The 56,693-nt window shown below is 72.1% G+C and carries 56 protein-coding genes (1 of these 56 cut by a window edge); 39 read left to right on the top strand and 17 right to left on the bottom strand.

Annotation, left to right across the window (positions count from 1 at the left end; all coding sequences use genetic code 11):
- The 3 genes in view from IE248_RS05295 to mqnP are tightly spaced (each overlapping or abutting the next) and all read left to right on the top strand, a layout consistent with a single transcriptional unit that may run on beyond the window.
- Positions 1–976, top strand: the 3' portion of a protein-coding gene (locus IE248_RS05295) for a menaquinone biosynthesis decarboxylase (protein WP_008738498.1). Its footprint begins 482 nt before the window's first position; the window shows 976 of its 1,458 coding nt (coding positions 483–1,458); the start codon falls outside the window, past its left edge; its stop codon occupies positions 974–976.
- Positions 973–1,455 (top strand): hypothetical protein, encoded by a 483-nt coding sequence (locus IE248_RS05290; protein WP_008738496.1) that lies wholly within the window; start codon positions 973–975, stop codon positions 1,453–1,455. The genes IE248_RS05295 and IE248_RS05290 overlap by 4 nt, the downstream gene beginning before the upstream one ends.
- A complete protein-coding gene (gene mqnP / locus IE248_RS05285) occupies positions 1,452–2,375 on the top strand; it encodes a menaquinone biosynthesis prenyltransferase MqnP (RefSeq protein WP_100581831.1) in 924 nt (307 codons plus the stop codon). Before IE248_RS05290 ends, mqnP begins: the two co-directional genes overlap by 4 nt.
- A gap of 6 nt (positions 2,376–2,381) precedes the next feature.
- Here mqnP and IE248_RS05280 read toward each other — a convergent pair whose 3' ends face one another.
- Both IE248_RS05280 and IE248_RS05275 read right to left on the bottom strand, forming a co-directional pair.
- Positions 2,382–3,062 carry a DUF6445 family protein gene (locus IE248_RS05280; RefSeq protein WP_037791400.1) on the bottom strand — a complete coding sequence of 227 codons (681 nt, stop codon included), beginning with the start codon at positions 3,060–3,062 and terminating at the stop codon, positions 2,382–2,384.
- A gap of 160 nt (positions 3,063–3,222) precedes the next feature.
- Positions 3,223–3,831 (bottom strand): rhomboid family intramembrane serine protease, encoded by a 609-nt coding sequence (locus tag IE248_RS05275; protein ID WP_190030028.1) that lies wholly within the window; start codon positions 3,829–3,831, stop codon positions 3,223–3,225.
- A 91-nt stretch (positions 3,832–3,922) separates the two neighbouring features.
- Between IE248_RS05275 and IE248_RS05270 the strand changes: the two genes are divergently transcribed.
- On the top strand, positions 3,923–4,609 hold the full coding sequence (locus IE248_RS05270; RefSeq protein WP_008738486.1) for a UbiX family flavin prenyltransferase: 687 nt from the start codon (positions 3,923–3,925) through the stop codon (positions 4,607–4,609).
- Here the strand turns inward: IE248_RS05270 and IE248_RS38115 are convergent.
- A complete protein-coding gene (locus IE248_RS38115; protein ID WP_008738484.1) occupies positions 4,606–4,740 on the bottom strand; it encodes a hypothetical protein in 135 nt (44 codons plus the stop codon). The two genes, IE248_RS05270 and IE248_RS38115, sit on opposite strands and share 4 nt — an antisense overlap.
- Positions 4,741–4,869: 129 nt before the next feature.
- On the opposite strand from IE248_RS38115, the gene IE248_RS05265 reads away from it, so the two are divergent.
- The 5 genes from IE248_RS05265 (at position 4,870) to IE248_RS05245 (ending at position 9,258) form a co-directional block, all read left to right on the top strand.
- Positions 4,870–5,325, top strand: a complete 456-nt coding sequence (locus tag IE248_RS05265) for an Lrp/AsnC family transcriptional regulator (RefSeq protein ID WP_008738483.1) — start codon at positions 4,870–4,872, stop codon at positions 5,323–5,325.
- 62 nt (positions 5,326–5,387) lie between these two features.
- Positions 5,388–6,551, top strand: coding sequence for an aminofutalosine synthase MqnE (gene mqnE, locus IE248_RS05260; protein WP_008738481.1), 1,164 nt, complete (start codon positions 5,388–5,390; stop codon positions 6,549–6,551).
- 98 nt (positions 6,552–6,649) lie between these two features.
- Positions 6,650–7,174, top strand: a complete 525-nt coding sequence (locus IE248_RS05255; RefSeq protein ID WP_073794573.1) for a GNAT family N-acetyltransferase — start codon at positions 6,650–6,652, stop codon at positions 7,172–7,174.
- A gap of 79 nt (positions 7,175–7,253) precedes the next feature.
- Positions 7,254–7,565: a DUF4229 domain-containing protein gene (locus IE248_RS05250; RefSeq protein ID WP_037791398.1), complete on the top strand. Its 312-nt coding sequence runs from the start codon at positions 7,254–7,256 to the stop codon at positions 7,563–7,565.
- A gap of 385 nt (positions 7,566–7,950) precedes the next feature.
- Positions 7,951–9,258, top strand: coding sequence for a dicarboxylate/amino acid:cation symporter (locus tag IE248_RS05245; protein WP_008738478.1), 1,308 nt, complete (start codon positions 7,951–7,953; stop codon positions 9,256–9,258).
- A 59-nt stretch (positions 9,259–9,317) separates the two neighbouring features.
- On the opposite strand, the gene IE248_RS05240 is transcribed toward IE248_RS05245, so the two are convergent.
- Positions 9,318–9,581: a hypothetical protein gene (locus tag IE248_RS05240; protein WP_008738477.1), complete on the bottom strand. Its 264-nt coding sequence runs from the start codon at positions 9,579–9,581 to the stop codon at positions 9,318–9,320.
- 68 nt (positions 9,582–9,649) lie between these two features.
- Positions 9,650–11,662, bottom strand: coding sequence for a sialidase family protein (locus tag IE248_RS05235; RefSeq protein ID WP_190030027.1), 2,013 nt, complete (start codon positions 11,660–11,662; stop codon positions 9,650–9,652).
- A 104-nt stretch (positions 11,663–11,766) separates the two neighbouring features.
- On the opposite strand from IE248_RS05235, the gene IE248_RS05230 reads away from it, so the two are divergent.
- From IE248_RS05230 to IE248_RS38110, 6 genes are all read left to right on the top strand, one after another.
- Positions 11,767–12,114, top strand: a complete 348-nt coding sequence (locus IE248_RS05230; RefSeq protein ID WP_073794576.1) for a GntR family transcriptional regulator — start codon at positions 11,767–11,769, stop codon at positions 12,112–12,114.
- A complete protein-coding gene (locus IE248_RS37165; RefSeq protein ID WP_229895124.1) occupies positions 12,111–13,097 on the top strand; it encodes a DUF1648 domain-containing protein in 987 nt (328 codons plus the stop codon). The genes IE248_RS05230 and IE248_RS37165 overlap by 4 nt, the downstream gene beginning before the upstream one ends.
- A 140-nt stretch (positions 13,098–13,237) precedes the next feature.
- Positions 13,238–15,094, top strand: a complete 1,857-nt coding sequence (locus IE248_RS05220; protein ID WP_229895140.1) for an AMP-dependent synthetase/ligase — start codon at positions 13,238–13,240, stop codon at positions 15,092–15,094.
- A 76-nt stretch (positions 15,095–15,170) separates the two neighbouring features.
- Complete coding sequence (locus tag IE248_RS05215) at positions 15,171–15,665, top strand: hypothetical protein (protein ID WP_073794579.1); 495 nt, start codon at positions 15,171–15,173, stop codon at positions 15,663–15,665.
- A gap of 62 nt (positions 15,666–15,727) precedes the next feature.
- Entirely contained in the window at positions 15,728–17,275 is a 1,548-nt protein-coding gene (locus IE248_RS05210; RefSeq protein ID WP_190030026.1) for an alpha/beta hydrolase, read from the top strand.
- A 385-nt stretch (positions 17,276–17,660) separates the two neighbouring features.
- On the top strand, positions 17,661–19,418 hold the full coding sequence (locus tag IE248_RS38110) for a lytic transglycosylase domain-containing protein (protein ID WP_268254016.1): 1,758 nt from the start codon (positions 17,661–17,663) through the stop codon (positions 19,416–19,418).
- Positions 19,419–19,641: 223 nt separating this feature from the next.
- On the opposite strand, the gene IE248_RS05200 is transcribed toward IE248_RS38110, so the two are convergent.
- Positions 19,642–19,845, bottom strand: coding sequence for a cold-shock protein (locus IE248_RS05200; RefSeq protein WP_008738468.1), 204 nt, complete (start codon positions 19,843–19,845; stop codon positions 19,642–19,644).
- Between the two features lie 237 nt (positions 19,846–20,082).
- On the opposite strand from IE248_RS05200, the gene IE248_RS05195 reads away from it, so the two are divergent.
- The 4 genes from IE248_RS05195 to IE248_RS05180 all read left to right on the top strand — a co-directional run bounded on the left by IE248_RS05195 (position 20,083) and on the right by IE248_RS05180 (position 24,970).
- Complete coding sequence (locus IE248_RS05195) at positions 20,083–20,946, top strand: menaquinone biosynthetic enzyme MqnA/MqnD family protein (RefSeq protein ID WP_008738467.1); 864 nt, start codon at positions 20,083–20,085, stop codon at positions 20,944–20,946.
- A gap of 296 nt (positions 20,947–21,242) precedes the next feature.
- Positions 21,243–23,009 (top strand): serine/threonine-protein kinase, encoded by a 1,767-nt coding sequence (locus tag IE248_RS05190; protein ID WP_190030024.1) that lies wholly within the window; start codon positions 21,243–21,245, stop codon positions 23,007–23,009.
- Between the two features lie 94 nt (positions 23,010–23,103).
- Complete coding sequence (gene mqnC / locus IE248_RS05185) at positions 23,104–24,303, top strand: cyclic dehypoxanthinyl futalosine synthase (RefSeq protein ID WP_190030023.1); 1,200 nt, start codon at positions 23,104–23,106, stop codon at positions 24,301–24,303.
- A gap of 7 nt (positions 24,304–24,310) precedes the next feature.
- A complete protein-coding gene (locus IE248_RS05180) occupies positions 24,311–24,970 on the top strand; it encodes an imidazolonepropionase-like domain-containing protein (protein WP_190030022.1) in 660 nt (219 codons plus the stop codon).
- Here IE248_RS05180 and IE248_RS05175 read toward each other — a convergent pair.
- Complete coding sequence (locus tag IE248_RS05175) at positions 24,936–25,244, bottom strand: response regulator transcription factor (protein ID WP_073794589.1); 309 nt, start codon at positions 25,242–25,244, stop codon at positions 24,936–24,938. The two genes, IE248_RS05180 and IE248_RS05175, sit on opposite strands and share 35 nt — an antisense overlap.
- A gap of 62 nt (positions 25,245–25,306) precedes the next feature.
- Positions 25,307–26,299 carry a DUF3152 domain-containing protein gene (locus tag IE248_RS05170; RefSeq protein WP_308438126.1) on the bottom strand — a complete coding sequence of 331 codons (993 nt, stop codon included), beginning with the start codon at positions 26,297–26,299 and terminating at the stop codon, positions 25,307–25,309.
- Positions 26,300–26,577: 278 nt separating this feature from the next.
- Between IE248_RS05170 and IE248_RS05165 the strand changes: the two genes are divergently transcribed.
- Together IE248_RS05165 and IE248_RS05160 are read left to right on the top strand one after the other, a co-directional pair.
- A complete protein-coding gene (locus IE248_RS05165; protein ID WP_008738458.1) occupies positions 26,578–27,270 on the top strand; it encodes a demethylmenaquinone methyltransferase in 693 nt (230 codons plus the stop codon).
- A 7-nt stretch (positions 27,271–27,277) separates the two neighbouring features.
- On the top strand, positions 27,278–28,189 hold the full coding sequence (locus IE248_RS05160; protein WP_008738456.1) for a glutaminase: 912 nt from the start codon (positions 27,278–27,280) through the stop codon (positions 28,187–28,189).
- A gap of 81 nt (positions 28,190–28,270) precedes the next feature.
- Here IE248_RS05160 and IE248_RS05155 read toward each other — a convergent pair whose 3' ends face one another.
- A complete protein-coding gene (locus IE248_RS05155; protein ID WP_190030021.1) occupies positions 28,271–28,792 on the bottom strand; it encodes a GNAT family N-acetyltransferase in 522 nt (173 codons plus the stop codon).
- 98 nt (positions 28,793–28,890) lie between these two features.
- Here IE248_RS05155 and IE248_RS05150 point away from each other — a divergent pair, with 98 nt between their 5' ends.
- Positions 28,891–30,174, top strand: a complete 1,284-nt coding sequence (locus tag IE248_RS05150; RefSeq protein ID WP_037797999.1) for a geranylgeranyl reductase family protein — start codon at positions 28,891–28,893, stop codon at positions 30,172–30,174.
- A 41-nt stretch (positions 30,175–30,215) separates the two neighbouring features.
- On the opposite strand, the gene IE248_RS05145 is transcribed toward IE248_RS05150, so the two are convergent.
- Genes IE248_RS05145 through IE248_RS05125 form a run of 5 tightly spaced genes read right to left on the bottom strand, consistent with a single transcriptional unit; the run spans position 30,216 to position 34,157 of the window.
- Positions 30,216–30,500, bottom strand: a complete 285-nt coding sequence (locus tag IE248_RS05145; RefSeq protein ID WP_037798000.1) for a hypothetical protein — start codon at positions 30,498–30,500, stop codon at positions 30,216–30,218.
- 42 nt (positions 30,501–30,542) lie between these two features.
- The gene (locus IE248_RS05140; RefSeq protein WP_073794595.1) at positions 30,543–31,787 is read right to left on the bottom strand and encodes an ABC transporter permease; all 1,245 of its coding nucleotides are present in this window, start codon (positions 31,785–31,787) and stop codon (positions 30,543–30,545) included.
- Positions 31,784–32,455: an ABC transporter ATP-binding protein gene (locus IE248_RS05135; protein WP_073773839.1), complete on the bottom strand. Its 672-nt coding sequence runs from the start codon at positions 32,453–32,455 to the stop codon at positions 31,784–31,786. The genes IE248_RS05140 and IE248_RS05135 overlap by 4 nt, the downstream gene beginning before the upstream one ends.
- Positions 32,452–34,011, bottom strand: a complete 1,560-nt coding sequence (locus IE248_RS05130) for an RND family efflux transporter (protein ID WP_190030020.1) — start codon at positions 34,009–34,011, stop codon at positions 32,452–32,454. The genes IE248_RS05135 and IE248_RS05130 overlap by 4 nt, the downstream gene beginning before the upstream one ends.
- Complete coding sequence (locus IE248_RS05125; RefSeq protein ID WP_190030019.1) at positions 34,008–34,157, bottom strand: hypothetical protein; 150 nt, start codon at positions 34,155–34,157, stop codon at positions 34,008–34,010. The genes IE248_RS05130 and IE248_RS05125 overlap by 4 nt, the downstream gene beginning before the upstream one ends.
- Positions 34,158–34,413: 256 nt before the next feature.
- Between IE248_RS05125 and IE248_RS05120 the strand changes: the two genes are divergently transcribed.
- Together IE248_RS05120 and IE248_RS05115 are read left to right on the top strand one after the other, a co-directional pair.
- Positions 34,414–34,824: a hypothetical protein gene (locus tag IE248_RS05120; protein WP_124289194.1), complete on the top strand. Its 411-nt coding sequence runs from the start codon at positions 34,414–34,416 to the stop codon at positions 34,822–34,824.
- Between the two features lie 48 nt (positions 34,825–34,872).
- On the top strand, positions 34,873–35,871 hold the full coding sequence (locus tag IE248_RS05115) for a hypothetical protein (protein ID WP_190030018.1): 999 nt from the start codon (positions 34,873–34,875) through the stop codon (positions 35,869–35,871).
- Positions 35,872–35,987: 116 nt separating this feature from the next.
- Here IE248_RS05115 and IE248_RS05110 read toward each other — a convergent pair whose 3' ends face one another.
- Complete coding sequence (locus IE248_RS05110) at positions 35,988–36,848, bottom strand: C40 family peptidase (protein ID WP_190030017.1); 861 nt, start codon at positions 36,846–36,848, stop codon at positions 35,988–35,990.
- Positions 36,849–37,635: 787 nt separating this feature from the next.
- Here IE248_RS05110 and IE248_RS05105 point away from each other — a divergent pair.
- Genes IE248_RS05105 through nuoN form a run of 14 tightly spaced genes read left to right on the top strand, consistent with a single transcriptional unit; the run spans position 37,636 to position 53,470 of the window.
- The gene (locus tag IE248_RS05105; RefSeq protein ID WP_008738438.1) at positions 37,636–37,995 is read left to right on the top strand and encodes an NADH-quinone oxidoreductase subunit A; all 360 of its coding nucleotides are present in this window, start codon (positions 37,636–37,638) and stop codon (positions 37,993–37,995) included.
- Positions 37,996–38,010: 15 nt separating this feature from the next.
- Positions 38,011–38,565, top strand: coding sequence for a NuoB/complex I 20 kDa subunit family protein (locus IE248_RS05100; RefSeq protein ID WP_007265818.1), 555 nt, complete (start codon positions 38,011–38,013; stop codon positions 38,563–38,565).
- Positions 38,562–39,284, top strand: a complete 723-nt coding sequence (locus IE248_RS05095; RefSeq protein ID WP_073794602.1) for an NADH-quinone oxidoreductase subunit C — start codon at positions 38,562–38,564, stop codon at positions 39,282–39,284. Before IE248_RS05100 ends, IE248_RS05095 begins: the two co-directional genes overlap by 4 nt.
- Positions 39,284–40,624: an NADH-quinone oxidoreductase subunit D gene (locus IE248_RS05090; RefSeq protein ID WP_008738432.1), complete on the top strand. Its 1,341-nt coding sequence runs from the start codon at positions 39,284–39,286 to the stop codon at positions 40,622–40,624. Before IE248_RS05095 ends, IE248_RS05090 begins: the two co-directional genes overlap by 1 nt.
- Complete coding sequence (nuoE, locus tag IE248_RS05085; RefSeq protein WP_073773833.1) at positions 40,621–41,385, top strand: NADH-quinone oxidoreductase subunit NuoE; 765 nt, start codon at positions 40,621–40,623, stop codon at positions 41,383–41,385. Before IE248_RS05090 ends, nuoE begins: the two co-directional genes overlap by 4 nt.
- Positions 41,385–42,731 carry an NADH-quinone oxidoreductase subunit NuoF gene (gene nuoF, locus IE248_RS05080; protein ID WP_073794603.1) on the top strand — a complete coding sequence of 449 codons (1,347 nt, stop codon included), beginning with the start codon at positions 41,385–41,387 and terminating at the stop codon, positions 42,729–42,731. Before nuoE ends, nuoF begins: the two co-directional genes overlap by 1 nt.
- A complete protein-coding gene (locus IE248_RS05075; RefSeq protein ID WP_100581841.1) occupies positions 42,728–45,244 on the top strand; it encodes an NADH-quinone oxidoreductase subunit G in 2,517 nt (838 codons plus the stop codon). The genes nuoF and IE248_RS05075 overlap by 4 nt, the downstream gene beginning before the upstream one ends.
- A complete protein-coding gene (gene nuoH, locus IE248_RS05070; protein WP_008738421.1) occupies positions 45,241–46,611 on the top strand; it encodes an NADH-quinone oxidoreductase subunit NuoH in 1,371 nt (456 codons plus the stop codon). The genes IE248_RS05075 and nuoH overlap by 4 nt, the downstream gene beginning before the upstream one ends.
- A complete protein-coding gene (nuoI, locus tag IE248_RS05065; RefSeq protein ID WP_037791373.1) occupies positions 46,604–47,200 on the top strand; it encodes an NADH-quinone oxidoreductase subunit NuoI in 597 nt (198 codons plus the stop codon). Before nuoH ends, nuoI begins: the two co-directional genes overlap by 8 nt.
- Entirely contained in the window at positions 47,197–48,009 is an 813-nt protein-coding gene (locus IE248_RS05060; RefSeq protein WP_073794606.1) for an NADH-quinone oxidoreductase subunit J, read from the top strand. Before nuoI ends, IE248_RS05060 begins: the two co-directional genes overlap by 4 nt.
- Positions 48,006–48,305, top strand: coding sequence for an NADH-quinone oxidoreductase subunit NuoK (gene nuoK, locus IE248_RS05055; protein ID WP_008738417.1), 300 nt, complete (start codon positions 48,006–48,008; stop codon positions 48,303–48,305). Before IE248_RS05060 ends, nuoK begins: the two co-directional genes overlap by 4 nt.
- A 14-nt stretch (positions 48,306–48,319) precedes the next feature.
- Positions 48,320–50,215 carry an NADH-quinone oxidoreductase subunit L gene (gene nuoL, locus IE248_RS05050; RefSeq protein ID WP_190030016.1) on the top strand — a complete coding sequence of 632 codons (1,896 nt, stop codon included), beginning with the start codon at positions 48,320–48,322 and terminating at the stop codon, positions 50,213–50,215.
- A gap of 1 nt (position 50,216) precedes the next feature.
- Positions 50,217–51,818, top strand: coding sequence for an NADH-quinone oxidoreductase subunit M (locus IE248_RS05045; RefSeq protein WP_073794608.1), 1,602 nt, complete (start codon positions 50,217–50,219; stop codon positions 51,816–51,818).
- 32 nt (positions 51,819–51,850) lie between these two features.
- A complete protein-coding gene (gene nuoN / locus IE248_RS05040) occupies positions 51,851–53,470 on the top strand; it encodes an NADH-quinone oxidoreductase subunit NuoN (protein WP_037791441.1) in 1,620 nt (539 codons plus the stop codon).
- Positions 53,471–53,548: 78 nt separating this feature from the next.
- Here the strand turns inward: nuoN and IE248_RS05035 are convergent, their stop codons facing one another.
- Positions 53,549–54,160 carry a hypothetical protein gene (locus tag IE248_RS05035; RefSeq protein ID WP_100581842.1) on the bottom strand — a complete coding sequence of 204 codons (612 nt, stop codon included), beginning with the start codon at positions 54,158–54,160 and terminating at the stop codon, positions 53,549–53,551.
- 116 nt (positions 54,161–54,276) lie between these two features.
- Entirely contained in the window at positions 54,277–55,500 is a 1,224-nt protein-coding gene (gene fahA, locus IE248_RS05030) for a fumarylacetoacetase (RefSeq protein WP_073794610.1), read from the bottom strand.
- A gap of 340 nt (positions 55,501–55,840) precedes the next feature.
- Here fahA and IE248_RS05025 point away from each other — a divergent pair, with 340 nt between their 5' ends.
- The gene (locus tag IE248_RS05025) at positions 55,841–56,659 is read left to right on the top strand and encodes an HAD family hydrolase (RefSeq protein ID WP_008738405.1); all 819 of its coding nucleotides are present in this window, start codon (positions 55,841–55,843) and stop codon (positions 56,657–56,659) included.
- Positions 56,660–56,693: the final 34 nt, after the last annotated feature.

Raw genomic sequence — 56,693 nt, 5'->3', positions numbered from 1 at the left:
CACCAAGCACCCGGAGACGGGCGTGCGCAACCTCGGCCTCTACCGCCTCCAGCGCCACGACAAGCGCACCATCGGCATGCATTGGCAGATCCACAAGGACAGCCGCAACCACTACGCGGTGGCCCAGAAGCGGGGCGAGCGACTGCCGGTCGCGATCGCCTTCGGCTGCCCGCCGGCCGTGACGTACGCGTCGACGGCGCCGCTGCCGGGCGACATCGACGAGTACCTCTTCGCCGGGTTCGTCGCGGGCAAGCGGATCGAGATGGTGGACTGCAAGACGGTCCCGCTCCAGGTCCCGGCCAACGCCGAGGTCGTCATCGAGGGCTGGCTGGAGCCGGGCGAGATGCTGCCGGAGGGGCCCTTCGGCGACCACACCGGCTTCTACACCCCGCAGGAGCCGTTCCCGGCGCTGAAGATCGACTGCGTGACGATGCGCAAGCGTCCGCTGATCCAGTCGATCGTGGTCGGCCGCCCGCCGACCGAGGACGGCCCGCTGGGCCGCGCGACGGAGCGCTTCTTCCTGCCGCTGCTGAAGATCATCATTCCGGACATCGTGGACTACCACCTGCCCGAGTCGGGCGGCTTCCACAACTGCGCGATCGTCTCGATCGACAAGAAGTACCCCAAGCACGCGCAGAAGGTCATGCACGCCATCTGGGGCGCCCACATGATGTCGCTGACCAAGCTGATCATCGTGGTGGACTCCGACTGCGACGTCCACGACCTGCACGAGGTGTCCTGGCGGGCCCTCGGCAATACGGACTACTCCCGTGACCTCACGGTCGTCGAAGGCCCGGTCGACCATCTCGACCACGCCTCGTACCAGCAGTTCTGGGGCGGCAAGGCCGGTATCGACGCCACGAAGAAACTGCCGGAGGAGGGCTACACGCGCGACGGCGGCTGGCCCGACATGGTGGAGTCCGACCCCGCGACGGCGGCCCTCGTGGACCGCCGCTGGAAGGAGTACGGCCTGTGAGCATCGCCGTGGGCGGTCCCGCCCTCTTCATCGGCAGCGACACCCCCTGCGTCGCCCTCGTGCGCCCCTCGATCGACCCCGCCCAGCCGGAGGTCCGCGAGGCCGCCGAGCGGGCCGGGGTCACCCCCGAGGAGTTCGCCGGACCGTCGGACCTGTGGCAGCTGATCGCCGACCGGACCGACGGGGAGGGCCGCGAGATCGCCCTGAACGACCTCTCCGACGCCGAGGCGGCCGCCTTCGCGGACGGCCTGCTGGCCGCGACCGCCGACCCCGGCTCCGAGTTCTCGCTGGTGCTGACCGTGTCGGCGCACGACGTCCTGCGCCTGGACGGCCGCCCCGCGGGCGAGGGCTTCGCCTTCGTCGCCGCCGTCGTCCCGCCGCCCTCGGAGGGCACCCCGGCGCTGGAGGTGGAGATCGGCCCCCAGTCCGTCGCCGACCTGCGCGCCGAACTCGAACAGTTCCGGAGGAACCTCGGATGACGGCCACCGCCGATGGGGTGATCGGGCCCGGCCCGGCACCGCAGCCGACCGGCAAGGTCAAGGCGTTCCTGCGGCTCGTGATGATCGAGCACTCGGTCTTCGCGCTGCCCTTCGCCTATATCGCCGCGCTCACCGCGATGTTCGAGCTGGACCGCACCATGCACTGGCGGGAGCTGCTGCTCGTCACCGTCTGCATGGTCGGCCTGCGGACCTTCGCCATGGCGGCGAACCGGATCATCGACCGCGAGATCGACGCCCGCAACCCGCGCACCGCCGGGCGCGAGCTCGTCACCGGTGCGGTGTCCGTGCGGACGGCGTGGACCGGGGCTGGGGTCGCGCTCGTGGTGTTCCTCGGGTCGGCGGCGCTGCTGAACCCGCTGTGCCTGATGCTGGCGCCGCTCGCCGTGGTGCCGATGGTGGTGTACCCGTACGGCAAGCGGTTCACGAACTTCCCGCACGCGATCCTGGGCCTGGCCCAGGCGATAGGCCCGATCGGGGCCTGGCTGGCCGTCACGGGCGAATGGTCCTGGGACGCGGTCATCCTCGGCCTCGCCGTCGGCGTGTGGATCGGCGGCTTCGACCTGATCTTCGGCTGCCAGGACGTGGCGGCCGACCGCGCCGAGGGCGTCAAGTCCGTCCCGGCCCGCTTCGGCATCCCCGCGGCCCTGTGGGGCGCCCGCGCCGCGCACGCGGTGACCACCGGCCTGCTCGTCTGGTACGCCCTCGCCACCGGCGCGGGCGTGCTGTTCTGGTGCGGCCTGCTGATCGTCGTCGCGGCGTTCCTCTACGAGCACACCATCGTCAAGCCGCACGACCTGTCCCGCCTGAACCGCGCCTTCTTCACGGTCAACGGGTTCATCGGCATCGCCCTCTTCGTCTGCGCGGTCCTCGACCTGGCCGCCCGGGGCCTGGCCCTCTAGGCCGTCCTAGGCCATCCAGAAGAAGACGGCCGTCATGCGCTTGTCCTCCAGGGTGCTGCCCCGGTAGCCGGTCGCCGTGTGGATCATGTTGGCGGCGTAGAGCAGCAGCCGGTTGTAGCGGGGCGGGACGCGGACGTCCTCGGTGAAGGAGTCCGGCGGGACGAAGCGGGTGCCGAGGGCGTCGACCAGGTTGTTGTGCGGGGCGAGCACCTGGTTGCCGCCGAGGACGCCGCCCGGCAGCAGCTGCCGGTGGAAGCTCGTACCGCAGTCCTCGGGGAGGTCCGGGCTGAGGTAAAGGACGGCGGCGTAGCGGCACAGGGCGCGGGAGTCGGTGTGCGGGCGTGGCTCGGACTCGTCCTTGCCGACCACCTGGACGCAGTTGTGGTTGAAGGTGCCGCCGCCGGTGTGTTCCTCGGCCCAGATCCGGCGGGCTCCGGTCGCCCGCCGCACCAGCTTCTCCACCTGCGCCAGTTCGGCCGGCTCCAGGCCGGGCATCGTCCGCAGTCCGGGCCAGGGCTCGGGCTTGTACGGATGGCCCTCGACCCAGTCGCCCGAGGCGAGGTGCCGGGCGCGTACCGCGTCGGGGTCGGGGAGCACGTCGTCCAGGACCCAGTAGTCGCGCCCCCGGGTGGGCTTGCGGTAGGGCAGGACCGGTAACCCGCCGGGGCGCGGGGAGTGTGACGGCATGCCGCGAACGCTAGTTCCGGGACGGTTCCGCGGCCCCCAAGGGGTCCTCAAGGGGCCCTCAAATGGCTGCCAACGGGCCGCCAAGGCTCCGGCAAGGGCTCCTGCAAGGGCCGCCGCCGGATACCCGCCGTACGCCGCCGGACGAGGCGTCAGGCCCGCGTCAGCTCCCTGCCGGCCTGCGGCGGGGGAAGGCGAGCGCGGCGGCCACGCCCGCCAGGAGGCCGAACAGGTGCCCCTGCCAGCTGACCGTGGAGTCGGTGGGCAGGATCCCGGTCAGGGCCGTGGTCCCCCACAGGGCGGCGATGACGATCCCGACGACCACGCCCAGCGCCCTGCGCTCCACGAACCCGCGCACCACCAGGTAGCCGAAGAGCCCGAAGACCAGCCCCGAGGCGCCGGCCGTGATGCTGTGCGAGGGGGATGTCAGCCACACCGCGAACCCGTCGGCCACGGTGATCACCGCGCAGACGGCCAGGAAGCGTCGTATGCCGCTGAGGGCGGCGACGAAGCCGAGTACGAGCAGCGGCAGGCTGTTGGCGGCCACGTGCCCGAAGCCGAAGTGGAGGAACGGGGCCGCGAGGATCCCGCCGAGGGAGTCCGGGTCGCGCGCGACGATCCCGTACGCGTCGAGGGCGTGGCCGGTGGCGAGGTCGAGGACCTCGATCAGCCACAGCAGGGCCACCCAGCCCAGCATGAGTTTTCCGGCCGCCTTCGCCCGGTCGGCCGGGCTCCAGTCGTCGATCCGGGTGTCCGGCCTCGCGTACGCCATCGGGATCCCCCTTCCACTGTCCGTCCCACCCTGTGAACGTCGGGTCACCTTACTCAGTGCCCACCGGTGGTGGCCGGATAGTCTCGTAGGCATGACTGACGGCAAGCGCACCCCCTGGGTGGTTGGGGTATCCGGGGCGTCCGGGACGCCGTACGCGGCGGCGGTGGTCCGCGGGCTGCTGGCGGCGGGCGAGAGCGTGGACCTCGTGGTCAGCCGTGCCTCGCGGCTCACGCTGCTGGACGAGACCGGGATCGCCTTCCGGGACGCGCACTGGCGGGAGGACCTGGAGCGGTGGCTGGGCCGCGGGGCGGACGGGAAGCCGGAGACGTTCCCGCGCCCGGGTCTGGACGACGTCCGGTACTGGGGTGCCGGGGACCTGGCCGCCGGACCGAGCTCGGGCTCGTACCCGGTGAAGGGGATGCTCATCGTCCCCGCGTCGACGGCGTGCGTGGCGGGGGTGGCGCTCGGGCTTTCGAAGGACCTGCTCCAGCGGGCGGCGAGCGTGACGCTCAAGGAGCGGCGCCGGCTGGTGGTCGCGGTGCGGGAGACCCCGCTGAACGGACAGACCCTCAGGCATCTGGTGGCGCTGGACGAGGCGGGCGCAGTGGTGCTGCCCGCCTCTCCGGCGTTCTACGCGGGTGCGACGCACATCCAGGATCTGGTGGACTTCGTCGCGGGGCGGGTGCTCGACGCGGCAGGTGTGCCGCACGGGCTGTACCGCCGTTGGGAGGGGGAGCTCGGAAGCGCCCGCTCCCCGGGGGAGGCGAGCGGTGGCTAGCGCTTCTTGGCGTGGCCGGGCTTGCGGGTCTTGTCGACGCGACGGGCGGCGGCGGGCTGGTCGGTGCGGGATCGGTTGGCCAGCTCCTGGAGCTGTCGCATGTGCGCGTAGGCCATCTCGATCGTGTACACGGTGAACCACTCCTGATACTCGTCAGATCATCGTTGATCTGTTGAAAGATTCGCAGGGTGTTCACCCTGCGTGCCTTAGATTCTATACCTAAACTTGCAGGATCGCCGAATAATGGAAGGCTCCACGTAATGGACACGGTGGACAGGCAGCTCATCCAGGCACTCCGGGAAAACGGTCGTGCCTCGTACGCGGAGCTGGGCCGTCTCGTGGGCCTCTCCGGCCCCAGCGTCACCGACCGCATCAACCGCCTGGAGACGGCCGGTGTGATCACCGGCTACCGGGCGACCGTGGACTCGGCGTCGCTCGGCATGGGCGTCACCGCCCTGATCGGCATCTCGCTCTCGGACGCCGCCGACCACGAGGACGTGGCCCGCCGGCTGCGCGACCTCGCCGAGATCGAGGACTGCTGGTTCATCGCCGGCGACGACTCGTACATGCTCAAGGTGCGGGCCGGTGACGTGGACGGGCTGGAGCGGATCATCCGCAAGCTCTCCGGCACCAGAGGCGTCTCCCGCACCCGTACCACCATCGTGCTCTCCACGAAGTGGGAGAACCGGGTCGGGGATCTGCCCGAAGAGGCCTGAGAGTACGGTTGCGGGGTCGGACAAGGGCATGCGGTACAGGACAAAGAGGAGGCGACCGGCCGATGGACGCTGGGCTCAAGCGTGAGCTGGAGGAGAAGGTCCGCTCCGGCGAGCGGCTGACCCGTGAGGACGGCATCGCCCTCTACGAGTCGGATGACCTGGCCTGGCTGGGCGGCCTCGCCCACGAGGTGCGCATGCGCAAGAACGGTGACGTCGTCCACTTCAACGTCAACCGTCACCTCAACATGACGAACGTGTGCACCGCGTCCTGCGCGTACTGCTCGTTCCAGCGCAAGCCGGGCGAGAAGGACGCGTACACGATGCGCATCGAGGAAGCCGTCCGCCTGGCCAAGGCCATGGAGGGCGAGAACCTCACCGAGCTGCACATCGTCAACGGCCTGCACCCGAGCCTGCCGTGGCGCTACTACCCGCGCTCGCTCTCGGCCCTGAAGGAGGCGCTGCCGAACGTCTCGCTGAAGGCGTTCACGGCGACCGAGATCCACCACTTCGAGACGATCTCCGGGATGTCGGCCTCCGACATCCTGGACGAGCTGATCGAGGCGGGCCTGGAGTCGCTCACCGGCGGCGGCGCCGAGATCTTCGACTGGGAGGTCCGCCAGCACATCGTCGACCACCGCACCCACTGGGAAGACTGGTCGCGCATCCACCGGCTCGCGCACGAGAAGGGGCTCAAGACCCCCTCGACCATGCTCTACGGGCACATCGAGGAGCCCCGGCACCGCGTCGACCACGTGCTGCGGCTGCGCGAGCTCCAGGACGAGACCGGCGGTTTCCAGGTCTTCATCCCGCTGCGCTACCAGCACGACTTCGTGGACATGAAGGACGGCAAGGTCCGCAACAAGCTCCAGGCGCGGACGACGATGGCCACCGGCGCGGAGGCGCTGAAGACCTTCGCGGTCTCGCGGCTGCTGTTCGACAACGTCCCGCACGTCAAGGTCTTCTGGGTGATGCACGGCGTGCAGACCGCCCAGCTCGCCCTCCAGCACGGCGCGGACGACATGGACGGCTCGGTCGTCGAGTACAAGATCACGCACGACGCCGACAACTACGGCACCCCGAACAAGCTGGGCCGTGACGACCTCCTGGAGCTCATCCGGGAGGCCGGCTTCCGCCCGGTCGAGCGCAATACGCGCTACGAGGTCATCCGCGAGTACCCCGGCCCGAACGCGGAGCTGCGCGAGACCCCGCAGCCGATGCGCCTCTGACACCCCGGACACGCCGAAGCCCCGGTCCCGCGCGGACCGGGGCTTCGCTGTTCCGGGGCTCCGTTGCCCCCGCCGCACGTAAGGGATATTTTTGGGCTGTGACCCTTACCTTCACCTTCGATCCCGCCGTCGACCCCGCCCTGCGCGACGGCCTCGTCGACCTCTGGACCGACGCCTCCAACGCCGGCGGGGCAATCGGCTTCGTCCCGCCGGTCACCCGCGAGGACATCCGGCCCGAGCTGGTCAAGCACCTCGCCGCCATGGCGGAGGGCCGCACCCGCCTGGTCGTCGGCCGCGACGGCGACGGCCGGGTCGGGGCCGCCGCGTTCCTCGCGTTCAATACGCACCGGCTGCAACGGCACTGGGTCTGGGCCTACACGGTGATGGTCCACCCCGGCCTCCAGGGCCGGGGGGTCGGCCGCGAGCTGATGGCGGCCGTCGCCGACGCGGCCCGCACGCTCGACGGGATCGACGCCATCCGCCTGGGCTGCCGGGGCGGCCACGGCCTGGAGCGCTTCTACGCCTCCTGCGGCTACAAGGAGGTCGGCCGCGTCCCCGCCGCGATCCGCGTGGCACCGGGCGACGACCGCGACGACATCACGATGCTGCTGCCGCTGCTCTGACCCCGCCGGGCCGCCGGGGGGTCCGGTCGTGCTTCACTGGACGGGCACGTCCGGACGTACCGAGAGAGAAGGGGTCACCGTGTCCCTCAAAGCGAGCGCAACGATCCGCTACACCGCGATGCGGCTGGGCATCTTCGTCGGCTGCTTCGTCGTCGTCCTGGGCCTGGTCCAGCTGCACTGGGTGCCCGCCGGCATCGGCGACGCCAACATCGCCTGGGTCGCGCTGCTCGCCCTCGTCGTGTCCGCGCCCCTCTCCTTCGTCCTGCTGCGCAAGCAGCGTGACGACATGTCCGAGCAGATCGCCGGACGCGTCGCGGGTGCGAAGGAGAAGCTGGCCTCGAACCGCTCGCAGGAGGACGCGGCCGATGACGCCGCCCGCGTGACCCCGTAAGGGACCCGTTAGCTTCCTCACACACCGAACCGCCCCAGCGCTGGCCGTACCCCCGGTAGCGCTGGGGCGGTGGTGTTTTTCCCGGCTGCGCAAGCGGGCCCCGTGCGCCGCTGGCTCAAAGCGCTCCTTTGAGGTTCCCAAAGGGTAAGTGTTAGCGTGTTCAACATGTTGACCACAGCTGCGCACCCGATGACCGCGAGCGTTCTGCTCGTGGCGCGCCTGCACGTCGACCTCTGCCGCCGCGTGTCCGCGGCCTGTTGCTGTTGTCGCTGAGCTGAGCTGAATCGATACAGCAGCGGTCCCGGCCGGCACTTTCCGGCTGCCGCACCGCTTCACCACCGCAGAACTTCCCCCGCCTTTCCCCGTGCGCCACCCCCGGAGTGTGTTGTCCGTGTCCGCGACCCCCCAGGCCCCCGCCAAGGCCTCGTTCAAGTTCCCCTTCTGGGCCCAGATCATCACCGGTCTCGTGCTCGGCGTGCTGTTCGGCTGGCTCGCCAAGAGCCAGGACATCAGCTGGCTGAAGACCACCCTGGAGCAGGTCGGCGACACCTTCGTCCAGCTGCTGAAGCTGGCCGTCGCCCCGCTCGTCTTCTTCGCGATCCTGGTGTCCATCACCAACCTCCGGAAGGTGAACAACGCCGCGCGGCTCGCCTCCCGCACGCTGCTCTGGTTCATGATCACCTCGCTGATCGCGGTGGGCATCGGCCTCGCGATCGGCCTGCTGACCAACCCGGGCGCCGGCACCGGCCTCACCCCGCAGGACGGCAAGCTGCCGAAGAAGACCGGCTCCTGGATCGACTTCCTCACCGGCATCGTGCCGACGGACGTCGTCACGCCGTTCACCGAGCTGAACGTCCTCCAGATCGTCTTCATGGCCGCCGTCGCCGGTATCGCCGCCCTCCAGCTGGGCGCGAAGGCGCAGCCGGTCCTGAGCCTCGCCGAGTCCGTCCTGGAGCTCCTCCAGAAGGCCCTGTGGTGGGTCATCCGCCTCGCCCCGATCGGCACCGTCGGCCTCATCGGCACCGCGATCGCCACCTACGGCTGGGACCTGATCGGCAAGTACGCCACCTTCACCGCCGACGTCTACGTCGGCTCGGCGCTCGTCATGTTCGGCGTCTACCCGCTGCTGCTCGCCACCGTCGCCAAGGTCAGCCCGGTCCAGTTCTTCAAGGGCGCCTGGCCGGCCATCCAGCTCGCCTTCGTCTCCCGCTCCTCCGTCGGCACCATGCCGGTCACCCAGAAGGTCACCGAGCGCCTCGGCGTCCCGAAGGAGTACGCGAGCTTCGCCGTCCCGTTCGGCGCGACCACGAAGATGGACGGCTGCGCCGCGATCTACCCGGCGCTGGCCGCGATCTTCATCGCCCAGATCTTCGATGTCCAGCTGGGCATCAAGGAGTACGTCCTGATCGCCTTCGTGTCGGTGATCGGCTCGGCCGCGACGGCCGGTCTGACGGGCGCCACGGTCATGCTGACCCTGACCCTCTCCACCCTGGGCCTCCCGCTGGAGGGCGTCGGCCTGCTGATGGCCATCGACCCGATCCTGGACATGATGCGCACCGCCACCAACGTGGCCGGCCAGGCCGTGGTCCCGGTCATCGTCTCGGCCCGCGAGGGAATCCTGGACAAGGAGGCCTACGGGGCCGCCTCCTCCTCCCCGCTGGACGAGCGCCCCGCGGTGGCCGTCGCCGCCTGACCGTAAGGACCCGCCGCGGCCCCCGCCCCCGTCCGGGCGGGGGCCGCGGTGCGTCCGGACTACGCCAGGGTGGCCATGCGGACGTACGCGACGGCTCCGAGGACCAGGGGCGGCGCGAGCCACCACGCGCCCATGGCCCGGCGCACGCTCGGGACCAGCGTGATCAGGCCCCCGATCACGCTGAGGCAGAGCGACAGGAAGCACGCCGTCGAGATGCGGGTGTACCCCCGGTCGTCCCACGGCCCCTGCGGGCCGGCCGCCACGGCGGCGAGGACGAACAGGGCGTTCAGGAGGTGGATGAGGCCGAGGGGCAGGCCCAGCACCCAGCGGAGGCACCCCCGGTCCTCCGGCAGGTCGATGTGGTCGGCGATGTGAGGTCTCCCTTGCGGAGTCAGCCGGTGGTCTCGAAGGCCAGGCGGAGTCGTTCCTGGTCGGTGGCGACGTCGGTGGCGCCGGCGCGGACCTTGGCGGACTCGGCCCGGGTGAGGGCGCGGCCGAAGAGGCGGACGTCGTCCAGGCCGCCGTTGAAGAGCTCCTTCACCCCGGTGGCCTGGTTCGGGAAGTCCGGCCGGGCGCCGACGTGGATGTTGAACTGCCCGGGCGGTGTGATGTCGCCCGCCGGCGCGGGCGCGCTGAACTCCGTACCCCCGTCCACGGACAGCAGCAGCCTGTCGGCCTCCCGCTTGAAGACGACGTGGTGCCAGGCGCCGTCGTTGTAGGCGGAGTCGGTCTTGACCTCCGCGTAGGAGGTGTCGGTCTGGATCGCGGCCCGCAGCCGCTTCTGGCCCGGCTCGGCCTTGAGCCAGAACTGGCGGACCTTCGGGTTCGGGTGGCCCGCGTCGGACATGCCGTACGCCCACACGATCGGCAGGCCGCCGCCGGTGGCCGCGTGCCGGAACCAGGCCGTCACCGTGAAGTCCTGCTGCCTGACGCGCAGCGCCTCCGTGCAGCCGACCAGCCGCAGGTAGTCGTCCTTGCCGTCGAACTCCATCGCCTTGCCGTCGGCCCGGAGGCCGAGCCGCGCGCCGCCGTGCACCACGGCGTCGTTGTGGTGGGCGCTGGTGTCCGGGGTCCGCGGGCGCCGGAGTTCGGTCCTGGCGGCGTCCATCCGGGCTTCGGTGAAGGAGGTGAAGACCACGCTGCCGTGCGGGATGGTCGTCGCGGTCTCGTACACGACGCCGATGGAGGACCGGTCCGCCAGCAGGGCGAGGTCGGAGTAGCCGCTGCGGCCGGGGGTGATGAGCGTTCCGGCGCTCTGCCAGGTCCGGCCCTCGTCGGTGGAGGAGCGGATGGCCAGCTCGCGCCGGTCCTCCAGCGGGTTCGGGCCGAGCCGGGAAGGGCCGGAGTACAGCAGCCGGTTCGGGCGGCCGTCGAGGTCGGCGGAGTGCAGGCGCAGCAGCGAGCCGTACGTGGGTGAGGTGTCCAGGTCCGTCACCGGGGCGAACCCGGCGGGGGCGAAGGCGGCGCCGCCGTCCGGGCTGGTGGCCGCGAGCCGGTGGTCGTCGGTGGCGCAGCGCACGTTCTCGGAGTTGCGGGCGCTCACGTACAGGCCGCCGTCAGTGGTCCCGGCGGTCCCGGCGGTTTCGGCGACCGTCGGCTCGGCCGGGTACGGGCCGGTCTTGGGCGCCTCGGAGCGGGCGCCCAACTCCCAGGTCAGGCCGCCGTCGTCGCTGTAGTAGAGCTGGATCCCGGCCGTGGTGTCGGAGGCGGCGGTGTGGTCACCGGGGACGACGAGGCGGCCGCGGTGGCTGCCGCGGGCGAGCTGGATGCCGTGTCCCGGGCCGGTGGACACCCAGTTCCAGCCCGCCGGTTTGAGCTGCGGCTGCTCGGCCGGCCGGGACCAGGTGGTCCCGTCGTCCGAGCTCTGCGCGGCCCACACGGTGCGCGCGAAGCCCGCGCGGGAGGGGTTGCCCTGGTCGCGGTTCCAGTCGCTGCTGGAGTAGAGGAGGGATATCCGGCCGGTGACGGCGTCGACCACGGGTGCGGGGTTGCCGTGCGCCAGCTTGTCGGTCCCGGCGCCCACCAGCACCTTCAGGGGGCCCCAGGTCGCGCCGCCGTCGGTGGACTTCTTCATGACGATGTCGTTGTCGCCGACGTCGCTGCATCCCTCGCTGCCGCGCACCCGGCCCTCGGCGAAGGCGAGCAGGGCGCCGGAGCCGGTGGTGACCAGGGCGGGGATCCGGGTGCAGTGGTAGCCGTCGTCGCCCGCGGCGAAGGGCGTGGACACCACGGCCGGTACGGGGTTCTCGGCGGCCGGTGCAGCGGCGGCCGGTGCCCCGGTGGCGGGCGAGGGGGCCAGGGTGAGGGCGGTGGCGGCGAGCAGGCCGAGCGGGAGGCCGTACAGCCGGGCGGGGCGCGGGAAGCGTCTTTGCCCGCCGGGGACTTGGGGTGCTGGGGAGGGCATGGGGTCACTTTCGGTGTGGGCGTGGCCGATGATCATCGGCGGTCATGCTGCCACGTCGTAACCCGGTGCCAAATGACGTGGATGGTGCTAGCGTCATTATCACCATGTTGCTGAGGCTGAACATCGCGGACAACCGTCCCCTGCACGAGCAGGTGGCCGGCGCCATCCGGCGGGCCATCGCCGAGGGGGAGTGCGGGCCGGGCGACCGGCTGCCGCCGGCGCGGGAGTTGTCGCTGGCGCTGGGCGTCAACGCCAACACCGTCCTGCGCGGACTGCGCGCGCTCCGCGACGAGGGGCTGCTGGAGTTCCGCCGCGGCCGCGGGGTGACCGTGGCCGGCGGGGCGGACGGCCGGTCGGCGCTCCTGGAGCGGGTGCGGGAACTGGTGGCCGACGGGGCGCGCCGGGGCTACGGCAAGGCCGAACTCATACGGATGATCGAGGAGGCGCAGTGAGCGAGCGCGGGGGCCGCGGGGAATTACGGGAGACGCGGGCGCCGAGGGGCTGGGCCACGTGGGGTACGACCGCCTGGGCGGCCGGGATCCTCGCGCTGCTCGTGGCGGCGCCACTGTCGGTGCGCGGGGCCTACGGGGACCGGCTGGCGACGCACTGGGGCGCCTCGGGTGAGCCCGACGGCTCGCTTCCGCCCTGGGCGGCCGCGGTGGCGCCGGCCGCGGTCTGGGCCGTGCTCGTCGTCGCCGCCGTCTGCTGGCGGGCGGCCCGCCGGTGGCGCGCGGCGGTGCTCGCCTCGGGCGGGGTGCTGCTGGCCGGGGCGCAGGTCTCGATCGCGCGGGCGAACCTCCACCACGCGGACTGGCGCGACGCGGACCCGGTTTCCGTCGGGGCCGTGGTGACGCTCTTCGCGGCGGCCGTAGCCGGGTGCGTGGCGTGGCGGGTGAGCCGCCGGCCGGCCGCCGCTTCCGCGTCGCGCGGGCGGGGCGCGCGGATGGAGATTCCCGAAGGGGAGCGCCGGGTGTGGCTCTCGCGCACCGCCAACCCCTGGCTGGGGCTGGTCGCCGCCGCCACCGGTGCGGTCGCGGTGGCCGCGCCGCTGGTCGGGACGGGCGCCCCCACCGCGTCGATGTGGCTGCTGATCGTGCCGTTCGCGGTGGCCTCGGCGGCGGTGCTGGTCTGCTCCTCGGTACGGGTGCGGGTCGGCGGGCGGGGCGTGGACGTGGCGTTCGGGCCCCTGGGATGGCCGGTGCGGCGCTGGGACGCGGCGGACGTCGAGTGGGCGCGGGCCGAGCGCCGGACGCCGGCGCAGGTCGGCGGCTGGGGGTACCGGCTCAGCGGCCTCGGCACGACGGTGATGCTGCGCGCCGGCGAGTGCCTGGTGATCCGGGCCCGGGGGAAGGAGTTCGCGGTCAGCGTGGACGACGCCGAGCGGGGCGCGGCCCTGCTGAACTCCCTGGCCGGTGCCCGCGCCGAACGCCCCTGACCCGGGGTCCCGGTGGTGCCGGTCGTGTGACGGTGGTGGGTGGGTCTTGTTCGCGGGCTGGTCAGTGAGGTTACGCTTGCGTAGATTACCGGCGGTAACCTCCTGTCGAGCCGAGGGGAACGCCCGTGGATACCGAGCTGGTGACGGTGGGGTCCGGGCTGCCCGAACCCCCCTTCAAGACGGTCGTCGACGGCGTCGTGCGCGAGGTGATCGTGCCGCCGCTGGCGGCGCCGCCCGGGTACGGCTCGCTCGGGGACATCCCGTTCGACAACGCCCTGGACGCGCCGGCCGAAGCCGTACTGGCGCGCAAGGACCGGGACGGCACCTGGCGCGACGTGAGCGCCGTCGAGTTCGCCGCGCAGGTGCTCGCCGTCGCCAAGGGACTGATCGCCGAGGGGCTCCGCGAGGGCGACCGGCTCGCGATCATGGCGCGGACCACCTACGAGTGGACGCTGCTCGACTTCGCGGGATGGGCCGCGGGGCTGGTCACCGTACCCGTCTACCCCACCGCCTCCGCCCTCCAGGCGCGCTGGATCATCCAGGACTCCGGAGCCGTCGCCTGCGCCGTCGAGGACACCGAACAGGCCCGGCTCATCAGCTCCGAACGGGCGAACCTGCCCGGCCTCGCGCACCTGTGGGAGTTCGACACCGGAGCGATCGAGCGGCTGGTCAAGGCCGGGGAGCGGATCCCCGGCGCCCTCGTGCACGCCCGGCGGGCGGCGCGCACCCCGGACTCGGTGGCCACCCTCGTCTACACCTCGGGGACCACCGGACAGCCCAAGGGGTGCGTGCTGACGCACGCCAACTTCTTCGCCGAGGTCGACAACGCGGTCGGGCTGCTGCACCCGGTGTTCAGATCGGTCAGCAAAGAACCCGCGTCCACCCTGCTCTTCCTGCCGATGTCGCACGTCTTCGGGCGGATGGTCGCGGTGGCCTGCCTGCGGGCGCGGGTGCGGCTGGGGCACGCGCCCAGCATCAGCACCGAGGACCTGCTGGCCGACCTCGCGGGATTCCGGCCCACGTTCCTGCTGGCCATCCCGTACGTCCTGGAGAAGGTCTACAACACCGCCCGCGCCACCGCCGAGAAGATGGGCCGCGCCTCCTCCTTCGACCGGGCCGCGCGGATCGCCCGCCGCTACGGGGAGAGCGCCGAGGGCAAGCGGCCCGGCCTCGGCCTGCGCATGGCGCGGGCGCTGTACGACCCGCTCGTCTACCGGCGGATCCGGGCTGCGCTCGGCGGGCACGTCCGGTACGTCCTCAGCGGCGGCTCCCCGCTGGGGCGCCGGCTCGCCGCCTTCTACACCGGCGCGGGCATCGAGGTCTTCGAGGGGTACGGACTGACGGAGACCACGGGGGCGTCCACCGTCACCCCGCCGCTGCGGCCGAGGCTGGGAACGGTGGGGTGGCCGCTGCCGGGCACCGCGGTCCGCATCGCCGACGACGGCGAGGTGCTGCTGGGCGGCCGACACGTCTTCGCCGGGTACTGGAACGTCGCCGCGCACGACGGCGGCCAGTGGCTGGCCACCGGTGACATCGGCGAACTCGACGACGACGGGTACCTGACGATCACCGGGCGGAAGAAGGACCTGATCATCACCTCCGGCGGCAAGAACGTCGCCCCGGCCCCGCTGGAGGACTGGCTGCGGGCGCACCCGCTGGTCGGGCAGTGCATGGTGGTCGGAGACAACCGGCCGTACGTCGCCGCGCTGATCACGCTGGAGCCGGAGGGGCTGGCGCACTGGCGCCAGATGCACAAGAAGCAGGACGTCCCCGGGCGGGAGCTGGTCCGGGACGAGGAACTGCGGGCCGATGTCCAGCGGGCCGTCGACGAGGCGAACCGGCTGGTCTCGCGGGCGGAGTCGATCCGGCGGTTCACGGTGCTGCCCGGGCAGTTCACGGAGCGGCGGGGGCACCTGACGCCCTCGATGAAACTGAGGCGGGCCGCGATCGCCCGCGACTACGGGCGGGAGATCGACGAGCTGTACCGGCGGCCGTGACCCCTGCCGAGTCCGGCCCCCGGGCGCCCCGCGCGGGCCCGTATGATCCACAAGATCGGACTCCGGGGGGAGAAACATGGGGAAGCTCGGGCGCATCGGCGCCGCCGTCGCAGCCGCGGCCGTGTTCGGCGGCGCTCTCGCCGGGTGCACGGCGGGGGAACCGGAGGGCGACGGCGCCCGGACGACGGGGCCCGCCTCGCCCCCGCCGGTGGTCAGGCGGACGCCGACGCCGACCCCGCCGCCCGCCACACCGGCCGGGACCGAGGAATTCGGGCCCGCCGTGGCCCAGCAGGGGGACGTGAAGGCCTTCGCCGCCGTCCGGGACGGGGAGCGCAAGCTGCGGATCCCCGTCGTGATCACGAACACGCAGACCCGGCAGGGCTTCTACGAGGTCACCGTACGGGTCACCGGGCCGGACGGTTACGAGGCCTCCGGCAGCTTCACCACCGACACCGTCGGCGTCTACCACGGCGCCTCCTGGCCCACCGAGGTCACCGTCGAGATGACCGGCCGCGAGGCCCCGGAGCCGAAGCTGCTCACGGTGGAGATCGCGGACGTCAAGCAGCGGTAGGGCCGGCCCCGGCATAGGGTCGTCCGAGGGGGTCGCCCGAAGGGTCGCCCGAGGAGGGTGCCGTGCACCGGTCCCGCCGTTTCCGAAGCCTGCGCAGGTCCGCCGCCGCCGTGACCGCGGCCGCCGGCGTGGCCGCCGCGCTCGCCGCGGCCCCCTCGCCCGGCACCGCCGCAGGTGACGGGCTCGACCGGTTCCACGACCAGCCGGTGCGGTGGGGCGCCTGCCCCCGGCGGCGCGTGCCCGACGGCATGAGGTGCGCCGAGATCGCCGTCCCCCTCGACCACGCCGACCCGGCCAAGGGCTCGATCAGGCTCGCCCTCGCCCGGATACCCGCCACCGGCGGCGGAGGCCCGCGCCTGGGATCCGTACTCCTGAACTACGGCGGCCCCGGCGGCTCCGGGATCGAGAACCTCGCCGCCGACCCCAAGCCCTTCGCGGACCTCGGCAAGCGGTACGACCTCGTCACCTTCGACCCCCGGGGCGTGGCCCACAGCGAGCCCGTCTCCTGCGGGGGCTCCCTGGAGCTGGACCCCGCCGCGGGCGAGGACGCCGCCTCGCAGCTGGCCGCGCTGCGCCTCCTGGTGCGCCGGTGCGAGCTGCACTCCGGACCCGTGCTCCCGTACATCGGCACCGTCCACGTCGCCCGCGACCTGGACGTCATCCGCCAGGTGCTCGGCGACGCGAAGCTCAACTACCTCGGCTTCTCCTACGGGACCCGGCTCGGCGCCGTGTACGCCGCCCAGTTCCCCCGCAAGACCGGCCGGATGGTGCTCGACGGGGTCGACACCCTCACCGAGCCGCTCACCGAGCAGGCCCTGGTGTCGGCGCGCGGACAGCAGCGGGCGCTGGACGGCTTCCTCGGCTGGTGCGCCCGCCGGCCCGGCTGCGTCTACGGGACCAACACCCGTACGGCGAAGGAGAAGGTCAACGACCTCGTGGCGCGGCTCGACGCGCGCCCGCTGGTCGACGGCGGCCGGTACGTCACCGGGCGGGACGTGGTCGCGGCCGTGGCGGCCGCCCTGTACGCGCCCGCCACCTGGCCCGCGCTCGCGGAGGGGCTGCGGCGGATCGAGCGGGACGCGGACCCCTCCGCCCTGACACGGCTGGGCGAGCCCGCGGACCCGGCCGACGAGGGCGACGGCCCGTGGCGGATCCCCGCCGACAACGCCGAGGCCGCGCTCGCCGCCGTGAACTGCGCCGACGACCCGGACCGGGGCGAGGACAAGGCCGCCCCGGCCGCCGTGGAGCAGGAGATCCGGGGGCTGAGCGGAGAGTTCCGCGCGGCCTCGAAGATCTTCGGGCCCAGCCAGCTGATGACCGTGCTGTCCTGCTACGGCCGCCCCGCCGGCACCGACTTCATCCGGAGGATCGACCGGCCGGCCGGCCTCCCGCGGATGCTGCTCGTCGGCACCCGCGGGGACCCGGCGACCCCGTACGAATGGACGGAGGAGACGGCGCGCCGCCTCGGCCGCTCCGCCGTGGTCCTGGACCACAAGGGCGAAGGGCACACCGGCTACACGACCTCGCCCTGCGTACGGGACTTCGTGAACCACTTCCTCGTCGACGGCGGGCTGCCGTCCGGCACGCGGGCCTGCCCCGCCGGGGAGTGAGGGGGCGGATCCGGCCAGGCCGGGGCGGGGCTGCGCGCCCCCGACGGACCGCCCGGGGCGCCCCGCGGTGGCGTACCCGCCGGTGTGGGCGGGATGGACGAATGGCTCCGCCGGTCCACGAGGTGGCCTGAACTCATCGGCGGCCCGGTACCCCTGGCGCGGACCGCCAGTGAAACCCACCCCAAAGCGGGCATATCCATGCGGCGACGGGCGCCCGCGAGCATCGCGGTGGACGGCGCGTTGCGAGAGGGGGTGAACCCGAGACGAATGGTGCGTCACATATCCCAGGGCGACGGCAAGTCGGGTGCGAATACCTGATAGACAGAACATTCATGGCTCGACCGGCCGGACGCGACGCTGGCCGCCCTGGGGGGATTTACGCACTGTGAAGCCGCTTCACCGCCACCTCGTCAACACCTCTCGCAAGGTGCTGTGCACCGCTGCGCTCGCGGCCAGCCTGACCACTGCCGCCGTGGCGACCACCCCGTCCACCGCCGACGCGGGCGAGTCCGAGCCGAGCCCGGACAGCCCCCAGGCCACCGACCGCGGTGACGCCCGGCTGGATCTGCCCGCACCGGTGGCGGACCCGCAGGTCCCGCCGACGACCACGGCGCCCGGCGGAGCCAGCGGCATACCCGGCACCGCCCTCGACGCGTACAAGCGCGCGGAACTGTCGGTGGCCGCCGCGCTGCCCGGCTGCAAGCTGCCGTGGCAACTCCTCGCGGGCATAGGCCGGGTCGAGTCCGTGCACGCCTCCGGCTACGGCCTCAAGCCCGACGGCTCCACCGACAAGCCGATCCGCGGACCGCGCCTGGACGGCAACGGCTTCGCCGAGGTGCGCGACACCGACCAGGGCGAGTGGGACGCGGACACCTCGTACGACCGGGCCGTGGGCCCGATGCAGTTCATCCCCTCCACGTGGAAGAAGTGGGGAGCGGACGGCAACGGAGACACCAAGCGCGACCCGAACAACATCTACGACGCGGCGCTGGGCGCGGGCCTGTACCTGTGCGCGGGCGACCGCGACCTGTCGGACCCGGCCGCCCTCGACCGGGCGATCCTGAGCTACAACAACTCGCGCGAGTACGTGAACACGGTGCTCGGCTACATGAAGCAGTACAAGGACGGCGGGGTCTCCGAGATCCCGAACCCGCCCGTCGGGAACTACCCGACACCGCCGGTGACGGGGACGCTGCCGACCCCGACGCCGCCGCGGCAGCCGGTGACGCGGCCCACGCCGAACCCGACGCCGGCCCCGTCGAAGCCGGCCACGCCGACGACCCCGGCGAAGCCGACGACCCCGGCGAAGCCGACGACCCCGCCCGCCGAGCCGTCGAAGCCGACCACGCCGACCACGCCGACCACTCCCACGACGCCGACCACGCCGACGACGCCCACCACTCCGCCGGCGGCCACCCTGGCCAAGGTGGAACTGGTCGGCGCATCGGGGATCACGGCCGAGGCCGGGTCCGCGTTCACGGCGGCGCCGAAGGTCAAGGCGCTGCTCAGCGACGGCAAGCCCGCGAAGAACCAGGTCGTCGTGTTCGTGGTCGGCGACGACACCACCGGGGCCACCCGCTTCGGTACGTCGGACAGCCTCGTGGTCCGCACGGACGACCAGGGCATCGCGGCCGCGCCGGGCCTCAAGGCGGGCCTGAAGGGGGGCACGTTCACCCTGCGGGCCACGGCGTACGGCTCCGTGAACGAGTACACCGTGACCTTCAAGGGCACCGTCACGGCCGCGCCGGTGGTGCTCGCCCGCAAGGGCACGGAGCAGCTCGACGTGGTCGTCGGCAAGTCCCTCACGGGCGTGGAGCTGTTCGCGACGGCCGCGGGTCAGCCGGTCACCGGCCTGAAGACCACGGCCGGGCTGGTGGAGAAGGACGAAGCCGGGAAGTGGCAGCCGGTGAAGCCGGAAGCCGCCGCGAAGGGGCCGTACTTCAAGGGCGGCAAGGACGGCGCCGAGAAGCTCACGGTGATCGAGCCGGCCGCCACCGGGGCCGACGGCAAGCTCGTGCTGCCGGAGCTGTTCACGGCGCCGGAGACGCTGCCGGGGACGTACCACCTGCGGATCCTCACGGCCGAGGGCGTCGCCCTCGTCCTGGAGGTCAAGGTCACGGCCGCGCCGGCCCCGCAGGCGTAGCGACGTATGACGTACTGACGTACACCGGGAGCCCCCGGCGAGCCCCTTGCGGGGATCTCGCCGGGGGCTCCGCCGTTCTCCCGGCCCACCCGGAGGCTCACCCGGAGGCCCATCCGGAGGTCCACCCGGGAAAAGGCAGGAGCCCTGCCGCTCTCGCTCGCGCGGGAGAGGAAGGGCTCCTTGGGTACTGCTAATCCAACCGCGATCCGGTTGGCCCAGGCGACTAGGCCGGGGTGACGTTCTCCGCCTGCGGGCCCTTCGGACCCTGCGTGACGTCGAAGTTCACCAGCTGGTTCTCCTCCAGGGAGCGGAAGCCAGAGGCGTTGATCGCGGAGTAGTGGACGAAGACATCCGGGCCGCCGCCGTCCTGGGCGATGAAGCCGAAGCCCTTTTCAGCGTTGAACCACTTCACGGTTCCGGTAGCCATGAGCCCTCCTATGGGCCAAAGGGTCGCCCTGCTCCAGAACCTGCTAAGAAGTCTGAAAACTACAAAAGCCTGCGGGTCACATTCTCCGCAGGCCTCGTACTGCAAGGGAAACCAAACTGCAACTTGCGTCGAGCCTAGCATGCACCCTGCGGCCGAGACCAGAGGGAAAGATCACGTCACCCGGACGTTTGAGACCCGCGGGAAGGCTGACGAACACACGGCGGCTAGTCTCGCGATGTGGACGTCTATCGCAGCCGGCCCCGCGTCGGCCACATCCAGTTCCTGAACTGCCTGCCCCTGTACTGGGGGCTGGCCAGAACCGGCACGCTGCTGGACCTGGAACTGACCAAGGACACCCCCGAGAAGCTGAGCGAGCGGCTCGTCCGGGGCGAGCTGGACATCGCCCCGATCACCCTCGTGGAGTTCCTCCGCAACGCCGACCAGCTCGTCGCGTTCCCCGATCTGGCGGTCGGCTGTGACGGCCCCGTCATGTCCTGTGTGATCGTCTCCCAGGTGCCGTTGGAGCAGCTGGACGGCGCCCGCGTGGCCCTCGGATCGACCTCCCGGACCTCCGTCCGGCTCGCCCAGCTGCTGCTCGCCGAGCAGTACGGGGTGCGCCCCGACTACTACACCTGCCCCCCTGACCTGGGGTTGATGATGCAGGAGGCGGACGCGGCGGTGCTCATCGGCGACGCCGCGCTGCGCGCCTCGCTGCACGACGCGCCCCGGCTCGGCCTCGCCGTGCACGACCTGGGTCAGATGTGGAAGGAGTGGACGGGGCTGCCGTTCGTCTTCGCCGTCTGGGCCGCCCGCAAGGACTACCTGGCCCGGGAGCCCGTCGTCGTCCGCAAGGTGCACGAGGCCTTCCTCGCCTCCCGGGACGTCTCCCTGGAGGAGGTCACCAAGGTCGCCGAGCAGGCGGCCCGCTGGGAGGCCTTCGACGCGGAGCTGCTGGAGCGGTACTTCACCACCCTCGACTTCCGCTTCGGACCGGAGCAACTGGCCGGCGTCCGGGAATTCGCGCGCCGCACGGGAGCGACGACCGGCTATCCCGCCGACATCGCGGTGGAGCTTCTGGCGGCGGTCGAGGCGAGCCATTGATCACGGGGCAATGATCGCGGGGCATTGATCCCCGGCCATTGATCGCGCTTATGCCCCGCCCGGCGCGACCGCGCGAAATCGAATATTCCGGTTACCGGGAATTCGTTCCCCTTTCGGCATCGTGTAGCCCTTGGCGGAATGCGTTCGATGTGCGTGGGGTTCGTGGGGCGCGGGTTGTGCGACGGCCTTCGGGCACGGCTCCGCGCAACCGTAGGAGATCCCTCCCGCTCCGCCCTAAGGTGCTGTCTGGCCAAAGCCACAGGACGCAGGACGTACTCACGGGGGAGGGGGACGCGATGCAGCCGCTCGAAGCCGGCGAACCGCGGACCATCGGCGCGTACCGGCTGCTCGGCCGGCTCGGGGCGGGCGGCATGGGGCGGGTCTACCTCGGCCGCAGCGCCGGCGGCCGGACCGTCGCGGTCAAGATCGTGCACCCGCACTTCGCCTCCGACGAGGAGTTCCGCGCCCGGTTCCGCCGCGAGGTGGAGGCCGCGCGGCGGGTCGGCGGGGAGTGGACCGCGCCCGTACTCGACGCGGACCCGGACGCCCCCGTGCCGTGGGTGGCCACCGGGTACGTCGCCGGGCCCTCGCTGGACCGGGCGGTGGCCTCGCACGGACCGCTTCCGCAGGCCTGCGTACGGGCCGTCGGCGCGGGGCTGGCCCGCGCCCTGGTGGCGGTGCACGGGCTGGGCCTGGTCCACCGGGACGTGAAGCCGTCGAACGTGATGCTGACCCTCGACGGACCCCGGCTCATCGACTTCGGGATCGCCCGGGCCACCGACGGGACGGCCTCGCTGACCTCCACCGGGGTCTCCATCGGCTCGCCCGGGTACATGTCGCCCGAGCAGATCCTCGGCAAGGGGGTCACGGCCGCCGCCGACGTGTTCTCCCTCGGCGCCGTCCTGGCCTTCGCGGCGTCCGGGCGGCCCCCCTTCACCGGGGACAACTCCGCCACCCTCCTCTACAAGGTGGTCCACGAGCCGCCGGAGCTGGGCGCGATCGAGCCCGGGCAGCTGCGCGAGCTGGTCGCCGCCTGTCTGGCCAAGACGGCCGCCGACCGGCCGGAGCCGCGGGCCCTCGCGGACGCCCTCGGCGGCGCGCTCGGCGCCCCCGGCTGGCTGCCCGCGCCGCTGGTCGAGGAGGCCAGCCGGGCCGCCGTGGCGCTGCTGGACCTGGAGGCCGGCCCCGCCGGAGGCCTCGCGGAAGCGGGGACGGGAGCCGGTGCGGGAGCCGGTGCGGGAGCCGGATCGGCGGACCCCTGGCCCGTGGCCGCGGCGTCCCGGGAGTTCCCTTCGGGGCCGGTGCCGTTCACGGCCTCCTCCTACGGGAGCCCGGCGGCCGGAGGTTTCGGCCCGGCGGACGCCTCGTACGGCGCCGGCCCCTACGGCAGCCCCACCGAGAGCGCCGCGGGCTCCGGTCCCGGCGCCGTCCCACAGCCGCGGACCGCGCCCGGGGACCCGGCGGCCGGGCACCGGGTCTCCGTCAGCGCGGCGGGCCGGCGCTTCAGTTGCACCCTCGTCCTCGCGGCGGCCGCGGTCCTCGCCGTGCTGTCCGGCGGGCTGTACGGGATGGGGCTGCTGCCCGGCCAGGGGGACGGGGACAGGAACCTGGCCGACGGCGCCGCCAGGCCCTCCGCCTCCGCCTCCGCCCCGGCCCCGGCGGGCAGCGCCGGGCCGGGCGCCACGCCCCCCAAGGGCACCCGCGCGGACGTCCCGAAGGAACTCACCGGCACCTGGAAGGGCACCGTCACCACCGCCCGCCTGGGCGTCGCGACCGAGTTCGAGATCACCATCAGGTCCGGCAGGGTCGGCGAGGTCGTGGGCCGCGACAAGTCCGTCCTCGACGTCCTCGGCACCGACTGCGGCGGGGACTGGAAGCTGACCTCCGCCACCGACCGCTCCCTCGTCCTGGACACCTCCGGCAACACCAACCCGGCCCCCGGCATCTGTTCGGGCGGCTCGGCCGACGAGCGCTTCACCCTCAACGAGAACGGGACACTGCACTACAAGTCGGGCGACGGCCCGGCGGGGAACCCGGAGGGCGACCTGACCCGTAGCCCCTGATCCGCGGCCACGGCCGCTGGCGTACGCTGGATCGGTCCGACCCCGTGATTCCTTGGCCCTCCGCCTTGACCCACCGCCGAAAGGTGACGCACCGGTGACTGACCAGGCAGCTCTCCAGTCTGTCCTCGACCGCGCCGCCGCGGGGGGCCGGATCACCAAGGAAGAGGCGCTCGACCTCTACCGCCACGCTCCGCTGCACGCGCTCGGCCAGGCCGCCGACGCGGTGCGCCGCCGCCGCTACGCGGGTACCGAGCACATCGCGACGTACATCATCGAGCGGAACATCAACTACACCAACGTGTGCGTGACGGCCTGCAAGTTCTGCGCCTTCTACGCGGCCCCCAAGGACAAGAAGAAGGGCTGGTCCCGGGACCTCGACGACATCCTGCGCCGCTGCGCGGAGACCGTGGAGCTCGGCGGCACCCAGATCATGTTCCAGGGCGGGCACCACCCGGACTACGGCGTCGAGTACTACGAGCACCACTTCTCCGCCATCAAGAAGGCGTTCCCGCAGCTGGTCATCCACTCCCTCGGCGCGTCCGAGGTCGATCACATGGCCCGCATCTCGGGCGTCTCGGCGGAGGAGGCCATCCAGCGCATCCACGCCGCGGGCCTCGACTCCTTCGCGGGCGCCGGCGCCGAACTGCTCCCCGCGCGGCCGCGCAAGGCGATCGCCCCGCTCAAGGAGTCCGGCGAGCGCTGGCTGGAGATCATGGAGATCGCCCACAAGCTGGGCGTGGAGTCCACCTCCACCATGCTGATGGGCACCGGCGAGACCAACGCCGAGCGCATCGAGCACATCGCGATGATCCGGGACACGCAGGACCGCACCGGCGGCTTCCGCGCCTTCATCCCGTACACGTACCAGCCCGAGAACAACCACCTCAAGGGCCGCACCCAGGCCACGGTGTTCGAGTACCTGCGCATGATCGCGATCGCGCGCCTCTTCCTCGACAACATCGCCCACATCCAGGGCTCCTGGCTGACCGTCGGCAAGGAGGCGGGCCAGCTCTCGCTGCACTACGGCGCGGACGACCTCGGCTCGATCATGCTGGAGGAGAACGTCGTCTCCTCGGCCGGTGCCAAGCACCGCTCCAACCGCATGGAGATCATCGAGCTGATCCGCAAGGCGGGCCGCGTCCCGGCGCAGCGCGCGACCACGTACGAGCACCTCCTGGTGCACGACGACCCGGCGAACGACCCGGTCGACGACCGCGTGGTCTCGCACATCTCCTCCACGGCCATCGAGGGCGGCACGGCGCACCCCGAGCTGAAGCTCATCTCCGCCAACTGACGCGCCCGTGCTGACGCTCCACACCGCCGAACTCCTCGTCCCGGGGGCGCGCTCCGCCGCGCTGCCCGGTGGCGCCGTCCTGGTCGAGGGCGATCTGATCGCCCGCCTCGGGCCGTACGAGGAGCTCGCGGCGGCCTGCCCGCACGCGCGGGTCCGGCGCTGGCCCGGAGTGCTGACCCCGGGCCTGCTGGTGCGCGGCGGGGACACCCTGCTGGAGCGGACGTACTACCCGGACGATCCGTACGAGGTCACCGAGCTCGGCGCCGACCCGATCGGCGGGGAGGCCGCGCTGGCCGACCTCAAGCTCACCGAGGCCCGCTGGGGGCACAGCGCCCGGCGCGGCACGCAGAAGCTGCTGGCGCGCGGGGTGGTGGCGGTGACGGGGCGGTTCGCGATCCCGGCGGTGCGGACGGCGGTGGCCCGCTCGGGGCTGGCGGTCCTGCCCCCGGCCGCCGCCACCGGAGCGGAGCCCTCGCCGGAGCCCTCTCTGGACCCGTTCGCCGGGCGGGAGTCGGCCGCGGAGGCTTTCCACGGGCTGCTGGAAGCGGGCGCTCCGGCCCGCTTCGCGGCCTTCGCCGTCGCGGACCCGGCAGAGCTGCTGGCCCGGGGCGCGACCACCTGCGTGGCCACGGTCATCGGGGGACGGCTGCTGCACCGCCGCCGCTAAGGCCGCCGGGTCTGGTGCCCTCGCGGGCCAGGGCGGCCAGCAGGCAGGCCTGGAGGCGGCTGATCCCGCCCAGCTTGGCCCGTATGTTGTGGACGTGGAACTTGACCGTGCTGACGGACAGTTGCAGCTCGCCGGCCAGCTCCGCGTTCGAGGCGCCGGTCGCCAGGCACAGGAACACGGCCGACTCCTGCTCGGTCAGCTGGACCTCGCCCCGCACCTCCTCCCCGCCGCGGGGCGGAAACCAGGCCGGGACGCTGAAGCTGACGACGCGCACGGTTCCCACTCCTCGCCCCCGGCCGCTGCCCCGGGGGTCGGGTCACCGGCTCTTCCTGTGTCCTAGAGGACGCGCGGGCCCGACAGGTAGGTTCCCTTCCGGTCGAACGGCCAGGCGTTCGCCGTACAGCCGAGCAGCCCCTTGATCTGCTGCATCATCGCGGGCGCCGGCTGCCCCGGCCCCGGGCAGGTCTCGTGCTCGCGGCCGATCTCGTGCCCCACCTCGTGGTTGACGATCAGCGCCCGGTACTCCTCCACCGGGCCGCTGAACTGCGGAGATCCCTTCTGCCAGCGCTTGAGGTTCACCACCACCGTGTGACCGGCCCGGCAGTTGGTCTCGCCCTTGAGCTCGGGGGTGACCACCTCGCACAGCCGGTCGGTGGTGGTGGGCGTGGCGATCTTCACGGTGAAGTCCACCGGCTGTCCGGCTCCGGCCAGTTGGAACCCGTACGCCGGGTCCTTGATCCAGCCCCGCTCGTCCCCGAGGATCGCCTCGACGGACCGGGCGGCGGTGTCCGGGTCCACCCCGCTGCCCTCCTCCACCTCGACCCGCCAGCGCCGTACGGGGCCCTTGCCCTGGGGCTGCCCCGACGCGGAGGAGGCCCCGAAGGTGCCGGGACCGGTCGTGGGGACGGGCGCGGAGGCCGAGGCCGACGGCGAGGACGACGCGGAGGCCGAAGCGCCGCCGGAGGGGGTACCGGCCGGCGAGGAGGCGGAACCGGGTGTGCCGCTCGTAGCCGCCGAGGGGGCCGTCGGGCCCTGGCCGCCCTGTGCGCTCGGCGCCCCGCCCACCACACCGCCCGCCGCCGGCGAGGGGCCCGCCTCCGCCCCGGACTCCGGGGCCGCGCGGCCCTCCGCGACGGCCTTGGTCCCGCTCGCCGGGGCCAGGGCGTACGCGGTGCCCATCAGTGCGACGAGCGCCGCCGAGCCCATGACCGTACGGCGCAGCCGCTTGCGGCGTTCGGCGGCCCGGCGCCCGGCGCGGGTGGCGGGGGCGCCGGTGGAGCGGCCGGTGGAGCGGCTGCTGGAACGACCGGTGGTATGGCCTGCCGGCATGGTGTGAAGCCCTTTGTTCATGGAGGGCCACCGAGTGTGACCCCGGGCGGCGCCCGCGGCGTACCGGCGATCACCGCCCCGGCCGACCGGCTGCCCGCGGCCAGTCAACGGGGCGGGCGCCGCCCCGCGTAACTGTCCTCCAGGCCAGTTGTGCCGGGCCGATCCGCGGCGCGGCGCAAGGCCCCGGCCCGTGGGGCCCGGCGCGGGCGGCGGGCCGGGCCTGCGAAGATGGGTGCGTTGACCGCCGATCCGCATCGCACACCGAGGGGCGAACGCCAGTGACAAGGGCTTCCCTGGAAAAGCAGCCGCACGAAGTCGCCTCGATGTTCGACGGTGTGGCGGCGAACTACGACCTCACCAACGACGTCCTCTCCCTCGGCCAGGCCCGGCTGTGGCGCAAGGAGGTCGCCAAGGCGGTCGGCGCGCGCCCCGGGCACACGGTGCTGGACCTGGCCGCCGGAACCGCGACCTCCTCGCTGCCCTTCGCCGCGACCGGCGCGTACGTCGTCCCCTGCGACTTCTCCCTCGGCATGCTCCGCGAGGGCAAGAAGCGGCACGCCTGGCTGCCGCTGACCGCCGGCGACGCGACGCGGCTGCCGTTCAAGGACGACGTCTTCGACACCGTGACGATCTCCTTCGGGCTGCGCAACGTCCAGGACACCGACGCGGCGCTGCGCGAGTTGTACCGGGTCACCAAGCCGGGCGGGCAGGTCGTGATCTGCGAGTTCTCGCAGCCCACCTGGTCCCCCTTCCGGACGGTCTACACCGAGTACCTGATGCGGGCCCTGCCGCCGGTGGCCCGCGCGGTGTCCTCCAACCCCGACGCGTACGTGTACCTCGCCGAGTCCATCCGCGCCTGGCCGGACCAGCCCGCGCTGGCCCAGCTGCTCCAGAAGGCCGGCTGGTCGAAGGTGGCCTGGCGGAACCTGAGCGGTGGCATCGTGGCGCTGCACCGCGGCACCAAGGCGTAGCACGCACGTGGACTACCAGCGGCTGCTGGAGCGGATCGAGGCGGACATCGCCCCGCTGGTGGGCAGCGGAACACCCGCCGAGTACATTCCGGCGCTCGCGACCGTGGACCCCGCGCAGTTCGGGATGGCGATCGCCGACCTCGAAGGGAACGTCTTCGGGGTCGGGGACTGGCGGGTCCCGTTCTCCGCGCAGTCCATCACCAAGGTGTTCGCCCTGGCCCTGGCGCTCGCGGAGGGCGGCGACAGCCTGTGGGAGCGGGTGGGCCGGGAGCCGTCCGGCAACCCGTTCAACTCGCTCGTGCAGCTGGAGTACGAGAACGGCATCCCGCGCAACCCGTTCATCAACGCGGGCGCGCTCGTGGTGACCGACCGGCTCCAGACCCTGACGGGCGACGCGAGCAGCGAGCTGCTGGAGTTCCTGCGGGAGGAGAGCGGCAACCCCGAGGTCGGCTTCGACGCGGAGGTGGCCGCCTCCGAGCAGGAGAACGGGGACCGCAACGCGGCCCTGGCCCACTTCATGGCCTCGTACGGGAACATCGACAACCCCGTGCCGGCGCTGCTGGACCACTACTTCTGGCAGTGCTCCATCGAGATGAGCTGCGCCGACCTGGCCCGCGCGGGGCGGTTCCTGGCCCGGCACGGGCTGCGCGCCGACGGCACCCGGCTGCTGACGCGGAGCGGGGCGAAGCAGATCAACGCGGTGATGCTGACCTGCGGGACGTACGACGCGGCGGGGGAGTTCGCCTACCGGGTCGGCCTGCCGGGCAAGAGCGGTGTCGGCGGCGGCATCGTCGCGGTCGTCCCCGGCCGCTGCACCCTGGCGGTCTGGAGCCCCGGCCTGGACTCCCAGGGCAACTCGGTCGCGGGCGTGGCCGCCCTGGACCGCTTCACCACCCTGACGGGCCTGTCCGTCTTCTGACGCGCGGCCCGCACGGCCCGCGCGGCTCGCAGGGGCTCACACAAGGCGTGGCGCCGCGCGGGGCGTGGCGCCACGCCCCCGTCAGGCGAGGGACAGCGCGTAGCGGCGGCCCGGGTTGCCGCCCGGGGTGAGGAACTCCTCGGCGAGGTCCATGCCGAGCCGCTCCGCCACCGCCACGGAACGCGTGTTCCGGGCGTCGATCATCGCGACCACGTACGGAACCCCCGCCTCGCGGAGCCGGTCGAGGGTGGCCAGCGCGGCGGCGTACGCGTACCCCTTGCCCCACGCGGAGCGGCCCAGCCGCCAGCCGATCTCGATCTCCCCGACCGGTCCCCACTCCTTGCGGGGCCACGGCTGGGCGCCGGTGAACCCGATCACCGCCCCCTGCGCGTCCAGCAGCGTCCACATGCAGTAGCCGAGCTGGGCGTCGTGCATGCGCTGGCGCGCCGTGAACTCCTCGTAGACGGACAGTTCGGCGGGGCCGCCGAGGAACTCCATGACGTCGGTGTCGTCGAAGACGGTGTGCCAGGCGTGCGCGTCCTCGTCAGTGGGCACGCGGAGCTGTACGGCCGGGAGCAGCGGCCGGGTCGGCGAGGTGGTCACAGGGGCAGCCCTTCGGATCGCGATCTCTTCCGCTGCATAGACTGCGACATGTCCTGTGCCGTTGGGCACCCTTTATCGAGCCTTCGGGAGACCCCGCAGTGACCGAGCCCCTCTCCGAACACTCCGCGGATGTGATCGTCGTCGGGGCCGGGCCCGCCGGCTCCACCACGGCCTACTACCTCGCCAAGGCCGGACTGGACGTCCTGCTCCTGGAGAAGACCGCGTTCCCGCGCGAGAAGGTGTGCGGCGACGGCCTGACCCCGCGCGCCACGAAGCAGCTGGTCGCGATGGGCATCGACATCTCCGAAGAGGCCGGCTGGCTGCGCAACAAGGGCCTGCGGATCATCGGCGGCGGCCAGCGGCTCCAGCTGGACTGGCCGGAACTCGCCTCCTACCCGGACTACGGACTCGTCCGCAAGCGCGACGACTTCGACGAGACCCTCGCCCGCCAGGCCCAGAAGGCCGGCGCCCGGCTGTACGAGCGCTGCAACGTCGGCGAGCCCGTCCGCGACCCGCGCACCGGCCACATCACCGGTGTGCAGGCGAAGGTCGGCGAGGAGAAGACCGCCGTCACCTTCAGCGCCCCGCTCGTGGTCGCCGCCGACGGCAACTCCTCGCGGCTGTCGCTGGCGATGGGCCTGCACCGGCGCGAGGACCGCCCGATGGGCGTCGCCGTCCGTACGTACTTCACCTCGCCCCGCCACGACGACGACTACCTGGAGTCCTGGCTGGAGCTGTGGGACCGGCGCGGCGCGCAGGACCGGCTGCTGCCCGGCTACGGCTGGATCTTCGGCATGGGCGACGGCACCTCCAACGTCGGCCTCGGCATCCTCAACTCCTCCTCCGCCTTCAAGGAGCTGGACTGGCGCGAGGTCCTCAAGGCCTGGTGCGCCTCGATGCCGCAGGACTGGGGCTACACCCCGGAGAACATGACGCAGCCCATCCGGGGCGCGGCCCTGCCGATGGCCTTCAACCGGCAGCCGCACTACACCAAGGGCCTGCTGCTGGTCGGCGACGCGGGCGGGCTCGTCAACCCGTTCAACGGCGAGGGCATCGCCTACGCGATGGAATCGGGCCAGATCGCGGCCGACGTCATCGTGCAGGCGCACGCCCGGGCCACCCCGGCCCAGCGCGAGCTGGCCCTGCACAGCTACCCGAAGGTGCTCAAGGAGACCTACGGCGGCTACTACACGCTGGGCCGCGCCTTCGTGAAGCTGATCGGCAACCCGAAGGTCATGAAGATCGCCGCCCAGCGCGGCCTGACCCACCCGGTGCTGATGCGGTTCACGCTGAAGATGCTGGCCAACCTGACCGACCCCACGGGCGGCGACGCGATGGACCGCGTCATCAACGGCCTCTCGAAGGTGGCCCCGAAGGCCTGACGCGGCGCGGGCCGGCCGGCGGGTGCCGGCCGGCCCCGGCGCTAGGTGGTGGGGCGGGGCGGGGTCGGGGCGTCCTGGGGCGGGGTGTGCTCCTGCGGGGCTTCGTGCACCGTGCGGACGCAGCGGGTCAGCAGGGCCAGGCCGCCGAGCAGCAGCGCCGCCGAGGCCGCCCAGCCCACGCCGAGCGTGACGGGGTGGCCCGGGCCGTTCCAGGGGCGGGCGGTGGTCAGGAGCCAGCCGCCGATCGCGAGGAGCGCGAGCCCGGCGGCGGCCGGGACGGCGGTGGGGTCGCCGGTGCCCTGGTCCTCGTACGGTTCGGTGATCACGGGACCACCACCTCCAGGGGTCATTCGGTCAGACATGCCCCGCTATCTTCGCAAAGCCTCGGCCGGTTCGATACGGGCCGCCCGCCAGGCGGGATGGAGACCGGCCAGCAGCCCCGTGAGCAGCCCGGCGAGCGGGGCGGCGGCGACGGTGGCCGGGTGGATGACCGGGGTCCAGTCGCGGACCAGGGACACCCCGACGACGGTGAGTTCGCCGAGGGCGGTGCCGACCAGCCCGCCGAGCGCGCCCAGGGCGGCGGACTCGGTGAGGAACTGCGCCCACACGTGCCGACCCCGGGCGCCGAGCGCGCGCCGCAGCCCGATCTCCCCGGTCCGCTCCAGGACGGCGACCAGGGTGGTGTTGGCGATCCCGACCGCGCCGATGACCAGGCAGATCCCGGCGAGCAGCAGGAACAGCGCGCTGAGGTCGGAGGTCACCCCGGAGCGCAGCACCCGGGGATCGGGCGGCGGTACGGCCTTCAGGTACTCGGGGTGGTCGGGGCGCAGGGCGAGCGGGACGAGGCCGGCGACCTGCCGGGCGGCCCCGAGCTCGGTGTCGATCAGCAGGCTCGCGGAGGCCGGCCCGGGCGGCCCCCACAGCTCCTCGGCGGTGGCGCGGGGGACCAGCACCGACAGCAGGTGCTCGGGCCTGCGCTCGACGTCCGCGATGATCCCGGCCACCGTGAACGGCTCCTGGCCGATGTGGACGACGGGGCGGGTGGCGAGGGTGGTGATGCCGAGGCGGTCGGCGACGCCGCTGCCGAGGACGGCGACGCGCTGGTGCGTCCGCTCGGCGAACTCGTCGTAGAGCCGGCCCTGCCGCAGGGTGGGCGCGAGGGCGGCGACGGCCCCGGGGGAGGCGGCGACGACGGCGGTGCCCCCGCCCCCGGCCCCGCCCTCCGCCGCGCCGGCGCCGGCGCCGGTGGGGAGCGAGCCGACGGCGGTCCCGGGGTCCAGCCGTACGGTCCACAGGACCCCGGCGTGCGCGATGCCGGCGACCTGGCGCAGCCGCTGCTCGGCGTCGGCGGGGAAGGCGGGACCGGCGAACTCGTCGTGCTCGGCGGCGACGTCCTGGACGCTCACCTCGGTGGCGGTCAGGAGGTTGAAGCGGCCGTCGATCCGGGAGGAGAGGGTGGCGGTGAGCCCCAGCACGGCCACGAAGCTGCCGACGCCGAGGACGGTGCCGAGCGCGGTGAGCACGGCCCGGCCGGGGCGGCGCAGGATCCCGGCGAGCGCCTCGGAGAGGGTGTCGCGGGCGGACAGCCGGGTGGTGCGGACGGGAGGGGTCACGCGCGGAGCCGTCCGTCGTGGAGGGTGACCGTCCGGTGGCCGCGGGCGGCGACCCCGGGGTCGTGGGTGATGACGACGACGGTCATCCCGGCGCCGTGCAGCTCGTCCAGCAGGGCGAGCACGGAGGCGGCGTTCGCGGAGTCCAGATTGCCGGTCGGCTCGTCGCAGAGCAGCAGCGAGGGCCTGCCGACGAGGGCCCGGGCGATGGCCACGCGCTGGCGCTCGCCGCCCGAGAGCCGGCCGGGGACGGCGTCGGCGCGGTGCGCCAGCCCGACCTGGGCGAGTACCTCGCGGGCCCGGACGAGGCGCTCCTTGCGGGGGACTTCGGTGTACAGCATGGCCAGGGTGACGTTCTCCAGGGCGGAGCGGTGGGGCAGGAGGTGGAAGGCCTGGAAGACGAACCCGATGCGGCGGCCGCGCAGCGCGGCCCGGCTGCGGTCGGGCAGCGCGGCGGTGTCGATGCCGTCGAGGAGGTAGCGGCCGCAGGTGGGGGAGTCGAGCAGCCCGGCGACGTTCAGGAACGTGGACTTGCCGGAGCCGGAGGGCCCGACGACGGTGACGAACTCACCGCGCGGGACGCGCAGATCGCACGGCCGCAGCGCCGCGACGGCCGGTGGCCCGGGGTAGGTGAGCCCGACCCCGCGGAACTCGATCACGGGCGCCGTCATCTGCCCGCCCCCCGCGGCGCGGCCGCGCCGGGCGCGGTGCCGATGACGACCTTCGTGCCGGGGGCGAGGTCGGCCGGCCGGGCCGGGGTCACGGCGATGAAGCCGTCGCCGCTGGTGCCGGTACGGACCTCGACGCGGCGCTGCGTGCCGTCGGCGGCGCGGGCGGTGACGACCGTACGGCCGTCCGCCCCGGCGGAGACGGCGGTGACGGGGACGACGAGGGCCTCGCCGTCGGTGGCGGCGGACTCGACGGTCAGCCGTACGTCCTGCCCGGCGAAACCGGCGGGCAGCGGCTGCCCGGCGCGGACGACCATCCGGTAGCCGAGGTCGCCCCCCGGGGGCTGCGGCGCGGGGGACCGCTCGGCGGCGACGACGGCCACCGCGCCGCGGGTGTCGCTGCCCGCGAGTTCGGAGGAGATCACCACCGGCATCCCGGGGCGCAGCAGCTGCCTCTTGTCGTCCTTCAGGTAGGCCTCCACGACGAGCTCCCCGGCGGACAGGGTCAGCACCGGCCCGGACACGGTGGCGCCGACCTGCGCGGCCACCGCCGCGACACGGGCGGGGAACCCGCGCAGGAACACGGCCTCGGCGGCGGGCAGCATCGGCCCGTCGGCCGCCTCCGCCGCGGCGAGGCCCTCCTGCGCCTCCCGCAGCGCCTCCAACGCCCGCTCCCGCTCCCGCCGAACCCCCTTCCCGGCCCCGGCGCCGGATACGGACCCTGTCCCGGTCCCGGTCCCGGCGCCAGCCTCGGGCTCGGGCGCCTTCCCGGCCCCGACCTCAGACCCAGCCCCGGACCCAGACCCAGCCCTGGCTTCGGGCCCGGCGCCCTTCCCGGCCCCCGCCCCCGCCCCGGCCCCGGCCCCAGCCCCGGACCCCGCCACGGCGGGCTTGCCGGTCGGGGCCGGGGTGCCCGGCGACCCGGGGGCCGTCGGGGAGGACGGGGCGGGGGTGGGGGGTTCGGGCGGGGTTTCGGTGTCCTCCAGGGCCCAGCGCGCCGCGCGGACCGCGTCCCGGGCCGCCTTCACGGTGGCCGGGCCGTCCTTGAGGGCGGGGAGCGGGGCGTAGCCGACGGCGCGGTAGAGCTCCGCGAGGGCCGCCTTCGTGCCCGGGCCGAAGACCCCCGCCGCGTCGTGGCCCGTGCCGTGGCCCAGCTCGCGCAGCGCCGCCTGGACCTGCGCGACGTCGTCGCCCGTCGCCCCCGGCACCAGGTCCCGGTACATCGGCACCGCGCCGCGCAGCGCGAACACCGGCCGCCCCGACACCTCGGCCAGCAGCCGCCCCGCCGCGACCGGATCCCCGGCCTTCAGCGGCAGCTTCGTCACCACCCCCGGCGGGGCCACCGTCACGCTCTGGTCCGCGACCACCGTCCCCCGCGTCACCACCGTCTCCGCGAGCACCCGCCGCTCCACCTCCGCGGTCAGCACCCCCTGCGCCGGCGGCCCGGCCTCCGCCGCCAGCTGTGCCGGGGATTTCACCACCGCCGTGGCCAGCAGGGCGCCGGCCGCCATCAGCACGGCCCCGCCGACGACCCCGAATACCCCGCGCCGCCCCCTCATTCCCGCTCCGCCTCCTTCCGCGGTATCGATTCGCCCTCGCGCGGCGCCCCGTATTCCGTGGGGACGAAGAAGCCCTCCTTCTTCAGGCAGTCGCAGGAGGAGATGGCGGCCGCGGCGGGCGGCGGGCAGAAATGGCGTGCGCGCACGACGGTGATTCCCTTGCGGAGATAGAAGTGGAATTCGCGCGTCCGTGGAGGGGCGGCACAGAGGGCGCGGCCAGATGGTAGGGAGACCGGATCACGGGCGACAAGTCGCGTGCAAGCCAAGTCACATGACTGACCATCAGGCGAGAAACCGCCTGTTGTGGCGCCCGGCCGGACTGTTGAATCCCGGCCGGGCGGAAACCGCGATCGCGGCCCGCCGCCCCGCACCGTATTTCACCCGAAGAGTGAGGAACGCGTGATGAACAAGGCAATGCGCAGGCTGGCGTCGGGCTTTATGGCTGTCGTCTCGGTGGGCGGAGTGCTTATTGGATCAGCCGCTTCCGCATCCGCGATGGGCAAGGACGGCACCCTGGATGCCGACGAGTTCGGCCTTTTCTACTACGCGGGCCGATCGGGCTGTGTCTTCGACCTCTATGGCGAGGACCGGAACTTCAGCGACGACAAGTTCAAGGGGTCCTGCACGGGCTCCGGTTTCCTCGTGAACGACAACACCGAGTCCTACCGGAACCGGGACGCCTACGCCTGGAAGGTGGCCACCGACAAGGACCTCGACGGGAACGTCGGGGAGATCCCCTCCAAGTACGAGGGCAACGCCTCGGCCACCTTCAAGAACAAGATCAGCTCCTCCACCTACACCCTGCACCCCTGATCCGAGCCCCGGTCACCGCCACCCGAACCCCGCGAAGGAGCCCGCGCGATGCGCAACGCCCGCCGCCCCCGGCCCGCCGTCCTGGCCGCCGCACTGCCGACGGCCCTGGCGGCCGCGCTCCTGGCCGGCTGCGCGGACCCGGGCGGCGGCGCGGCCGGGGGCGGTGAGCCGCCGCTCGGCACGGTCGAGCTCAACCCCGCCACCGCCTCGATCTCGTTGCCCATGGACGCGTACACGGACTCCGAGGCCGAGGCGGTGCGGATGGGCCGCGTCCAGGAGGGCCTGGTCTCGCGGTGCATGGCCCGGTACGGGTTCGCGTACGAGGGCCCGCGGCCGGCCGCGGGCCCCGCCGGCGCGGCCTCCGAGGACCGCCACCGGTACCTCTTCGGGCTCGCCGATCCGGCGTACGCGGCCGCCCACGGCTACGACAAGGGCGCGGCCACCGGCATGACCGGGGGAAAGCGGGAGAAACCGCCCGCCCCGCAGCTGAGCGACAGCGCGTACGCCGTCATGCACGGCGAACGGCGCGGCGCCGCCCCGGCCGGCGGGCGGGCCCCCGACGCCGCCACCGAGGAGGAGGCGGCGGGGACGGACAGCGGCATCGAGGTCGGCGGGCGCAGGGTGCCGGCCGGCGGCTGCGGCCGGGAGGCGTACCGCAAGCTCTACGCGCCGACGAAGGACAGCGTGGACCTGCTGTTCACGTTCGGGCTGGCCTCGGAGGCGCACGACCGCTCCAAGCGGGACTCCCGGGTCGCCGGGGTGCTCGCCAAGTGGTCGGCCTGCATGGACAAGTCGGGCTACACCGGGATCAAGTCCCCGTACGACGTCGTCGACGGGCTCGGCCTGCAGGACGACAAGGGAGGCGCCAGGGCGGTCGCGGTGGCCACGGCGGACGTGAGGTGCAAGCGCGAGGTGAACCTGGTCGGCGTCTGGGCGGCGGTGGAGAAGGCCTACCAGGAACGGCTCGTGGAGGAGCACGCGCAGACGCTGGCCCTCTACCGGGAGCAGCGCGACGCCCGCTTCGAGCTGGCGGCGGACCTCGGCTGACCAAAGGCTGACAAAACGCCAGAAGAGGGCCGCGAAAGGGCCGGTACTCCACCCCCGAGCGGGGGAGTACCGGCCCTTTCGTACGCCTCGGAGGCGTCAGACGGTGCTCAGAGGCCTCACAGGACGCGGACGGCGCCCGTCGGACGGTCGTAGCTCATCGGGCGCTCGACGATGCCCGTGCTGGGGTTCTGGGCGCCCACGAAGTTGCCGCCGCCGACGTAGATGGCGACGTGGTAGGCGCTGCCCTTGCTGCCCCAGTACAGGATGTCGCCCGGCTGAAGGTTGCTCAGCGACACGGAGGTGCCGGCCAGGGACTGCGACTGCGAGGTGCGGTCGAGGGAGATGCCGGCCTGGCGGTACGCGGCCTGGACGAGGCCGGAGCAGTCGTACGCGGAGGAGCCGGTGGCGCCCATGACGTACGCCTTGCCGACCTGGGCGCGCGCGAAGTTCACGATGGCCGCGGCGGAGCCGGTGGCCGGGGTGCTGGAGCCGGAGGAGGCCCTGGACGGCGCGGTGGCCTTGCCGGAGCCCGAGTTCGACGCGGACGCGGTCGTCAGCGAGGAGCGGTCGGTGCTGCGGTTGGCGCGGTCGGCCGCCGCCTGGCGGTCCGCCTCGTCCTTGAGCTTCTTCTCGGCGTCGGCCTTCTTCTGGGCCTCTTCCTTGGCTTCCTTCGCCTCGGCGGCGGCTCCCGTACGGGCGTCCTCCTCCTGGGCGTTCAGCTCGCCTTCGAGGGCTGCCGCGCGGGTGTTCTCGGCGGCCGTGGTGACGGCGGAGGCGACGTCGGAGGCCAGGTCCATGTCGAGGACCGGCATTTCGAGCGTCGTCTCCGTCACGGGCTCGGCGCTGGGGGACGCGCTCGCCGTGCCGGCCATGGCCAGGGTGCTGAGGACGCCACCGGCAACTCCGGCGCGAACCGCGAGCTTCGAGGCGCTGCGGCGGGGCTTCCGGTGGCTGGGTATGTGAGCGGTGTGGGACATGAGGACAACCGGTATCAGGGGGTTGCCGTCCGCTTCAAGAAACGTGGTCTGCGCCACAGTTGCGCCGGAGGGGGTTTAACGAGGCGCCCGATGGGCGCTGCTGACGCCGTAAAGGACGAAACGGACACGGTGTCGAAAGCCTGTGATCATGGGGTTTCAGCAATAAGTCCGAATTGATCTGACGCTTACCATTCACCGCTACTGATGGCCAAGCCCTCGATCGGCGGCCCGATTTTCGAGTGGCGCAGGTCACAGCAATGTCACGCCACAGGGCCGCTGTGGCCGGGCCGTGACCCTCCTGTGAGGGAGTCGCCGGGTTCGTGAACGGATGCACACCCTCCGTACACCCCCCGCGGGACCCTCCGCGTGATCCCCGGGCGTCCACTTCCGTCCTCGCGGGCTCCCTCGACCGGGCGACGCGGATCCCTTTACCCGCCCCGGCACCCCCTTGCAAATTTGCCTGTAAGTGGCATGTTTGATAGTGCGACCTCGCGTCTACCTGCGGTAACGCCCCCGGATGTCACCTTTGGTGATCATGTGGATGCTTCGCGTATGTAGATCACCACTCATCGGACTTCATGATCGTTCGTCAGGTGGTAGAGATCACAAACTCGTTGTTGTTACCCGTGTCGCAGATCACAGACCGGCAGGCATAAGATGCGCACCAGTCCGGCTTGTGAACTGCCTCACATGCGATCTCGTTGAGTTGGGCGATCTTCGCGAGGCGGCGCACGCGGCGCCGGCACAGCGGTCCATCGGTCAAGGACGACTGGAAGGAGCGAGGAGCGTGAATGCGTACGCGCCCATCCTCGTGCTCGGCGCCCTCGGCGCAGGGTTTGCGATCTTCTCCGTGGTCATGGCCACGCTGATCGGCCCGAAACGGTACAACCGGGCGAAGCTCGAAGCCTACGAGTGCGGCATCGAGCCCACACCGGTCCCGGCCGGCGGCGGTCGCTTCCCCATCAAGTACTACCTGACGGCGATGCTCTTCATCGTCTTCGACATCGAAGTTGTCTTCCTCTACCCCTGGGCCGTCACCTTCGACTCCCTGGGGATCTTCGGGCTCGTCGAGATGCTGCTCTTCGTGCTCACCGTCTTCGTCGCCTACGCCTACGTCTGGCGCCGCGGCGGCCTGGAATGGGACTGAGGGGCTGAATTTTCCATGGGACTGGAAGAGAAGCTGCCGAGCGGCTTTCTGCTGACCACCGTCGAACAGGCCGCGGGCTGGGTGCGCAAGTCATCCGTCTTCCCGGCCACCTTCGGCCTCGCGTGCTGCGCCATCGAGATGATGACCACCGGAGCGGGCCGGTACGACCTGGCCCGCTTCGGCATGGAGGTCTTCCGCGGCTCCCCGCGCCAGGCCGACCTGATGATCGTGGCCGGCCGGGTCAGCCAGAAGATGGCGCCCGTACTGCGGCAGGTGTACGACCAGATGCCCGCTCCCAAGTGGGTCATCTCCATGGGCGTTTGCGCCTCTTCGGGCGGAATGTTCAACAACTACGCGATCGTCCAGGGCGTCGACCACATCGTGCCCGTGGACATCTATCTGCCCGGCTGCCCGCCCCGCCCCGAGATGCTGATGGACGCGATCCTCAAGCTCCACCAGAAGATCCAGGGCTCGAAGCTCGGAGTGAACCGGGAAGAGGCGGCGCGCGAGGCGGAGGAGGCGGCCCTCAAGGCCCTCCCCACCATCGAGATGAAGGGGTTGCTCCGGTGAGCGACGACCCGGCCGTGGAGAACGGCAACAACGTGCCCGCGCCCAGGGGCACCGCCGGACCCGAGGTGATCCGCGTCCGCAAGGGCATGTTCGGCGCCGGGGGCGGCGGCGACACCAGCGGCTACGGCGGCCTCGTCCGCACCGTGGCCCTGCCCGGCGCGAGCGTCCGCCCGTACGGCTCGTACTTCGACGAGGTCGCCGACGAGCTCGAAGGCGCCCTGGAGGAACAGGGCCTCGTCCCCGGGAACGCCATCGAGAAGACGGTGGTCGACCGGGGCGAGCTCACCTTCCACATCGCCCGCGAACACCTCGTCCAGGTGGCCTCCACCCTGCGCGACGACCCCGCCCTGCGCTTCGAGCTGTGCACCGGCGTCTCCGGCGTGCACTTCCCCGGCGACAAGGGCCGCGAACTGCACGCCGTCTACCACCTGCGCTCGATCACCCACGGCCGCGTGGTGCGCCTGGAGGTCTCGGCCCCGAACGGCGACCCGCACGTCCCCTCGCTCGTCGCGGTCTACCCGACCAACGACTGGCACGAGCGCGAGACGTACGACTTCTTCGGCCTGATCTTCGACGGGCACCCGGCGCTCACCCGGATCATGATGCCGGACGACTGGCAGGGCTTCCCGCAGCGCAAGGACTACCCGCTCGGCGGGATCCCCGTCGAGTACAAGGGCGCCCAGATCCCGGCTCCCGACCAGCGGAGGTCGTACAGCTGATGTCCACGTCGAACCACGCCTCCTCGAACGCCGCCTCCTCCCGCGAGACGACCGAAGGCACCGTCTACACCGTCACCGGCGGCGACTGGGACGAGATCGTCCAGTCCGCGGCCCGTGCCGACGACGAGCGGATCGTCGTCAACATGGGCCCGCAGCACCCGTCCACCCACGGGGTGCTCCGCCTGATCCTGGAGATCGACGGCGAAACGGTCACCGAGGCCCGCTGCGGAATCGGTTACCTGCACACCGGCATCGAGAAGAACCTCGAATTCCGGAACTGGACGCAGGGCACCACCTTCGTGACGCGCATGGACTACCTGACGCCGTTCTTCAACGAGACGGCGTACTGCCTGGGCGTCGAGAAGCTGCTCGGCATCACCGACCAGATCCCGGACCGCGCCACCGTCCTGCGCGTCCTGCTGATGGAGCTCAACCGGCTCTCCTCCCACCTGGTGTGCATCGCCACCGGCGGCATGGAGCTGGGCGCGACCACGATCATGATCTACGGCTTCCGCGACCGCGAGCTGATCCTCGACATCTTCGAGCTGATCACCGGCCTGCGCATGAACCACGCGTTCATCCGCCCCGGCGGCCTCGCCCAGGACCTGCCCCCGGGCGCCGTCGACCAGCTGCGCGACTTCGTGAAGACCATGAAGAAGAACCTGCCGGAGTACGACAAGCTCGCCACCGGCAACCCCATCTTCAAGGCCCGCATGCAGGACGTCGGCTACCTCGACCTCACCGGCTGCATGGCCCTCGGCGCCACCGGCCCGATCCTGCGCTCGGCCGGCCTGCCGCACGACCTGCGCAAGTCGGATCCGTACTGCGGCTACGAGAACTACGAGTTCGACGTGCCGACCACCGAGAGCTGCGACTCCTACGGGCGGTTCCTGATCCGCCTGGAGGAGATGCGCCAGTCGCTCCGGATCGTCGAACAGTGCCTGGAGCGCCTGGAGCCCGGCCCGGTCATGGTCGCCGACAAGAAGATCGCCTGGCCCGCGCAGCTCGCGATGGGCCCGGACGGCCTCGGCAACTCCCTCGACCACATCCGCACCATCATGGGCACCTCCATGGAGGCCCTCATCCACCACTTCAAGCTGGTGACCGAGGGCTTCCGGGTACCGGCCGGCCAGGCCTACGCGGCCGTCGAGTCCCCCAAGGGCGAGCTCGGCGTGCACGTCGTCTCCGACGGCGGCACCCGCCCCTACCGGGTCCACTTCCGCGACCCGTCCTTCACCAACCTTCAGGCCATGGCCGCGATGTGCGAGGGCGGCCAGGTCGCCGACGTCATCGTCGCCGTCGCCTCCATCGACCCCGTGATGGGAGGCGTCGACCGATGACCGCCAGTCCTCAGACCCCAGGGGTCTCCCTGGGCATGCCCCAGCTGCCGGCCCCCGATTTCCCGGCCGACGTACGCGCCCGGCTCGAAGCGGACGCCAGGGAGGTCATCGCCCGCTACCCCGACAGCCGCTCCGCGCTGCTGCCGCTGCTGCACCTGACGCAGTCCGAGGAGGGCTACGTCTCCCGCACCGGCATCCGGTTCTGCGCCGAGGTCCTCGGGCTGACCACCGCCGAGGTCACGGCCGTCGCCACCTTCTACACGATGTACCGGCGGGGACCCTCGGGCGACTACCAGGTCGGCGTCTGCACCAACACGCTGTGCGCCGTCATGGGCGGCGACGCCATCTTCGAGGAGCTCAAGGAGCACCTCGGGGTCGGCAACAACGAGACCACCCCGGACGGCAAGGTCACGCTGGAGCACATCGAGTGCAACGCGGCCTGCGACTACGCCCCCGTGGTGATGGTCAACTGGGAGTTCTTCGACAACCAGACCCCCCAGTCCGCCAAGGCCATGGTGGACGACCTGCTCGCCGGCCGCCCGGTCGCCCCGACCCGGGGCGCGCCGCTGTGCACGTACAAGGAGACCGCCCGGATCCTGGCCGGGTTCCCGGACGAGCGCCCGGGCGCGGTCGAGGCGAGCGGCGGCGCCGGCCCCGCCTCCCTGATCGGCCTGCGCATCGCGCGCGGCGAGACCCCGGAGCACGGCAGGGTCGTGCACCCGCGTGGCGAGTCCGCGGCCGACACCGAGGAGGGGGAGTGATGACCGTGACCACCGAGATGCACGAGAACGGCGCCCCGGAGAAGCTGCTGGCACCCGTGCTGTCCGCGTTCTGGGACGAGCCGCAGTCGTGGACGCTGGAGACCTACCGGCGCCACGAGGGCTACGAGGGCCTGCGCAAGGCGCTCGCGATGACCCCGGACGACCTCATCGCCTACGTCAAGGACTCGGGCCTGCGCGGCCGGGGCGGCGCGGGCTTCCCCACCGGAATGAAGTGGCAGTTCATCCCGCAGGGCGACGGAAAGCCGCACTACCTCGTCGTGAACGCGGACGAGTCGGAGCCGGGAACCTGCAAGGACATCCCCCTCCTCTTCGCCAACCCGCACTCCCTCATCGAGGGAATGATCATCGCCTGCTACGCGATCCGGTCGGAGCACGCCTTCATCTACCTGCGCGGCGAGACCGTGCCGGTCCTGCGCCGCCTGCACGAGGCCGTGCGGGAGGCGTACGAGGCCGGCTACCTCGGAACGGACATCCTCGGGAGCGGGCTGAAGCTCGACATCACGGTGCACGCGGGGGCGGGCGCGTACATCTGCGGTGAGGAGACGGCGCTGCTCGACTCCCTCGAAGGCCGGCGCGGCCAGCCCCGGCTTCGTCCTCCCTTCCCCGCCGTCGAGGGGCTCTACGCCTGCCCCACTGTCGTCAACAACGTCGAGTCCATCGCCTCGGTTCCCGCGATCCTGAACCGGGGCAAGGACTGGTTCAAGGCGATGGGGACCGAGAAGTCCCCCGGCTTCACGCTGTACTCGCTCTCCGGGCACGTCGTCGGCCCCGGCCAGTACGAGGCCCCGCTCGGCATCACCCTGCGCCAGCTCCTCGACATGAGCGGCGGGATGCGCCCCGGGCACCGGCTGAAGTTCTGGACCCCGGGCGGCTCCTCCACCCCGATGTTCACCGACGAACACCTCGACGTCCCGCTCGACTACGAGGGCGTCGGCGCCGCCGGCTCGATGCTCGGCACCAAGGCCCTCCAGTGCTTCGACGAGACGACCTGCGTCGTGCGCGCCGTCACCCGCTGGACCGAGTTCTACGCGCACGAGTCCTGCGGCAAGTGCACTCCGTGCCGCGAAGGCACGTACTGGCTGGTCCAGCTGCTGCGCGACATCGAGGCCGGCAAGGGCGTCATGTCGGACCTCGACAAGCTGAACGACATCGCCGACAACATCAACGGCAAGTCGTTCTGCGCCCTCGGCGACGGCGCCGCCAGCCCGATCTTCTCCTCGCTCAAGTACTTCCGCGAGGAGTACGAGCAGCACATCACGGGCAAGGGCTGCCCCTTCGACCCCAAGAAGTCGACCCTCTGGGCTGACACGGAGGTGAACGCGTGACCGTCACCAGTAACGCCCCCGCCGGTGGCGGCGAGGCAGCGGAGCGGCCGAAGGCCGCCGAGAACACGGTCTCCCTGACCATCGACGGCATCGAACTCTCGGTGCCCAAGGGGACCCTGGTCATCCGGGCCGCCGAGCAGATCGGCATCGAGATCCCCCGGTTCTGCGACCACCCCCTCCTCGACCCGGTCGGCGCCTGCCGGCAGTGCATCGTCGAGGTCGAGGGCCAGCGCAAGCCGATGGCCTCCTGCACCATCACCTGCACCGACGGCATGGTCGTCAAGACGCAGTTGACCTCCCCGGTCGCCGAGAAGTCCCAGCGCGGTGTGATGGAGCTGCTGCTCATCAACCACCCGCTGGACTGCCCGGTCTGCGACAAGGGCGGCGAGTGCCCGCTGCAGAACCAGGCGATGTCGCACGGGCAGAGCGACTCCCGTTTCGACGGCAAGAAGCGCACGTACGAGAAGCCGGTCGCGATCTCCACGCAGGTGCTGCTCGACCGCGAACGGTGCGTGCTGTGCGCGCGCTGCACCCGCTTCTCCACGCAGGTGGCCGGCGACCCGATGATCGAGCTCCTGGAACGCGGCGCGCTCCAGCAGGTCGGCATCGGCGAGGGCGACCCCTTCGAGTCGTACTTCTCCGGCAACACCATCCAGATCTGCCCCGTCGGCGCCCTCACCTCGGCCGCCTACCGGTTCCGCTCCCGCCCGTTCGACCTCGTCTCCTCCCCGAGCGTGTGCGAGCACTGCGCGGGCGGCTGCGCGACCCGGACCGACCACCGGCGCGGCAAGGTGCTGCGCCGGCTGGCCGCCGAGGACCCCGAGGTCAACGAGGAGTGGATCTGCGACAAGGGCCGCTTCGGGTTCCGCTACGCGCAGCGCCCCGACCGGCTCACGACCCCGCTGGTGCGCGGCTCCGACGGGGTGCTCGCCCCGGCGAGCTGGCCCGAGGCCCTGGAGGCCGCGGCCGCCGGGCTCGCCGCCGCGCGCGGCCGGGCCGGCGTGCTGACCGGCGGCCGGCTCACCGTCGAGGACGCCTACGCGTACGCCAAGTTCGCCCGGGTCGTCCTCGACACCAACGACATCGACTTCCGGGCCCGGGTCCACAGCGCTGAGGAGGCCGAGTTCCTGGCCGCCACCGTCGCCGGCACCGGCCTGGACCTCGACGGGCGCGGAGTGACGTACGCGAGGCTGGAGGCGGCGCCCGCCGTCCTGCTCGCCGGGATCGAGTCCGAGGAGGAGGCCCCCGGGGTCTTCCTGCGGCTGCGCAAGGCCCACCGGAGGCACAAGCAGCGGACCTTCGCCCTCGCCCCGTTCGCCACCCGGGGCCTGGACAAGGCGGGCGGCACCCTGCTGGCCGCCGCCCCCGGCACCGAGCCCGAGTGGCTCGACGCCCTGGCGTCCCGGACCGGCCTGGAGGCCGGCGGGGCCGAGGCCGCCGAGGCGCTGCGGCTGCCCGGCGCGGTCCTCGTCGTCGGGGAGCGCCTCGCGGGCGTGCCCGGCGCGCTGACCGCCGCCGTACGGGCCGCCGCCGCCACCGGGGCCTCGCTCGTGTGGATCCCGCGCCGGGCCGGGGAGCGGGCCGCCGTCGAGGCGGGCGCGCTGCCGTCGCTGCTGCCCGGCGGCCGCCCGGCCACCGATCCGCGGGCCCGCGAGGAGGTCAGGTCGGCCTGGGGCCTGGAGGAACTCCCGCACCGCTACGGCCGTGACACCGGGCAGATCGTCGAGGCCGCCGCCGTACGCGAACTCTCCGCCCTGCTCGTCGCGGGCGTCGAGGTCACGGACCTGCCGGACCCGGCCCGCGCCCGGACCGCGCTGGAGGAGGCGTTCGTCGTCTCCCTGGAGCTGCGGCCCGGCGAGGTCACCGACCACGCCGACGTGGTCCTGCCGGTCGCCGCCGTCGCCGAGAAGGCGGGCGCGTTCATCAACTGGGAGGGCAGGGTCCGCCCGTTCGAGGCGGCCCTCAAGCCCGACCAGATGACCCGCCGGCTCGCCCCCGCCGACCACCGCGTGCTGCACATGCTGGCCGACGCGGCGGAGCGGCCGATCGCGCTGCCCGACGTACACGCCGTACGCCGGGAGCTCGACCGGCTCGGCCCGTGGGCCGGGGAGCGCGCCGAGGAGCGGTCCACCGGCGCGGAGCCGCTGCCCCGCCCCGGCGCGGGCGAGGCGGTCCTCGCGGGCCACCGGCTCCTCCTCGACCAGGGCCTGCTCCAGGAGGGCGACGAGGCCCTCGCCGGCACCCGGCACGAGGCGAACGCCCGGCTGTCGGCCGCCACGGCCGCCGAGACGGGCGTCAAGGACGGCGACGTCCTCGCGGTCACCGGCCCGGCCGGCTCCGTGGAACTCCCGCTCCGGATCACCGAGATGCCCGACCGGGTGGTCTGGCTCCCGCTGAACTCCACCGGCCGGGGCGTCCTCGCCGACGCCGGGGCCCGCCCGGGCACCCTCGTACGGATCGGCCCGGCGACGCCGGCCGACAGCAGCGGCACCGATGCGGAGGTGGGCGCGTGAACGCGGTACAGCTCGCTGCCGAGGACCTCTCCCTGTTCGGCAGGGACGTCTGGTGGCTGGTCGTCGTCAAGGCGGTGTTCTGCTTCGCCTTCCTGATGGTGACCGTGCTCTTCTCCATCGTCTGGGAGCGCAAGGTCGTCGCCTGGATGCAGCTGCGCATCGGCCCCAACCGGCACGGCCCCTGGGGCATGCTCCAGTCGCTCGCCGACGGCGTGAAGCTGATGCTCAAGGAAGACCTCATCGTCAAGCGGGCCGACAAGGTCGTCTACGTCCTGGCCCCGATCATCGCGGCGATCCCGGCCTTCATGGCCATCGCGGTGATCCCCTTCGGCCCGGCCGACGACCAGGTCTCGATCTTCGGCCAGCGCACCACGATGCAGCTCACCGACCTGCCGATCGCGATGCTCTACGTCCTCGCGGTGGCCTCGGTCGGCATCTACGGCATCGTCCTCGCCGGCTGGTCCTCGGGCTCGACGTACCCCCTGCTCGGCGGCCTGCGCTCCTGCGCCCAGATGATCTCGTACGAGATCGCGATGGGCGCGGCCTTCGCCTCGGTCTTCCTCTACTCCGGGTCGATGTCGACCTCGGCGATCGTCGAGGCGCAGGCGGACCGCTGGTACGTCATCCTGCTGCCGGTCTCCTTCATCATCTACGTCATCACGATGGTCGGCGAGACGAACCGCGCCCCCTTCGACATGCCGGAGTCCGAGGGCGACCTGGTCGGCGGCTTCAACACCGAGTACTCCTCCATCAAGTTCGCGCTGTTCATGCTGGCCGAGTACGTCAACATGGTCACCGTCTCGGCGGTCTCGGTCACCCTCTTCCTCGGAGGCTGGCGGGCCCCGGCGCCCATCTCCACCTACTGGGAGGGCGCGAACCACGGCTGGTGGCCGATGCTCTGGTTCGTCATCAAGGTCCAGCTGCTGCTCTTCTTCTTCATCTGGCTGCGCGGCACGCTGCCCCGGGTCCGCTACGACCAGCTGATGAAGCTCGGCTGGAAGGTCCTGATCCCGGTCTCCGTGGTCTGGCTGATGCTCGTCGCCACCGTCCGCGCGCTGCGGAACGAGAACTACGACTTCCAGGAGATCGTGCTCTACGTCGGCGGCGGCGTCATCGCGATCCTGCTGCTGTCCTTCGTCGCGGACCTCTTCCGCGACAAGAAGGAGAAGGCGGCCGCCGAGGAAGCCGGGAAGGCCGCGACGGAGGCGGTCTTCGACCCGCTGGCGGGCGGGTTCCCCGTACCGCCCAAGCCCGGCCAGGAGCTGGCACCCGTACCGCGCAGGCGGCCCCGCTCGGAGCGGGAGCTGATTGTCAGTGGCGGGACGAATACTGACAGTGACCGAGAGGAGGGTGCTGAGAATGCCTGACGCGGAGAACGAGAAGTGGCAGAACCCGGTGGCCGGCTTCGGCGTGACCTTCAAGGCCATGTTCAAGAAGCGCCTCACCGAGCAGTACCCGGAGCAGCCGAAGACCACCGCGCCGCGCTTCCACGGCCGGCACCAGCTCAACCGGCACCCCGACGGTCTGGAGAAGTGCATCGGGTGCGAACTGTGCGCCTGGGCCTGTCCCGCCGACGCCATCTACGTGGAGGGCGCGGACAACACCGAGGAGGAGCGCTACTCCCCGGGCGAGCGGTACGGCGCGGTCTACCAGATCAACTACGCCCGCTGCATCCTGTGCGGGCTGTGCATCGAGGCCTGCCCGACCCGCGCGCTGACGATGACGAACGAGTTCGAACTCGCCGACGCCAGCCGCGAATCGCTCATCTACACCAAGGAGCAGCTGCTCGCCGGTCTGACCGAGGGCATGGTCGAGGCCCCGCACTCGATCTTCCCCGGCACGGACGAGCAGGACTACTACCGGGGACTGGTGACCGGAGCGGCTCCCGGTACGGAGCGGCAGGTCGCGGTCTCGAAGGGCGAGAAGGCGGCGCCCTCCGAGGGGGTGGGGGCGTGAGCACGATCGCCGCCGCCGCGACGGTCACCTCCACGGGGGAGGCCGTGCAGTTCTGGGTCCTCGGCACCGTCGCCGTCATCGGCGCCCTGTCCACGATCCTGATGAAGAAGGCCGTGCACAGCGCGCTCAGCCTCGCCGGGACGATGATCATCCTGGCGGTCTTCTATCTCGCCAACGGGGCGTACTTCCTGGGCGTCGTCCAGGTCATCGTCTACACCGGCGCCATCATGATGCTGTTCCTCTTCGTGGTCATGCTCGTCGGCGTCACCGCAGCGGACTCCCTCAAGGAGACCCTCAAGGGCCAGCGCTGGATGGCCCTGCTGTGCGCCCTCGGCTTCGGCACCCTGCTGATCGCCGGCATCGCCCACGCCCGGCTGAACCACTTCAACGGGCTCGGCCGGATCAACTCCGGCGGGCACGTGGAGGGCCTGGCCACCCTGATCTTCACCAAGTACGTGTTCGCCTTCGAGATCACCGGCGCCCTGCTGATCACCGCGGCCGTCGGCGCGATGGTGCTCACCCACCGCGAGCGCACCGAGCGGGCCGCCACCCAGCGCGAACTCGCCGAGCGGCGCGTCCGCGAGGGCGTCCAGCTCCCGCCGCTGCCCGCCCCCGGTGTCTACGCCCGGCACAACGCGGTCGACGTCGCCGGTCTGCTGCCGGACGGCACCCCGTCCGAGCTGACCGTCAGCAAGACGCTGCGCGCCCGCGGCCAGATCCGGGACGTCTCCAGTCAGGCGCTCAGCGACCTGAAGGCGCTGGAACAGGCCTCGGCGGAGCGCCTCGGCCGTGAGGAGGCATCCCAGTGAATCCGGTCAACTACCTGTACCTGGCCGCCCTGCTGTTCACCATCGGGGCCTCCGGCGTCCTCATCCGGAAGAACGCGATCGTGCTGTTCATGTGCGTCGAGCTGATGCTCAACGCCTGCAACCTCGCCTTCGTCGCCTTCTCCCGGATGCACGGCAACCTCGACGGCCAGATCATCGCGTTCTTCACGATGGTCGTCGCCGCCGCGGAGGTCGTGGTGGGCCTCGCGATCATCGTGTCGCTCTTCCGTACCCGCCACTCGGCCTCGGTCGATGACGCCAGCCTGATGAAGCTGTAAGGGGCGTTCACACAGTGGAGAATCTGATCGCGCTGCTGATCGCGGCGCCCCTGCTCGGAGCGGCGGTGCTGCTGTGCGGCGGCCGGCGCCTCGACAAGGCCGGGCACTGGCTCGGCACCCTGTTCGCCGCCGCCTCCTTCGGGATCGGCGTGGCCCTGTTCACCGACATGCTCGGGCGAGCGGCCGACGACCGGACCCTGTCCCAGAAGCTGTACACCTGGATCCCCGTCGAGGGCTTCCAGGCGGATGTCGCCTTCCAGCTGGACCAGTTGTCGATGACCTTCGTCCTGCTGATCTCCGGGGTGGGCACGCTCATCCACGTGTACTCGATCGGGTACATGGAGCACGACGAGCGCCGCCGCCGCTTCTTCGGCTACCTCAACCTGTTCCTCGCGGCGATGCTGCTGCTCGTCCTCGCCGACAACTACCTGCTGCTGTACGTCGGGTGGGAGGGCGTGGGCCTCGCCTCGTACCTGCTCATCGGCTTCTGGCAGCACAAGTCCAGCGCGGCGACCGCCGCGAAGAAGGCCTTCCTGGTCAACCGGGTCGGCGACATGGGCCTCTCCATCGCCATCATGCTGCTGTTCACCACCTTCGGGACCTTCGCCTTCGGACCGGTGTTCGCCTCGGTGGGCAACGCGACCGAGGGCAAGCTGACGGCGATCGCCCTGATGCTGCTGCTCGCCGCCTGCGGCAAGTCGGCGCAGGTGCCGCTGCAGTCCTGGCTCGGGGACGCGATGGAGGGCCCGACCCCGGTCTCGGCCCTGATCCACGCGGCGACGATGGTGACGGCGGGCGTGTACCTGATCGTCCGCTCGGCCGCCGTCTTCAACGGGGCGCCGGACGCGCAGCTGGTGGTCACCGTCGTCGGCGCGGTCACACTGCTCTTCGGTGCGATCGTCGGTTGCGCGAAGGACGACATCAAGAAGGCCCTCGCCGGGTCGACGATGTCGCAGATCGGCTACATGATCCTGGCGGCGGGCCTCGGCCCGATCGGGTACGTGTTCGCGATCATGCACCTGGTGACGCACGGCTTCTTCAAGGCGGGCCTCTTCCTCGGCGCCGGCTCCGTCATGCACGGCATGAACGACGAGGTCGACATGCGCAAGTACGGCGCCCTGCGGAAGTTCATGCCGGTCACCTTCGTCACCTTCGGCCTCGGCTACCTGGCGATCATCGGCTTCCCCGGTCTGTCCGGCTTCTTCTCCAAGGACATGATCATCGAGGCGGCCTTCGCCAAGGGCGGCACCCAGGGCTGGATCCTCGGCGGGGTCACCCTGCTGGGCGCCGGCATCACCGCCTTCTACATGACCCGCGTCATGCTCCTCACCTTCTTCGGCGAGAAGCGCTGGCAGCCGGACGCCGCCGGACACGAGCCGCACCCGCACGAGTCGCCCAAGTCCATGACCGTCCCGATGGTCATCCTGGCGTTCGGGTCGGTCTTCGCCGGCGCGTTCTTCGAGATCGGCGAGCGCTTCCTGAAGTGGCTGGAGCCCGTCACCGGCTACGAGCACGGCAACTCCCCGGTCAGCGCCATGGCGGTGACCGCGTCCACCATGGTGGTCCTGGTCGTCGGCGTCGGCATCGCCTGGTCGATGTACGGCCGCAGGCCCGTCCCCGTGCTCGCCCCCCGCGGCTCGCTCCTCACCCGGGCGGCCCGCCGGGACCTGTTCCAGGACGACTTCAACCACGTCGTCCTGGTGCGCGGCGGCGAGCACCTGACCCGCTCGCTCGTGTACGTCGACCACAGCCTGGTCGACGGGGTGGTCAACGGGACCGCCGCGTCGGTCGGCGGGCTGTCGGGCCGGCTGCGCAAGCTGCAGAACGGCTACGCCCGCAGCTACGCGGTCTCGATGTTCGGGGGGACGGCGATCCTGATCGCCGCGACCCTGCTGATGAGGGCGGTGTGAAATGAGTTTCCCGCTTCTGACGGTGACGGCCGTGGTGCCGGCGGTCGGTGCCGTCCTGACGGCGGCCGTCCCGGCCGCCCGCAGGACCGCCGCCAAATGGCTCGCGCTGCTCTTCTCCCTGGCGACCCTGGCGCTGGCCGTGCTCGTCGCCGTCCGCTTCGAGCCCGGTGGCGCTCGCTACCAGCTCACCGAGTCCCACGCCTGGATCCCCGACTTCGGGGTCCGCTACGAACTGGGCGTGGACGGCATCGGGGTGGCGCTGATCGCGCTCACCGCGCTGCTGATCCCCTTCGTCATCGCGGCCGGCTGGCACGACGCCGACCCGCTGGAGACCAACTCCTCCCGCTGGCGGCCGACGCAGGGGTTCTTCGCCCTGATCCTGCTGGTCGAGGCGATGGTCGTCATCTCCTTCGAGGCCACCGACGTCTTCCTCTTCTACGTCTTCTTCGAAGCCATGCTCATCCCGATGTACTTCCTCATCGGCGGCTTCGGCGACCGGGCCCACTCCGGGTCCGACGAGAACGCGGCCGCGCAGCGCTCGTACGCGGCGGTCAAGTTCCTCCTCTACAACCTGGCCGGCGGCCTGATCATGCTCGCCGCCGTCATCGGGCTGTACGTGGTCGCCGGGAACTTCTCGCTCCAGGAGATCACCGCCGCCCGCGCCGCGGGCACCCTCGACATGGCGACCAACACCGAGCGGCTGCTGTTCCTCGGCTTCTTCTTCGCCTTCGCGGTGAAGGCCCCGCTGTGGCCGCTGCACACCTGGCTGCCGAACGCGATGGGGGAGTCCACCGCACCGGTGGCCGTCCTGATCACCGCGGTCGTCGACAAGGTCGGCACCTTCGCGATGCTCCGCTTCTGCCTCGGGCTGTTCCCGGACGCCAGCAAGTGGGCCACCCCGGTGATCCTCGTACTGGCGCTGATCAGCATCGTCTACGGGGCGCTGCTCGCCGTCGGCCAGCGCGACATCAAGCGGCTGGTCGCCTACGCGTCGATCTCGCACTTCGGCTTCATCATCCTGGGCATCTTCGCGATGACCTCCCAGGGGCAGTCGGGCGCGACGCTGTACATGGTCAACCACGGGCTCTCGACGGCGGCGCTGATGCTGGTGGCCGGCTTCCTGATCTCGCGGCGCGGCTCGCGGCTCATCGCCGACTACGGCGGTGTGCAGAAGGTGGCCCCGGTCCTCGCCGGCACCTTCCTGATCGGCGGCCTCGCCACCCTGTCGCTGCCGGGCCTGGCCCCGTTCGTCAGCGAATTCCTGGTCCTGGTCGGCACGTACGCCCGGTACCCCGTCGTCGGCATCATCGCCACCGTCGGGATCGTGCTGGCCGCGCTCTACACGCTGGTGCTCTACCAGCGCACCATGACCGGCCCCGTGAAGGAGGAGGTCCGCGCGATGCCGGACCTGCACCTGCGCGAAATGCTGGTCGTCGCCCCGCTGATCGCCCTGCTGATCGGGCTCGGCGTCTACCCGAAGGTGCTCACCGACATCGTCAACCCGGCGGTCGAGTACACCATGTCCGACGTGAAGCGCACGGACCCGAAGCCCGAGGTCGCGGTCGAAGCCGTGCCCGCGAAGAATGGGGAGGCGGCGAAGTGAGCACCCTGACTGCTGCCCACGGCCTGTCGGCACTGGCGGCCGCCGCTCCGGCGGACCGCATCCCGGCTCCGCACATCGAGTACGCGCAGCTCGCGCCCACGCTCATCGTGGTGGGCGCGGCCGTCCTCGGCGTCCTCGTCGAGGCGTTCGTACCGCGCAGGTCCCGCTACCACGTCCAGGTGTTCCTGGCCGTCGCCGCGCTGGCCGCGGCCTTCGCGGCGGTCGTCGGCCTCGCCGCCGGCGGGTACGCGAGCGACAAGGCGCGGATCGCCGCCATGGGCGCCATCGCGGTGGACGGCCCGGCGCTGTTCCTCCAGGGCACCATCCTGCTGGCCTCGGTCGTCGCCGTCCTCACCTTCGCGGAGCGGCGCCTGGACCCGGCAGCGCACGGCAACCGGGTGGACTCCTTCGCCGCCCAGGCGGCGTCCGTACCGGGCAGCGAGAGCGAGAAGGCCGCCGTGAAGGCGGGCTTCACCACCACCGAGGTGTTCCCGCTGGCGCTGTTCGCGATCGCCGGCATGCTGGTCTTCCCTGCGGCCAACGACCTGCTGACGCTGTTCGTGGCCCTGGAGGTCTTCTCCCTCCCGCTTTACCTGCTCTGCGCCGTCGCCCGCCGCCAGCGGCTGATGTCGCAGGAGGCAGCCGTCAAGTACTTCCTGCTCGGCGCCTTCTCCTCGGCGTTCCTGCTGTTCGGCATCGCGCTGCTCTACGGCTACGCCGGCTCCGTCTCGTACGCGGTGATCGCGGACGTGGTGGACGGCACGGTCCAGACGGTCGACCCGGCGCTCGCCGACACCATGGGCAACGACGCGCTGCTGCTCATCGGCGGCGCGCTGATCCTGACGGGCCTGCTGTTCAAGGTCGGTGCGGTCCCCTTCCACATGTGGACGCCGGATGTCTACCAGGGTGCGCCGACGCCGGTGACCGGCTTCATGGCGGCGGCGACGAAGGTGGCCGCGTTCGGCGCGCTGCTGCGCCTGCTGTACGTGGTGCTGCCGGGGCTGCGCTGGGACTGGCGCCCGGTGATGTGGGGCGTCGCGATCGTCACGATGCTCGCGGGCGCCGTGATCGCGGTGACCCAGACCGACGTCAAGCGGCTGCTGGCGTACTCCTCGATCGCGCACGCGGGCTTCATCCTGGCCGGTGTGATCGCCACGTCGGCGCAGGGCATCCAGTCCGTCCTCTTCTACCTGGCGGCGTACTCCTTCGTGACGATCGGCGCCTTCGCGGTGGTCACGCTGGTGCGCGACGCGGGCGGCGAGGCGACGCACCTGTCGAAGTGGGCCGGGCTGGGGCGGCGTTCGCCGCTGACGGCGGCCGTGTTCGCGGTGTTCCTGCTGGCCTTCGCGGGCATCCCGCTGACGTCCGGCTTCGCCGGGAAGTTCGCCGTGTTCAAGGCGGCGGCGGAGGGCGGCGCCGGGGCGCTGGTCGTGGTCGGTGTCATCTCGTCCGCGATCGCCGCGTTCTTCTACATCCGGGTGATCGTGCTGATGTTCTTCAGCGAGCCGAAGGCCGACGGGCCGACGGTGGCGGTCCCCTCGCCGCTGACGATGACCACCATCGCGGTGGGCGTCGCGGTCACCCTGGTCCTGGGCCTCGCGCCGCAGTACTTCCTGGACCTGGCGGGACAGGCGAGCACGTTCGTCCGCTGAGCCGTCCGCCCGGCACGCAGGAGGGCCCGGATCCCGTGGGGGGAGCCGGGCCCTTCGGCGTGGTCGGGTGTGGCCGCGTCAGTGGCCGTGCGCGTGCGCGTGCTCGGCCTGCGCCGGGGCGCCGGCCTTGGCCGGGCAGGTCAGGGCGGGATTCCAGTTGTGGAAGCGCCCGGCCGGGTTCTCCTTGTACGCCCACAGGTGCAGGTCGTAGTGCTTGGGCATGCCCGCCCAGTGGCCCGGCATGGGCCCGTCGAAGGGCAGCCCGAACATGCTGGGCCGGTCGTCGGAGGTCTTCAGGTCCTGGTCCCGGTCGGTGGACATCCACTCCACGGTCTGGAGCCTGCGACGGCCGTTGCGGTCCTTCTCCGTGCTGTAGAGGAGCGCGGTCGGCCTCGCGGGGTCCATCGAACCCCAGTTGGCCTGCTTGACGTAGTGGTAGCCCATGGCGCCCACCCCGAACGGGTTGGTCATGCACTCCTTGCCCTGGGGGACGTACCCGTCCTTGAGGGCCTGCCGCTCGTCCGCGTACTTGGCCGTCACCGCGATCGCCGTCGCCATGTCCCTCATAGCCCGCTGGTCGCGCGGGTCGGGCGCGGGCCCCTCCACCCCGTGGGCCGGGGCCACGGCGACCAGGCCGAGCGACACGGCGGCCGCGCAGGTGACGAGGGTCTTGAGGCTGCGTACGGTCATGGCGGCGGCTCCTCGCGGTGCGGGTACGGGGTACGGGTGTCCCCGAACCACCATCGCGGTCCGCCCCGTCCGGCGCACGCGGCGCGCCTCCGAACGGGGCGTCCCCGAGGCGCGGGCTAGCGGGAGCCCACGATGCGGCCGGTGACCTCGCCCAGGCCCACCCGGGTGCCGTTGGCGCCCGGCGCCCAGGCGGTGAGGGTGACGGTGTCGCCGTCCTCCAGGAAGGTGCGCTTGCCGTCGGCGAGCTCGATCGCGTCGCGGCCGTTCCAGGTCAGCTCCAGCAGGGAGCCGCGCTGGCCGACCTCCGGGCCGCTGACGGTGCCGGAGCCGTAGACGTCGCCTGTGCGCAGGGAGGCGCCGTTGACCGTCATGTGCGCCAGCTGCTGGGCGGCGGTCCAGTACATGGTGGCGAACGGCGGGCGCGCCACCTCCTGGCCGTTGATGGAGACGGTGATGTGCAGGTCGAAGCCGCCGGGGCGGTCGCTGTCGGCGTCGTCCAGGTACGGCAGCAGCGGGAAGTCCCGCGCGGGCGGGGCGGTCCGGGCCGCGTCCAGGGCCTCCAGCGGGGTGACCCAGGCGGAGACGGAGGTCGCGAAGGACTTGCCGAGGAAGGGGCCGAGCGGCACGTACTCCCAGGCCTGGATGTCGCGCGCGGACCAGTCGTTGAGGAGGAAGAGGCCGAAGACGTGGTCCTCGAACTCGGCCAGCGGCACCGGGCGGCCCAGCTCGGAGGGGGTGCCGACGACGAAGCCGACCTCGGCCTCGATGTCGAGCTTGACCGACGGGCCGAAGACCGGCGCCGGGTCGGTGGGCGCCTTGCGCTGCCCGGAGGGGCGTACGACGTCGGTGCCGGAGACGACGAGGGTGCCTGAGCGGCCGTGGTAACCGATCGGCAGGTGCTTCCAGTTGGGGGTGAGCGCGTCGCCGTCGGGGCGGAACATCTTGCCGACGTTGGTGGCGTGGTGCTCGCTCGCGTAGAAGTCGACGTAGTCGGCGACCTCGTACGGGAGGTGCAGGACGGCCTCCTCCAGCGGCAGCAGGTGCGGCTCGACGGCCGGCCGGTGGCCGGGGTCGGTGACCCACGCGGTCAGCGCGCGGCGCACGTCGCGCCACGCGGTGCGGCCCGCGGCCAGCAGCGGGTTGAGCGAGGGCCGCCCGAGCAGTCCGGCGTACGGGGACCCGAGCGCGGCCGCGGCCGCCCCGGCGTCGAGCACGTACCCGCCGATGCGCACGCCGATCCGCCGGCGGGTGTCCCCGGAGGTGGAGAAAACGCCGTACGGAAGATTGTGCGGACCGAACGGATCGCCCTCGGGAACATCGAGGGGGCTCTGCTGGGGCATGGGGTAGTGCCTCACTTTCGATGCGGTCCGGTCCGGGGGTGTCCCGGGGGGCTGGTCGACACGTTACCCGCGTGAAAGCCCCGCCTTCGGGCGGGGCTGCGGCGTCATTTGGTCACAAAAGCAGAGGGAACGCGCATCATCGAAAATTACCGGCCGGCCTCCCCGATACCCGCCCTTCGCGCACACAAGATCAGTACGGTGATCCGAGCGGGGAGGGTCTCCTGGGTCTTGTGGGTCCCCTGGGTCTGATGGCACGCCAAGTGACGTGTGGGGCCTCGGGGAGGCCGGATTCGGGTGCCATTTGTAGGACTTGTCCCAGAGGGTCCGTATCCTTGGCGCCGTGACTTCCGCCCCGCTTCCGGCCCTTCCCTATGCCTTGATCGCCACTGACCTGGACGGGACTCTGCTGCGCGCCGGAGACACCGTCTCGGCCCGCTCGTACGCGGCGCTCGCGAGGGCGCGCGCCGCCGGCGCACAGCACATCATCGTGACCGGACGCCCGGTCCCCCAGGTACGCCACGTCCTGGACGGTCTCGGATACACGGGGCTCGCGGTGTGCGGCCAGGGCGCGCAGGTGTACGACGCGGCGGCCGGGACGCTGCTGCACTCCGTGTCGATGGACCGGGAGCTGGCGGAGGTCGCCCTCGGGAAGATCGAGGCGGAGATCGGCGAGGTCTACGCGGCCGTCAACCAGGAGGGGGTGGACGCGGAGATGCTGATAGGGCCCGGCTACCGGATGTGGCACCCGCACCTGCCGACGGTCCCGGTGCCCCGGCGGGCCGATCTGTGGGCCGAGCCCATCAACAAGGTGCTGCTCCAGCACCCGGAGCTGGACGACGACGAACTGACGCGGGTCGCGCGGGGCGTGGTGGGCCACCTGGTGAACGTCACCATGGCCGGGGAGCACACGGTCGAGCTCCAGCCGCCGGGCATCGACAAGGCGAGCGGACTCGCCCGGGCGGCGGCCGTCCTGGGCGTCCCGCCCGAGTCCACGATCGCCTTCGGGGACATGCCGAACGACGTCCCGATGTTCGCGTGGGCCGCGCACGGGGTGGCGATGGCCAACGCCCACCGCGAGCTGGTCGCCGTCGCCGACGAGCTGACCCTCTCCAACGAGGAGGACGGCATCGCGGTGGTCCTGGAGCGCCTCTTCGCGTAGCGGCGGCGCGCGCCGCCGCGGCTCAGCCGGCGGC

Source organism: Streptomyces goshikiensis (genome assembly GCF_014650555.1).
Taxonomy (GTDB): Bacteria; Actinomycetota; Actinomycetes; order Streptomycetales; family Streptomycetaceae; genus Streptomyces; species Streptomyces goshikiensis.
The sequence above is the reverse complement of the archived record's forward strand: the minus strand, read 5'-3'. Positions and strand labels throughout refer to the sequence as shown.

Bases quoted from the DNA above. Each gene is read 5' to 3' on its own strand.
- IE248_RS05045 (WP_073794608.1), top strand. From the start codon at position 50,217: ATGAGTTTCCCGCTTCTGACGGTGACGGCCGTGGTGCCGGCGGTCGGT.
- IE248_RS05110 (WP_190030017.1), bottom strand. From the start codon at position 36,848: ATGTCCCACACCGCTCACATACCCAGCCACCGGAAGCCCCGCCGCAGC.
- IE248_RS05230 (WP_073794576.1), top strand. From the start codon at position 11,767: ATGTTGCTGAGGCTGAACATCGCGGACAACCGTCCCCTGCACGAGCAG.
- IE248_RS05280 (WP_037791400.1), bottom strand. From the start codon at position 3,062: ATGCCGTCACACTCCCCGCGCCCCGGCGGGTTACCGGTCCTGCCCTAC.
- IE248_RS05270 (WP_008738486.1), top strand. From the start codon at position 3,923: ATGACTGACGGCAAGCGCACCCCCTGGGTGGTTGGGGTATCCGGGGCG.
- IE248_RS05100 (WP_007265818.1), top strand. From the start codon at position 38,011: ATGGGACTGGAAGAGAAGCTGCCGAGCGGCTTTCTGCTGACCACCGTC.
- IE248_RS05275 (WP_190030028.1), bottom strand. From the start codon at position 3,831: ATGGCGTACGCGAGGCCGGACACCCGGATCGACGACTGGAGCCCGGCC.
- nuoI (WP_037791373.1), top strand. From the start codon at position 46,604: ATGCCTGACGCGGAGAACGAGAAGTGGCAGAACCCGGTGGCCGGCTTC.
- IE248_RS05120 (WP_124289194.1), top strand. From the start codon at position 34,414: ATGAACAAGGCAATGCGCAGGCTGGCGTCGGGCTTTATGGCTGTCGTC.
- IE248_RS05215 (WP_073794579.1), top strand. From the start codon at position 15,171: ATGGGGAAGCTCGGGCGCATCGGCGCCGCCGTCGCAGCCGCGGCCGTG.
- IE248_RS05200 (WP_008738468.1), bottom strand. From the start codon at position 19,845: ATGGCTACCGGAACCGTGAAGTGGTTCAACGCTGAAAAGGGCTTCGGC.
- IE248_RS05090 (WP_008738432.1), top strand. From the start codon at position 39,284: ATGTCCACGTCGAACCACGCCTCCTCGAACGCCGCCTCCTCCCGCGAG.
- IE248_RS05135 (WP_073773839.1), bottom strand. From the start codon at position 32,455: ATGACGGCGCCCGTGATCGAGTTCCGCGGGGTCGGGCTCACCTACCCC.
- IE248_RS05190 (WP_190030024.1), top strand. From the start codon at position 21,243: ATGCAGCCGCTCGAAGCCGGCGAACCGCGGACCATCGGCGCGTACCGG.
- IE248_RS05035 (WP_100581842.1), bottom strand. From the start codon at position 54,160: ATGACCGTACGCAGCCTCAAGACCCTCGTCACCTGCGCGGCCGCCGTG.
- IE248_RS05170 (WP_308438126.1), bottom strand. From the start codon at position 26,299: ATGCCGGCAGGCCATACCACCGGTCGTTCCAGCAGCCGCTCCACCGGC.
- nuoF (WP_073794603.1), top strand. From the start codon at position 41,385: ATGACCGTGACCACCGAGATGCACGAGAACGGCGCCCCGGAGAAGCTG.
- nuoE (WP_073773833.1), top strand. From the start codon at position 40,621: ATGACCGCCAGTCCTCAGACCCCAGGGGTCTCCCTGGGCATGCCCCAG.
- mqnP (WP_100581831.1), top strand. From the start codon at position 1,452: ATGACGGCCACCGCCGATGGGGTGATCGGGCCCGGCCCGGCACCGCAG.
- IE248_RS05115 (WP_190030018.1), top strand. From the start codon at position 34,873: ATGCGCAACGCCCGCCGCCCCCGGCCCGCCGTCCTGGCCGCCGCACTG.
- fahA (WP_073794610.1), bottom strand. From the start codon at position 55,500: ATGCCCCAGCAGAGCCCCCTCGATGTTCCCGAGGGCGATCCGTTCGGT.
- IE248_RS05265 (WP_008738483.1), top strand. From the start codon at position 4,870: ATGGACACGGTGGACAGGCAGCTCATCCAGGCACTCCGGGAAAACGGT.
- IE248_RS05130 (WP_190030020.1), bottom strand. From the start codon at position 34,011: ATGAGGGGGCGGCGCGGGGTATTCGGGGTCGTCGGCGGGGCCGTGCTG.
- mqnE (WP_008738481.1), top strand. From the start codon at position 5,388: ATGGACGCTGGGCTCAAGCGTGAGCTGGAGGAGAAGGTCCGCTCCGGC.
- IE248_RS05235 (WP_190030027.1), bottom strand. From the start codon at position 11,662: ATGCCCTCCCCAGCACCCCAAGTCCCCGGCGGGCAAAGACGCTTCCCG.